At 60.6% G+C, this 48,790-nt stretch carries 34 protein-coding genes and 1 pseudogene; 17 read left to right on the forward strand and 18 right to left on the reverse strand.

From position 1 onward, the window contains the following. From AC6FTP_RS08690 to xseB, 6 genes and pseudogenes are all read right to left on the reverse strand, one after another. A pseudogene (locus AC6FTP_RS08690) lies at positions 1–200 on the reverse strand (DNA mismatch repair protein MutT); the annotation flags it as partial. 130 nt (positions 201–330) lie between these two features. Next, positions 331–3,945: an FG-GAP repeat protein gene (locus AC6FTP_RS08695; RefSeq protein WP_497206520.1), complete on the reverse strand. Its 3,615-nt coding sequence runs from the start codon at positions 3,943–3,945 to the stop codon at positions 331–333. A 202-nt stretch (positions 3,946–4,147) separates the two neighbouring features. Continuing rightward, positions 4,148–4,669, reverse strand: a complete 522-nt coding sequence (locus tag AC6FTP_RS08700; protein ID WP_497206521.1) for a hypothetical protein — start codon at positions 4,667–4,669, stop codon at positions 4,148–4,150. 66 nt (positions 4,670–4,735) lie between these two features. After that, entirely contained in the window at positions 4,736–5,200 is a 465-nt protein-coding gene (locus AC6FTP_RS08705) for a plastocyanin/azurin family copper-binding protein (protein WP_497206522.1), read from the reverse strand. Between the two features lie 101 nt (positions 5,201–5,301). Next, a complete protein-coding gene (gene dxs / locus AC6FTP_RS08710) occupies positions 5,302–7,206 on the reverse strand; it encodes a 1-deoxy-D-xylulose-5-phosphate synthase (RefSeq protein WP_497206523.1) in 1,905 nt (634 codons plus the stop codon). Further along, on the reverse strand, positions 7,203–7,544 hold the full coding sequence (gene xseB / locus AC6FTP_RS08715) for an exodeoxyribonuclease VII small subunit (RefSeq protein WP_497206524.1): 342 nt from the start codon (positions 7,542–7,544) through the stop codon (positions 7,203–7,205). The genes dxs and xseB overlap by 4 nt, the downstream gene beginning before the upstream one ends. 149 nt (positions 7,545–7,693) lie before the next feature. On the opposite strand from xseB, the gene AC6FTP_RS08720 reads away from it, so the two are divergent. The 9 genes from AC6FTP_RS08720 (at position 7,694) to AC6FTP_RS08760 (ending at position 18,071) form a co-directional block, all read left to right on the forward strand. Beyond that, a complete protein-coding gene (locus AC6FTP_RS08720) occupies positions 7,694–8,074 on the forward strand; it encodes a DciA family protein (protein ID WP_497206525.1) in 381 nt (126 codons plus the stop codon). Between the two features lie 11 nt (positions 8,075–8,085). Continuing rightward, entirely contained in the window at positions 8,086–9,519 is a 1,434-nt protein-coding gene (locus AC6FTP_RS08725; RefSeq protein WP_497206526.1) for a hypothetical protein, read from the forward strand. Between the two features lie 59 nt (positions 9,520–9,578). Continuing rightward, positions 9,579–10,100, forward strand: a complete 522-nt coding sequence (locus AC6FTP_RS08730; protein WP_497206527.1) for a DUF3784 domain-containing protein — start codon at positions 9,579–9,581, stop codon at positions 10,098–10,100. A 59-nt stretch (positions 10,101–10,159) separates the two neighbouring features. Next, positions 10,160–11,626 (forward strand): DUF3482 domain-containing protein, encoded by a 1,467-nt coding sequence (locus tag AC6FTP_RS08735; RefSeq protein WP_497206528.1) that lies wholly within the window; start codon positions 10,160–10,162, stop codon positions 11,624–11,626. Positions 11,627–11,753: 127 nt separating this feature from the next. Beyond that, positions 11,754–12,011 carry a 30S ribosomal protein S15 gene (gene rpsO, locus AC6FTP_RS08740; protein ID WP_497206529.1) on the forward strand — a complete coding sequence of 86 codons (258 nt, stop codon included), beginning with the start codon at positions 11,754–11,756 and terminating at the stop codon, positions 12,009–12,011. 232 nt (positions 12,012–12,243) lie between these two features. Further along, positions 12,244–14,403 (forward strand): polyribonucleotide nucleotidyltransferase, encoded by a 2,160-nt coding sequence (locus AC6FTP_RS08745; RefSeq protein ID WP_497206530.1) that lies wholly within the window; start codon positions 12,244–12,246, stop codon positions 14,401–14,403. A gap of 236 nt (positions 14,404–14,639) precedes the next feature. Further along, complete coding sequence (locus AC6FTP_RS08750; RefSeq protein ID WP_497206531.1) at positions 14,640–15,350, forward strand: 3D domain-containing protein; 711 nt, start codon at positions 14,640–14,642, stop codon at positions 15,348–15,350. A gap of 45 nt (positions 15,351–15,395) precedes the next feature. Next, on the forward strand, positions 15,396–16,607 hold the full coding sequence (locus AC6FTP_RS08755; protein ID WP_497206532.1) for an alpha/beta hydrolase: 1,212 nt from the start codon (positions 15,396–15,398) through the stop codon (positions 16,605–16,607). Between the two features lie 141 nt (positions 16,608–16,748). Then, on the forward strand, positions 16,749–18,071 hold the full coding sequence (locus AC6FTP_RS08760; RefSeq protein WP_497206533.1) for a sodium:proton antiporter: 1,323 nt from the start codon (positions 16,749–16,751) through the stop codon (positions 18,069–18,071). Positions 18,072–18,076: 5 nt separating this feature from the next. On the opposite strand, the gene AC6FTP_RS08765 is transcribed toward AC6FTP_RS08760, so the two are convergent. The 4 genes from AC6FTP_RS08765 to AC6FTP_RS08780 form a co-directional block, all read right to left on the reverse strand. Further along, the gene (locus AC6FTP_RS08765; protein ID WP_497206534.1) at positions 18,077–18,652 is read right to left on the reverse strand and encodes an RDD family protein; all 576 of its coding nucleotides are present in this window, start codon (positions 18,650–18,652) and stop codon (positions 18,077–18,079) included. Positions 18,653–19,005: 353 nt separating this feature from the next. Beyond that, a complete protein-coding gene (locus AC6FTP_RS08770) occupies positions 19,006–19,239 on the reverse strand; it encodes a transketolase-like TK C-terminal-containing protein (RefSeq protein WP_497206535.1) in 234 nt (77 codons plus the stop codon). 536 nt (positions 19,240–19,775) lie between these two features. Beyond that, a complete protein-coding gene (gene tkt / locus AC6FTP_RS08775; RefSeq protein ID WP_497206536.1) occupies positions 19,776–21,752 on the reverse strand; it encodes a transketolase in 1,977 nt (658 codons plus the stop codon). 145 nt (positions 21,753–21,897) lie between these two features. Then, positions 21,898–22,989 carry a hypothetical protein gene (locus AC6FTP_RS08780; protein ID WP_497206537.1) on the reverse strand — a complete coding sequence of 364 codons (1,092 nt, stop codon included), beginning with the start codon at positions 22,987–22,989 and terminating at the stop codon, positions 21,898–21,900. A 158-nt stretch (positions 22,990–23,147) separates the two neighbouring features. Here AC6FTP_RS08780 and AC6FTP_RS08785 point away from each other — a divergent pair, with 158 nt between their 5' ends. From AC6FTP_RS08785 to AC6FTP_RS08810, 6 genes are all read left to right on the forward strand, one after another. After that, on the forward strand, positions 23,148–24,173 hold the full coding sequence (locus AC6FTP_RS08785; RefSeq protein WP_497206538.1) for an aspartate-semialdehyde dehydrogenase: 1,026 nt from the start codon (positions 23,148–23,150) through the stop codon (positions 24,171–24,173). Positions 24,174–24,222: 49 nt separating this feature from the next. After that, complete coding sequence (locus AC6FTP_RS08790; RefSeq protein ID WP_497206539.1) at positions 24,223–24,975, forward strand: sterol desaturase family protein; 753 nt, start codon at positions 24,223–24,225, stop codon at positions 24,973–24,975. A 5-nt stretch (positions 24,976–24,980) separates the two neighbouring features. Then, complete coding sequence (locus AC6FTP_RS08795; RefSeq protein WP_497206540.1) at positions 24,981–26,207, forward strand: glycoside hydrolase family 99 protein; 1,227 nt, start codon at positions 24,981–24,983, stop codon at positions 26,205–26,207. Positions 26,208–26,332: 125 nt separating this feature from the next. Next, positions 26,333–26,866 carry a UvrB/UvrC motif-containing protein gene (locus tag AC6FTP_RS08800; RefSeq protein WP_497206541.1) on the forward strand — a complete coding sequence of 178 codons (534 nt, stop codon included), beginning with the start codon at positions 26,333–26,335 and terminating at the stop codon, positions 26,864–26,866. A gap of 24 nt (positions 26,867–26,890) precedes the next feature. Then, a complete protein-coding gene (locus AC6FTP_RS08805) occupies positions 26,891–28,012 on the forward strand; it encodes a protein arginine kinase (RefSeq protein ID WP_497206542.1) in 1,122 nt (373 codons plus the stop codon). Continuing rightward, complete coding sequence (locus tag AC6FTP_RS08810) at positions 28,005–30,542, forward strand: ATP-dependent Clp protease ATP-binding subunit (RefSeq protein WP_497206543.1); 2,538 nt, start codon at positions 28,005–28,007, stop codon at positions 30,540–30,542. Before AC6FTP_RS08805 ends, AC6FTP_RS08810 begins: the two co-directional genes overlap by 8 nt. 64 nt (positions 30,543–30,606) lie before the next feature. Here the strand turns inward: AC6FTP_RS08810 and AC6FTP_RS08815 are convergent, their stop codons facing one another. The 3 genes from AC6FTP_RS08815 to AC6FTP_RS08825 form a co-directional block, all read right to left on the reverse strand. Then, the gene (locus AC6FTP_RS08815; RefSeq protein WP_497206544.1) at positions 30,607–32,556 is read right to left on the reverse strand and encodes an alpha/beta hydrolase family protein; all 1,950 of its coding nucleotides are present in this window, start codon (positions 32,554–32,556) and stop codon (positions 30,607–30,609) included. Positions 32,557–32,606: 50 nt separating this feature from the next. Beyond that, positions 32,607–34,037, reverse strand: coding sequence for a DUF1501 domain-containing protein (locus AC6FTP_RS08820; protein ID WP_497206545.1), 1,431 nt, complete (start codon positions 34,035–34,037; stop codon positions 32,607–32,609). 98 nt (positions 34,038–34,135) lie between these two features. Beyond that, positions 34,136–36,067, reverse strand: a complete 1,932-nt coding sequence (locus AC6FTP_RS08825) for an NAD(+) synthase (RefSeq protein ID WP_497206546.1) — start codon at positions 36,065–36,067, stop codon at positions 34,136–34,138. Positions 36,068–36,236: 169 nt separating this feature from the next. On the opposite strand from AC6FTP_RS08825, the gene AC6FTP_RS08830 reads away from it, so the two are divergent. After that, positions 36,237–37,622 (forward strand): transglutaminase domain-containing protein, encoded by a 1,386-nt coding sequence (locus AC6FTP_RS08830; protein WP_497206547.1) that lies wholly within the window; start codon positions 36,237–36,239, stop codon positions 37,620–37,622. Between the two features lie 32 nt (positions 37,623–37,654). Here AC6FTP_RS08830 and AC6FTP_RS08835 read toward each other — a convergent pair whose 3' ends face one another. Both AC6FTP_RS08835 and AC6FTP_RS08840 read right to left on the reverse strand, forming a co-directional pair. Further along, a complete protein-coding gene (locus AC6FTP_RS08835; protein ID WP_497206548.1) occupies positions 37,655–40,234 on the reverse strand; it encodes a M16 family metallopeptidase in 2,580 nt (859 codons plus the stop codon). Between the two features lie 59 nt (positions 40,235–40,293). After that, positions 40,294–42,498, reverse strand: coding sequence for a transglutaminase family protein (locus tag AC6FTP_RS08840; protein WP_497206549.1), 2,205 nt, complete (start codon positions 42,496–42,498; stop codon positions 40,294–40,296). 98 nt (positions 42,499–42,596) lie between these two features. Between AC6FTP_RS08840 and AC6FTP_RS08845 the strand changes: the two genes are divergently transcribed. After that, a complete protein-coding gene (locus AC6FTP_RS08845) occupies positions 42,597–45,713 on the forward strand; it encodes a PSD1 and planctomycete cytochrome C domain-containing protein (protein WP_497206550.1) in 3,117 nt (1,038 codons plus the stop codon). A gap of 49 nt (positions 45,714–45,762) precedes the next feature. On the opposite strand, the gene AC6FTP_RS08850 is transcribed toward AC6FTP_RS08845, so the two are convergent. The 3 genes from AC6FTP_RS08850 to AC6FTP_RS08860 all read right to left on the reverse strand — a co-directional run. Continuing rightward, positions 45,763–46,254 (reverse strand): PIN domain-containing protein, encoded by a 492-nt coding sequence (locus tag AC6FTP_RS08850; RefSeq protein WP_497206551.1) that lies wholly within the window; start codon positions 46,252–46,254, stop codon positions 45,763–45,765. Beyond that, positions 46,251–46,493, reverse strand: coding sequence for a UPF0175 family protein (locus AC6FTP_RS08855; protein ID WP_497206552.1), 243 nt, complete (start codon positions 46,491–46,493; stop codon positions 46,251–46,253). Before AC6FTP_RS08855 ends, AC6FTP_RS08850 begins: the two co-directional genes overlap by 4 nt. A gap of 149 nt (positions 46,494–46,642) precedes the next feature. Continuing rightward, positions 46,643–48,790, reverse strand: a 2,148-nt coding sequence (locus tag AC6FTP_RS08860) for an immunoglobulin domain-containing protein (protein WP_497206553.1), incomplete at its 5' end; no start/stop codon positions are given.

Raw genomic sequence — 48,790 nt, forward strand, 5'->3', positions numbered from 1 at the left:
ACGAGCCAGGTAAAGCCATCGTTATCGATCGGCACCACACCCACCGCCCGGTTCTTGTATTCCACCACCCCATAAATGCCTCGCCCCCCGCTGGGATTGATCACCTGATCCTCTCGCACTCGAATCCAGGGATTCGCGTAAGTCTCCCGAGTGCTGAGGGTGGTCCAGGGATTGGTTTCGGCAGCGTTCGATGAAGACATGGCACCAGCCTAGTCGGAACCTTCCCAGATACCAGAAGATAGGCAGCCAAGTCAGCAGGCAACTTGCCGTGGTGCCACGCTCCACCATCTGCCCCTCCGACACAGCTTTCGGACACGCCCGGCCTCAGACTCAAGGTGCCTGCACCCGCAGGCGCACGAAGCGCCGCCCCAAGCCACCGAGCGGAACCACGGCGCGGACTGATTGCAGCGTGCCATCATCGGCGAGCACTGACTGTGTGACACCGGCCGTGCTCCAGTTCAGCGCCTCCAGGGTGTCACTCCACTCCACGTCGTAAGCAGCACCCGCCTGCTGGGCTGCGGAACTGCGCGAGTAGAGAAAGATCAGTTCGGCACCGTCAGGGGTCGCCGTGGCAGAGAAGGTGCTGCCTGTAGTCGGGTTCAGATGGCAGGCCCATTCGATCAAGTTAACCAAGCCATCGTGATCGAAATCAAACCCGTCGGCCCCATCGCCAGAATTCTCGGAAGATCCGAAATAGGTCACACGCCAGGACTCCTGCGGAGTCATGCCCAGGCGGAAGATCTGCACGCTGCCGTGGTCGGTGCGGGGATCACCGGAGATAGGAGAGACCGAGTCATCACGCGCCACGCCGACAGCGGCAAAGTTTGCCCCCAGCGCGACGGAAGTGCCGAAAGCATCAAAGTTTACCGGCGCAGAAGCACTCAATACAGCTTCCTGGCTCCAGGTGACGCCCGTGCGGATGAAGACGGTGGCGCTTCCTTCATTCAGCCCGGAAAGCGCTTCCAGATCATCCGACGGGGCACCGATCAGGGCTGTGTTCCCCTCGATCACCACGGATTCGCCAAAGCCGTCCCCATCCAGGGTACCTGTGGCATTCAGGCGGGCCTGCTGAGCCCACACCAGCCCGGTGCGCAGAAAGACATAGGCGCTGCCTGTGTCCACGACCAATCCCACATCATCCAGCGGGGAGCCGACCAGAGCCGTGTCCCCCGAGATGCTGACACTGCGGCCGAAGTCATCCAGTGTTGCCGCACCGGTCGCGGTGAGTTTCTGCTGCTGTGTCCAGACACCGGCACTGCGTACAAAAGCATAGGCGCTGCCTGCATCCACACTCGGGCTGTTATCCAGCGGCGCACCTACCAAGGCCGTCTCCCCGGAGAGAGCGACCGCAAAGCCGAATTGATCATCCGCCGTGGAGTCACTGGGGAGAAGCTTGGCCTGGTTAGACCAGACACCGCTGCTTTCCACAAAGACGTACGCAGCACCAGCGTTGACTCTCGCGACGGGATCATGCCGGGGCGCACCGACCACGGCACTGCCCCCGGAGACCGCCACGGAGCGCCCGTAGAAGTCATCATTCGCCTGAGCATCCGTGGGCACGAGACTCTGCGATGCAGACCAGGCCGTGCCCGTGCGCTGGAAGGCATAGGCTTTCCCAGGTCCACGCACCGACTCCACCTCCTGCTCAGGGTCGATCTGCGGGGCACCGACGACGGCATAGTCTCCAGCCAGGGCCACCGAGGTGCCGAAGTAATCGTTGGCAGCGGCAGTGCTGGCAGTCAGTCTCGCCTGAGACACCCAGGTGGAACCACTGCGCAGGAAGACATAGGCCGAGCCGGAATCAATGCCCGAAGCCGTGTCATCGTAAGGGGCACCAGCCAGTACGCTGCTGCCGGAAGCCGCGACACTGAGGCCAAACACATCCCTGGAGGCTCCATCCCCCGCGCTGAGCTTTTGCTGGAGGCTCCAGCTACCGGTACTCAAGACATACACATACGCCGACCCCGCCTCCTCCCCGGCCCCGCTGCGCTGGTAGGGAGCTCCTGAGAGGAGGGTGCCTCCCGAGATGGCCACCGCTGTGCCGTAGCGCTGCCCTATGTCTCCATCCGCTGCCTGCAATTTCGCCTGCTGGGCCCATGATGAGCCGCTGCGGGTGAAGACATAGGCGCTGCCGGGACCGGGTGCCAGCAGGATGGGATCAGGAGCCCCCAGCACGGCAATGTCGCCATCGAGAGCCACCGCAGATCCCAGACGATTGTCCGTCGCCGTATCGCTAGCCACCAGTTTGGCTTGCTGGCTCCAGGTTGTGCCGCTGCGCAGGAAAACGTAGGCACTTCCGCCATTCGTGACCCCCACATGGTCATCGGAAAAGGCCCCCATCAGCGCCGTCTCACCCGATAGAGCGACTGCCTGGCCGAAGCGATCTCCAGCGGAGGCATCCGTCGAGGGGACAGGCGTCAGCTTCCTCTGCTGGGTCCACGTCGTACCGCTGCGCACATGCACATAGGCAGCCCCAGAGTCCGTGACGCTGGAGACATCGGCTGCCGGCGACCCGATCAGGGCCGTATCCGCCTCCAGCGCGACGTGATAACCATAGTTGGCACCGATCTGAGCATCCGCCGCCACGAGCTTCTGCTGGAGACTCCAGACACCGCCGCTGCGGGTGAAAATGTAGGCGCTGCCATGTTGAGCATTGGCCGGGCTGCCGACTGGCTCATCCTGGATTGCACCGATGACGGAGGTGTCACCCGAGATACCCACCGAAAAGCCGAAAAAATCACTAGCCGAGCCATCCGCTGCCACCAGCTTTTGTTCCTGGCTCCAGACACTGCCGCTGCGGGTAAAAACATAGGCGCTGCCAGCCTTCAGGACCCCCGGTTGATTGTCCAAATAAGCCCCCACCAGCGCCGAAGTGCCTGACATGGCCACCGAGAAGCCAAAGAGATCCCCAGCCGCGCCATCCGCCGCCGTCAGCCGCGTCTGCAGGGTCCACAGACCTGCCGTCCGGGTAAACACATACACACTTCCGGCATCGATTCCCCCCGCCGTGTCATCCGCTGACATCCCCAGCAGCGCCGTATCTCCCACCAGGGCCATGGACTGAGACAGCCGGTCCTGCGGTGCTCCATCCCCCGTGAACTCGGGCGTCAGCACCGCCTCCAGAGATGTGATCAGCGGGTCCACCATCAGAGGATACACCGCCCCCGCTGCCGCAATGACGATGTCAGCCCCCGCCTCCGTAGCCTCCAGATGAGAGCCCAGTTCCCTGCCCTGGCTGTCCCAGACCTTCAGTTTCCCGTAGCGGAAGACCGGCCGGGCCGAGGCAGCCTCCACAAAATCCACCGCCTCACCCGCGCCCCGGCTTTGCAGCCCGGCCACCGCGAGAGAAAGCCGGATCTCCGACTCCCCAGGTCCGGCCAGAGACGCCCCCGCCTGGACCACGAACCCATGCTCCAGTCCCTCGGGCCGGTTCTCATACCACTCCATCACCCCGCCAGAATGCACATACTCCACACGCCCCGCCGCCGTCTTGCTAGGCAGCGGCCTCGACTCCGGTGCCGCCGGATTCAGCCAGCGCAGCGCCCCGCTCCACGAGCTGCCCGAGCGCCCGGATGCCAACACCATGTCACCCTCACGAAAACGCGCCGTCAGTTGCTGCCCCGGATGCGCGGCAAAGAAGCGCGTCCCCGCATTCTCCGGCAGCCGGGATTCCGCCGCGGTCAGAGACTGGACCGCACGGCGCGCCCCGTCCAGCGCCCCCGCCAGTGATGACTCCCGCGCCAGCATCTGCTGGATCTGCCCAGGCTCCGTGATGGCAGCAGCGGCCTCCGGGTTCACCATCTCCTGCGGCATTCCTGGGGCCACGATCAGTGGGTCATGCCTAGCCACCTGAATCTGAGGCAAAGTCATCCAACCCAGCCAGGAGCCAAACCCGATCAGCAGGCAAAGCAGGCAGATAGAACGGGTATATCTAAGCAAATTCATCGGCGCGCCCTATACCCGACAAAATCCTCCTTGGAAAGCGCGAGATGGCAGTTCGCATCTTCTCAAATCTTCAGTCAAGAGGATCAGACTCATGCGAAGGTCGTGGTGCCGTAAGCTGCGCCGGACTTTGCCCGAATCTGAAAACAAAAAAGCCAGGGGCTCACGCCTCTGGCTTTTTTATCGTTAAATCAAAGGAGGCGACTTACTTCGCCGGAAAAGGACTCTTGATCATGGCCTTGAAGGCATCGCCAATTTTGGCCACGGCGTCTTTGGGGCCGGTCAGCTTGATGAAGACGGGAGCGTCCGTGCCAGGAACGATGGCACCGAGCAGTGTGTAGTTTTCCTTCGGGGTCTTCGGGCCAAACATGGCTCCATCGTTGTAAGTGCCGGTGGCGGTGACGAGGGTGACTTTGGTGCCATTGGCATCGAGTTCCTCAGTCTTGGACTCCGGCGGGCTGGCAAACTGGCCGAGCCAGCGGTCCACATTGGCTTTCGAATCACCACCCTGGCCTGCGCCGAAGTAGTAGAAGACGGCTTCGAGCGGCTTTTCAGCGCCTTCGACGGTGATGTTCAGGGTGCCTGCACGCATCGGGCTGGTGGGCGGCACGGAGGCCCAGGCGGCTGGGTAGGTGAAGTTCAGACCGGCGACGGGAAGCTTGCCATCTTCGGCAAAGGAAGATGCGCTGAGAGCGACGAAGGTGAGGAGGCTGAGGATGCGTTTCATGATCGGGGTTGGTGCGGGGGGTGAATACGATGAAGGCGGACTCGTGTCCGCCTTCAAGAATCAAAGTTACTTTGTGACGTGCATCACGCCCTTCATCAGCAGCCAGTGGCCGGGGAAGGTGCACATGTAGGGATAGTCGCCTGCTTCGGCAGGGGCGGTGAACTCGATGGTTTCATTCGCGTTCGGCATGACGAGCTTGGTGTGGACGAGGATGTCCTCCTTCGAGGCATCCGGGATGTAGCTCTTCGCCATTGCCTGAGGGTCGGTCATCATGGCGTTGGCTTGGGCACCGACGGCCATTTCCTTGCCGGGCTTGATGAGGATGAAATTGTGCGGCTGCGGGGCGATGCTGCCCGTGTTGTTCAGGGTGAGCTTCACTTTCTGACCAGCCTTGACGCTGAGGTCGGTCTTGTCATAGCCGAGCGGGTTGGAGGCGTGTGGCTTGAGCTCGATAACGGCGACGCTGGCGTCCTGGGCGGAGGCGAGCATGGCAAACACGGAGAGGGCGGAGATGGCAGCGAGTTTTTTCATGGGGTTTTCTGAGGGGAGTGACTAATCGGGCCGCAGCGGCGTTGGTTTTCAACCTTTTTGTCTTGGCGGAAGGATACGGCTCATCATTCGCCAAGGTTGGCTCAGACCAGCTTGGCGAGCACTTTTTCGACAGTGTTTTCCACCGTGAGGCCGTGTTTCTTGCGCAGACCTGCGGGCGAGCCGTGCTCGACAAATTCATCCGGCCAGCCAATGCGGACGACCGGTGTCTTGATGCCAGCATCATTGAGAAGCTCCACGACGCCACAGCCGAAGCCGTTCATGAGGATGTGGTCTTCCAAAGTGCAGACGACCTTCACCTTCGCAGCGATCTGCGCGATGAGCGCACCGTCGAGCGGCTTGATCCAGCGCGGGTTGATGAGGGCCACGGAGAGTCCTTTGGCCTCAAGCTGCGCTTTGGCCTGCTCGGCGATGGAGAACATGTCGCCGAGCCCGATGAGGGCTACATCGCTGCCGTCAGCAACGAGTTCAGCTTTGCCGATTTCGAGGAGCTGGGGCTTCGGCTTGGGCGTGACTCCAGGGCCATTGCCACGCGGATAGCGGATGGCGATGGGGCCTTTGTCGTATTTTGCCATGGTCCAGAGCATGTCCACGAACTCGTCTTCATCCTTCGGCTGCATGTGGACGAGTCCGGGCACGCCGCGCAGATAGGCGATGTCAAAGAGGCCGTGATGCGTCGGGCCGTCGTCACCGCTCAAACCGCCACGGTCCATGCACAGACGCACCGGCAGGTTTTGGATGGCCATGTCATGAATGATCATGTCAAAGGCGCGCTGCATGAAGGTGGAGTAGATCGTCAGGAAAGGCCGCATGCCTTGAGTAGCAAGGCCGCAGGCAAAGAGCGCCGCGTGCTCCTCGGCGATGCCGACATCGAAGTAGCGCTCGGGGATTTCCTTTTTGAAAACGATCAGGCCGGTGCCGCCGGGCATGGCTCCGGTGATGGCGACGATGCTCTTGTCTTCCTTCGCAAAGTCCGTGACGCTGCGGCCATAGATCTGCGAGTAGGTGGGCTTGTCGGTGGCGGCGGTCTCACCCGTTTCGACCTTGTATTTGCCGAGGCCGTGGAACTTCAGCGGATCTTCCAGCGCTGGTTTGTAGCCACGGCCCTTCTCGGTGAGCACATGCAAGATGACGGGCTCGTTCTGATTCTTCAGGAAATCAAAAGTCTGGATCAGCAACGGCAGGTTGTGTCCGTCGATGGGGCCGTAGTAGCGGATGCCGAACTCATCAAACATCGTACTGCGGTTGTGCGGACCTTCGCTTTGGGGAAGGAGCAGACCCTTCGCCGTCTTCTCCACGCGTTCGGCCAGCTTGCGCACGCCGCCGCCGAGCATGAACTCGACGAACTTCGCCGCCTTCTCATGCAGATTGGCGAAGCCGGGATGCGTGGCGATGGCATTGAAGTAGCCCGCCATGGCGCCGACGTTTTTGTCGATGCTCCACTCGTTGTCGTTCAGGACGATGATGAGCTTCTTGGTATGCGCGGAGACGTTGTTCAGCGCTTCAAAGACAGGTCCGCAGGTGAAGGCGGCATCACCGGCGACGCAGACGACGTGCTCGTCCGTGCCTTTCAAGTCGCGCGCCGTGGCCATGCCGAGCGCCGCGCTGACAGAGGTGCCTGCGTGGCCTGCGCCATAGCAGTCATGCTTGCTTTCGCTGCGCAGCAGGAAGCCATTGAGGCCCTGATACTGGCGGATCGTGTGGATCTTGTCCCAGCGGCCGGTGATCATCTTGTGCACGTAGCCCTGGTGCGCCACATCGAAGACAAACTTGTCCTTTGGCGTGTCAAAGACTCGATGCATGGCGAGCGTGAGCTCCACGACACCGAGGTTCGGCCCGAGATGGCCGCCGGTTTCGGCGAGGGTCTCGATGAGGGTCTGGCGGATCTTCTCTGCGAGGTCAGGCAGCTTTTCGAGCGGCAGAGCTTTCAGGTCGGCAGGGCAAGTGAGGGGAGGCAGGTCGGTATCCACAAGTTGTGTCGGTGTCAAAAGAGTCGGATTTCATCGCCGACATCCTCAGTTTCAGGGCGGGCAGCTGGGCGGCGGCGGGCGGCAGTCTTGGATTTATCCTCGGCGGCAGGTTCGTCCTTGCCTGGCTCGAAGGGTGCCAGTTCGGCCCTGCCATCGGCCTTGAGGCTGATGCTTTCGATGCGCTGGCGTGCATTTTCGATCCGCTGGCGGCAGCGCTGGAGCAGCTTCATGCCCTCTTCATAGGAAGTCACCATCTCATCCAGAGGCATCCGGTCGGATTCCATGCTGCCCACGATCTCCTCCAGGCGCTCCATGGCCTGTTCAAAGGAAAGTTCGGGGGTGGAAGCGGCGCTCATGGGGGGTGCGGATAGGGGTGCGCATTATCAGGAGTGCGGGAGTGGTGGCAAGCAGGAAAACCACTGGTGTATGAGGCTGCTGCATGAGAGCCGACATCCGCACTGAATTCCCCCTCGCATTTTCCGGCGGCAGCGCTCATCATGGTTTCATGTCCGACCGCCGACATCCCACTGCCCGCCAGCGCCTTCGTCATGCGCTGATCTCGGCGTGGCGTGGGGCTGATGAAGGACCGATCATTGATCTGCCTGCACAAAGCGTGGCCGATCTCGTCGGCAAGGTCATCATCCAGGCAGGACTGGGAGATCGCATGAAGCTGGAGGAGGTGCTGGCCGCCTGGCGCGAGATCGTGGGCGACTTCCTCTACCAGCACTCTCGGCCAGACAGCATCCAGCGCGGTGTTTTGTCCGTGCGCGTGCTTCAGCCCACGGTGAATCATGTGCTGACGATGGAGCGCCCGCGCATCCTGAAGCGGATCCAGAGCACCCTGAAAAATTCCGGCATCAAAGACATCCGACTCAAGCATGGCTGATCCCACCCCGCATGGACTGGAATGACTGGCAGAGCATCCTGCGCTGGCGCGCGATCGAAGAGGGAGACGCTGATGGCGCGCTCCTCACGGAAGAGCGCCGCCGTGAAGCCACCGCGCACACTCGCGCCGGGCTAAACTCCGAGACGGTGAAGGCCGACCCGCTGGGGCCGCGCGAGGCCGCCTTTCTCCTCCGCCGCAGTCACTGGCTGGAGCAGGAGGTCATCGGCTGCAATGGCCCGCTGGTCCGCATCACGGAGCGGCTCACGGTGGTCACAGGCCGCCGCGCCTGGATCATCCTTGGTTGGGTCCTCGCCGCCGTTCTGGGTTATGCCATGGCAGGCTTTGGTCAGGAGACGGAGTTTAACCTGCTCGCTCTGCCGCTCGTCGGATTGCTGCTGTGGAATGGTCTGGTCATGGTCTTTTCCCTGCTGATCGAGCTTCAGAAAGAAAGCCGCAGCCCCTGGGTGGAATGGCTGGCGATACGCCTCACGCCCGTGGTCGGAGATCGCGGAGGTGCGGACGGTGAGCAGCACACTGGCATGACGGTGGATCAAAGGTTTGCCCAGCTCACCCAGGCACCCGCCTTTGAGCGCTGGCAGCGCCGCTTCCGCGCCTGGCTGCACATCGCCGCCGCCCTGCTCGCGCTCGGCAGCGCCATCGGCCTCTATGCACGCGGCTGGTCGAAGGAATACCGCGCCGTCTGGGAAAGCACGCTGATCAGTGAAGAAAGAGCGCAGAGCTTCTTCGGCGCACTCTTCCAGCCCGCCGCCGCCACGCTGCACCTGCCGCTGCCGCTGGATCAACTGCCCGCCATGCATCGCACGAACGGCAAGGTGTCCACCCCCGCGCCCGCGCTGCCGTGGATTCATCTTTATGCAGGCACGCTGCTCGTGCTCGTCATCCTGCCCCGCGGACTGCTGGCGGCCTTCACCGCCTGGCGCGCGCATCAGGTCATCGGCAAAAAGTTACGCGCCATCGGCTGGCAGAGCTACCTAGTGCGCACCCTGCGCGCCATCGAGGGCGGGCAGGAGACCATCACCGTGCTCGTCCATGCCACGGATGCCACCCCGACACACCGAGAGGTCTGGGCACGAGGCGTGCGCGAGCGCTTCGGGCAGATGACCCAGCCCGAGTTTGTGACCATCGCCGCAGGAAATGAGGACGACTTCGCTGCCGCATGGAAGCCCGCCCATCCTCGCGTGGTGCTCGTCTTCAATCTCGCCACCACGCCCGAGATCGAGGTGCAGCGCCGGCTCGTGCTCGATGTGAAACAAGCCCTCACCTCGCGTCAGCGCGCCGCCGAACTTCTCGTCCTGCTGGATGCCACCAGCATCGGCAACCGCTGGTCGCCCGAGAAACTCGCTGGACGAGAGAGACTCTGGAAGGACATGATTGAAGGGGCCGGTGTCCAGATCCTCGTGGCCGCGCGCCGGATCACTGACTAGCGAGCGCGAAAAAAGGCTTCGTTCCCGAAGCTCGCCCTTGTAAACCGTCATGCAAAGCCATGACCCTCCTCTCCGTCTCGTGCAATCATTGCGGTGCCCCCCTCGAAATCAGCGAGGAAACCAAATTCGTCACCTGCCGTCACTGCCATCGCCAGCTCGCCGTGAAGCACTCCGACTCCTCCTTCTTCACCGAAGTCCTCACGCAACTGGCCGAACGCACGGCGGACATGGCGGATGACCTGAAGATCATCCAGCTTCAGAACGACCTCGAACGCCTCGACCGGGAATGGGAGGCCGAGTCCAGGGAATACATGGTTAAAGGAAAGAACGGCCATACAAGCCGCCCCTCGCCGATCCTCATCACCATCATCGGCGGGGGCATGCTCGTGATAGGTCTCGCCACGCTGTTTTCATCGAATGACGGATTTAGCAGCCTTTTCATGCTCACGTTTGTGGGCGTCGTCGCTTTCATCATCTACAGCCACTGGCATAAGCACAGCCTCCTGAGCACGCGCGAGGAACAGTACTTGCGGGCACGGGCACAAATCGTTCACGCCATGGATCGCGCCCGGCAGCGCTGAAGTGGATGTGCGGGCACATTCCCCTTTGCACTGCTCCACCACCGTCTAAAGTCAGTCCTATGCCGCCTCCCCCGGGCATCCAGCCACCCGCATCGGACATCATCACCCTGAGTCTCATCTCGCACACCAATGCGGGTAAGACGACCTTGGCACGCACCCTCCTGCGCCAGGACGTCGGCGAAGTGCGGGACTCCGCCCACGTCACCCTCTTCAATGAGTCCTACAAGCTCCTCGAGCACGACGCCCGCCTCCTCCGCCTTTGGGACACCCCCGGCTTCGGCGACAGCGCCCGCCTCCTGAAGCGCCTCAAACGCGAAAAGAACCCCATCTTCTGGTTCATCTCCCAAACCTGGGACCGCCTCACCGACAAGCCCCTCTGGTGCAGCCAGCAGGCATTAAAAAATGTCCGCGAGGAAGCCGACGTAGTCCTTTACCTCGTCAACGCCACCGAGCCACCCGAAGTCGCCGCCTACATCGCCCCCGAGATGGAGATCCTCGGCTGGGTCGGCAAGCCGGTCCTCGTCCTCCTCAATCAAACCGGCCCCACCCAGGAGGCCACCGTCGAAGAATCCGAGATCCAAATCTGGCGCGATCATCTCAAGCAGTGGCCCATCGTCAGCGACGCCCTCTGCCTCGATGCCTTCGCCCGCTGCTGGGTGCAGGAAGACCGCCTCATGGAGGCCATGACCCCGCTCATCCAGGAGCCCAAGACCGATGCCTTCAAGCAGCTCAAGCGCGCCTGGCATCAGCGCAACGTCGAAGTCTTCCACCAGTCCAGCCGCGCCCTCGCCGAACTCCTCACCGCCGCCGTCCTCGACGGCATCGAAGTCCGGGGCGAGAAACTCTGGGAGCGCATCGGCATCGCCCGCCAGGAGCTGAACAAAGAATACCAGGGCGCCCGCGAAGAACTCGCCACCCGCCTCGCCGACCGCCTCGTCGGCACCACAAACAAACTCATCGAACTCCACGGACTCGAAGGCGAAGCCGCGCGGCGTCTCGGTCAACTGACCCAGGAGCAGTTTCACCTCCCCGTGCAGGTGCCCGAGGCCATCTGGAGCGTCGTCGGCAGCGTCGCCGGCGGAGCCATGGGCGGCCTCATCGCCGATCTCAAAATGGGCGGCATGACCTTCGGGGGCGGAGCTCTCGTCGGCGGCATCGCCGCAGGCATCGGTGCCTACGCCCTGATCAAAAGTTACAACCTCGTCCGCGGGGGCGATCAGCGCCTCCACTGGTCCTGCGAGCACTTCCGCGAGCAAGTCCGCCTCGCCATGCTCACCTACCTCGCCGTCGCCCACTTCGGCCGGGGTCGGGGCGAATGGCAGGAAGGCACCGAGCCCGGCCACTGGAACGCCATTTGCAGCCAGATCCTCGAAGAGCACGACGACGGCATCACCCGCCTCTGGAAATCCGGCGTCGAGACCAGCGCCCTCCCCGAAGTCGTCTCCCGCTCCGCCCAGTCCCTGATCCACGACTGCCTCAGTTGCGTCCTCGTCCGCCTGTATCCCAGCGCGCAGATCGGGGAGTGAAAGGCAGCGTCCATTGTGAAAAACTCCTTGCCAAAGTGGTCATCCGTGGAAACATCGTGGCCCTTCAATACCCAATTGAAAACAACACGCCAGACAAGTTGTCCGGCACTCCCCCGATAAACATACCATGAGCGAAGTCGCCACTGCCCCCGCCAACTTCAAAATCCACGACAAAGACACCGGAAGCTCCGATGTCCAGATCGCGATTCTGACGGAGCGCATCAATCATCTCACGACCCACTTGGCCACCAACGTCAAGGATCACAGCACCCGCCGTGGTCTCCTCCGTATGGTCGCCCGCCGCCGCAAGCTCCTTGATTACTTGAAGCTGACGGCCAACGACCGCTACCAGAAGGCCCTCAAGGTCCTCGGCCTGCGCCGCTAATCCAACTTTTCCCGCCAAAAGGGGTGATGCCACGTCGCATCGCCCCTTTTCGCATGGCGACAAAGTCGAGAAAGAAAGCCCGGAGCTTTACAGCTTCCTCCTGCTTACATCCAGCAGCCTTTCCGACCCATTGTGCCCGCCTGATGACCTTCGTCATTCGAGCTTCGGCCTTCGTCATTCCGCCTCCGCGCGGTCCATTCCCCCAAACAAACAAGACAAAGAAACACAACCTATGGCAATCCATACAGTCAAAGCTCCCTGCGGTTCAGGGATCATCGAAATCGAAACCGGTAAACTTGCTCACCTCGCCGATGGCGCTGTGACCGTTCGCCTTGGTGACACCATCGTCATCGTCACCGCCGTCTCCGCCACCAAGATCAAGGAAGGTCTCGACTTCTTCCCGCTCTCCGTGGAATACAAAGAAAAAGCATCTGCCGCTGGCAAGTTCCCTGGTGGCTACTTCAAGCGCGAAGGTCGTCCGACCGAGAAGGAAATCCTCACCTGCCGCATGACGGACCGCCCATTGCGTCCGTTGTTCCCAAAAGGCTACCTTTACGAAACCCAGATCGTCGCCCTCCTGCTCAGCGCTGACGGCCAGAACGACTCGGACATCCTCGCGATCAACGGCGCTTCCGCCGCTCTTTGCGTGTCCGACATCCCCTTCGCAGGCCCCATCGGTGCCGTCCGCGTCGGCCGTGTGAATGGTCAGTTCGTCGTGAACCCGACCCACAACCAGCGTGACGACAGCGATCTCGACCTCGTGTACGTCGGCAACAAGACCGAAGTCATCATGATCGAAGGCGCTGCCAAGGAAATGCCTGAGGCCGACTTCATCGCCGCTCTCCGCTTTGCTCAAGAAAGCATCCAGGGCCTCGTGAAGGCTCAGGAAGAGCTCGCCGCCCTCGCTGGCAAAGTGAAGCGCGTCATGCCTCTCATGCTCGTCCAAGACGAACTCCTCGAAGTGGCCTACCAGGTCGCTGGTGACCGCATCGAAGGTGCCATCTATCAGCCAAGCAAGGTCGCCCGTGGCAAAGCCATCGGCGCTCTCAAGGACGAAGTGGAAGCCGCCATCAAGGCCAAGTATCCAGAAGCTTCCGGTTACGCCATCGGCCAGGCCTTCGACTACCTCCAGAAGAAAGCCTTCCGCATCTCCATCCTGGACAAACTCAGCCGCTGCGACGGTCGCGGTATCGACCAGATCCGCCCGCTCTCCGGCGAAGTCGCCGTCCTCCCCCGCACTCACGGCTCCGCCCTGTTTGCCCGTGGTGAGACCCAGGCCCTCGCCATCGCCACGCTGGCTCCAGCGGACGAAGCTCAGGAAATGGACACCTACGCAGGTGGCCCAGATTCGAAGCGCTTCATCCTTCACTACAACTTCCCTCCCTTCTCCGTCGGTGAGTGCGGCCGCTTCGGTGGTCAGAACCGTCGTGAAATCGGTCACGGTGCTCTCGCCGAGCGCTCCATCGAGCCTGTCATTCCAGCCAAGGAAGTCTTCCCCTACGCCATCCGCGTTTCCAGCGAAGTCATGGCCTCCAACGGCTCCACCTCCATGGCCTCCGTTTGCTCCGGCGTCATGGCCCTCATGGACGCAGGCGTGCCTCTGATCCGCCCCGTCGCTGGCATCTCCGTCGGTCTCGTCACTGAGTTCGAAGGCGAAAGCATGAAGCGCTATCTCACCATGATGGACATCCTCGGCTCCGAAGACCACTTCGGCGACATGGACTTCAAGCTCTGCGGCACCAGCGAAGGCGTCACCGGCTACCAGCTCGACCTCAAGCTCCCAGGCATCCCCCTCAGCATCCTTGAGGAAGCCATCGTCAAAGCCAAAAACGGCCGCACCGAAGTCCTCGGCGCCATGGCCGCTGGCATCAGCGAAATCAAGCCTCTCAGCCCGCACGCACCTCGCATCGAGATCGTGAAGATCAACCCTGACAAGATCGGTGAACTCATCGGTCCTGGCGGCAAAAACATCAAAGGCATCCAGGCCGAGTCCGGCGCTGAAATCAGCATCGAAGACGACGGCACCGTGTACGTCTATGCCACCCGCAAGGAAGGCCTTGAGCGCGCGCTCGAGATGATCTCCGGCGTCTCCGCCGAGGTCGAGATCGGCAAGAACTACACCGGCAAGGTCGTCAGCACGACGAACTTCGGTGCCTTCATGCGTCTCTTTGGTAACAAAGACGGCCTCATCCACATCAGCGAACTCGCCGACTTCCGCGTCAACCGCACGGAAGACGTCGTCAAAGTCGGCGACATGGTCACCGCCAAGTGCATCGGCATCGATGACAAAGGCAAGGTGAAGATGAGCCGCAAAGCCGCCATGAAGGAAAAGGACGACGCTGCCAAAGCCGCTGAAGGCGGTGGTGCAGCCGAAGTCGCTCCTGCGGCGTAAGCCCGACTGGCAAAACAGCCTCCCCCTGGCAGACGCGGACCGGAAACGGTCCGCGTCTTTTTTGTGCCTGGATACCACCCAAACGGCAGCCTTTCCTGGGCCATTCGATCTGGGAGGAAGGCTGTTTTTAACGGAAGTTAGCTTTCCAAACGCCTTAAAAGTTTGCTTGTTATGGTTTTTATATTGCTAACTTATGGATATTTTAGTAGATTTCTCTCAGTTACCAATATTCAACCATGAATGCATTACTCTCTCAAGTCGGCTCACTCGCCGCTCTCGCATCGGTGGTGTTACTCAGTTCCTGCGCCTTACCCAATGCGCAGTTCACCGGCAATGCCGGGTCCAAGACTGGCTCAGGCGGGCCACTGACCCCCGGCGTGCGCTATGAAGTGCGCAAGGCGCTGGCGGCAGGTGTCCCCTTCCGCCCGACAGACATGAAACGTTACTACTTCGTGATCGAAGCTCCCCGACCGCCTTTGATGGCTGCCGCAACGACCCCAGGCCGCCAGATGACAGTCCGAACAACGGCCTACTGCCATGATGAAGACGACCACATCGTCTATGGAGCTCGCAACGCCTTGGGCACCCCCCTCAAATTCGGCAGCGTCCGCAGCGCTGCGGCAGACTGGTCCCGCTATCCGGTCGGGACACGTTTCAGGATCAGCGGTCAGCCAGAAGTCACTTATGTGGTGGACGACTACGGCAGCGCCCTCGTCGGCACCGGCACCATTGATATTTACAAGCCCACCCGCACTCAGATGGATGCCTGGGGCGTGCGCCATGTGAATATCGAAGTCCTCCAATGGGGTTCCTACCAGCGCAGCATGGAAATCATGCAGGACCGCATGAAATGGCCGCACGTCCGCCAGATGGTGCGCGGTATCCAGGAGCACATGTACCAGGTGAAAGCCGGCGGCTACAAAGGCCCCGTCACCGCATCACTGTGATTCAGTGGAAGGTCTGCCACTGCATGATCGTTGGAGAGCGCACTCATGATGCGCTCTCTTTTTTTGATCCCGGTGCTGGTCGCAGGAAACCTGCTCGGGCAGAACCCTCAAGGGCCGGTAATCTCTCTGGCCGCGCTGGAGAAAGCCATCTCCACCTCTGAAAGCAGTCACTCCAAAGAACTGCACGGCCAGGTGCTGCGGCTTTTTGGCAAACAAAACCTCCTCAAAGGCAAGCCCACCACCCGCATCGAAGGCACCAGCGTCGCCTGGGCCATCATGGACCCGCAACCCGCCCTGGTTCAGCGTGCCGATGGCACCGTGATCGGCTCCATGACCGCACTGGGTGAAGACGGATTGCAGGTGCTGGTGAAGACTTTGCCGAACTTCAGCGAGTTCCAATATCAAATCACCACCGGCGGCATGCCCCGTGTCGGCGGCATGGTGCATGTGGAGCATTACGACTACAGCGTTGACAGCCAGCCGCAGAAGGGAGTGCCCGTGGGCAAACTCGAAAAGTTTGCCTGGAAGCAGAGCCGCATCTTCCCCGACACCGTGCGTGATGTCACCGTGTACATCCCCCAGCAATACCAACCCGGCAGCGAGGCCTGCCTCATGGTCTGGCAGGATGGCAGCCGCCATGTCGATCCCTCGGGCTCCATGCGCGCCAGCGTCGTCTTTGATAATCTCATCCACAAAAAAGACATGCCCGTCACCATCGGCGTCTTCGTCGATCCCGGCCGCAAAATCTCCCAAAAGCAGGGCGACAAAGCCGCCAATCGCAGCCTCGAATACGACAGCCTCGGCGATGCCTATGTCCGTTTCCTTCTCGATGAAATCCTCCCCGAGGTGCAGAAGCGCTACGGCGTGAAATTCCGCCCCCAGCCCGAAGCCTGGGCCATCGCCGGCGGTTCCTCCGGCGGCATCTGCTCTTTCACCGCCGCCTGGGAGCGCCCGGACAAATTCCACAAGGTCCTCTGCTGGGTCGGCACCTTCGTCGATATTCGCGGCGGCAATGCCTACCCCTATCTCGTCCGCATCACCGAGCGGAAGCACATCCGCGTCTATCTCCTCGATGGCACCAACGACCTCGACAACAAGTTCGGCAACTGGCCCCTCGCCAACCGCATGATGGAAGCCAGCCTCAACTACATGGGCTACGACCACCGCGTGGACTGGACCGAGTGCTTCCACGGCAGCAAAGGCATGTCCCCCGCCCTGCCCGAGGCTCTCCGCTGGCTCTGGCGCGATGTGAAGTGAGCCTTCTTTTTCCTGAAAACAGTCCCGGCCTGTCCTATCCAGGAATGACGCAGGAGATTTGACAGCCGGGGCGTGCAGGCGCAGTAGCTTCCACTTGGCTCCCCCTGGCACGTCTCTCGACTCCCTTATTTTCCCTGACTCATGCTCCCACTCCTCGCCGCCGCCACGGCCTCCCATCCCGCCATGCCGCCGTATTGGATGATCCTGCCCTTTGCGGCGCTGCTGCTGAGCATCGCGCTGATGCCACTCTTTGCCGCGCATTTCTGGGAGCACCATTACCCGAAGGTGGCTGTGGGACTCGGGCTGGTGACGGCGGCGTATTATGGGCTGGTCCAGCATGACTGGCACGCGCTCCAACACGCGGGGCATGAGTATGTGAGCTTCATGGCGCTGGTGGGCTCCCTCTTTGTCATCTCCGGCGGGATCAATATCCGCGTGAAGGGTGAGGCCACCCCGCTGCGCAATGTCATCTTCCTGGCCGTGGGGGCTGTGCTCTCGAACTTCATCGGCACCACCGGCGCCTCCATGCTGCTGATCCGGCCTTGGATCAGGATGAACAAATACCGCATCACGGGGCAGCACATCGTGTTCTTCATCTTCGTGGTCAGCAACTGCGGCGGCGCGCTGACGCCCATCGGTGATCCGCCGCTGTTTCTCGGCTTCCTGCGTGGCGTGCCTTTCTGGTGGGTGCTGGAGCACGCATGGCTGGGCTGGCTGATCTGCGTGACGCTGCTGCTGGCGGTGTTCTTTGTGCTGGATACGATCAACTTCCGCCGTGCGCCGAAGCCTGTGCGAGAGGTGGAGACGGCGGAGGAGCACTTCTATTTTCGCGGCCTGCCGAACCTGGGCTTTCTGGGCATGGTGCTGGCAGCGGTCTTCCTGCCCAAGAGTGTGCAGGAGATGGTCATCGGCGGGGTGGTGAGTGTGCCGGCGCTGGTGATGATCGCGGCAGGCGTGGGATCCTACTTCACGTCAAAGCGGGAGATCCATGAGGCGAACGATTTCAATTTTGGGCCGGTGAAGGAAGTGGGCTATCTCTTTGCGGGCATCTTTTTGACGATGATCCCCGCGCTGCAGATCCTGCAAAGCGGGGAGACAGTGCAAATCACGACTCCACTGGGCTATTACTTTGCCACTGGCTCGCTCTCGGCCTTCCTGGACAATGCACCGACGTACCTCAGCTTCCTCGCGGCAGCGATGGGCACGGAGCATCTCTCCGTGGACTCGGCGGCGGATGTGGTGGGCTTTGCCGCATCGCACGCGCATCAACTGATCGCCATCTCGCTGGGCGCGGTGTTCTTCGGCGCAGGCAGCTACATCGGCAACGGGCCAAACTTCATGGTCAAGGCCATCGCCGACAAGTCGAAGGTCCACACGCCCGACTTCCTCCGCTACATGTGGCAGTTCTCCATCCCCATCCTCCTGCCCATCCTCATCGTCGTGGGCTGGCTGGTGGTGAAGTGATCCGCTCAGCGATAATGCCGCGCGAGTGCTGGGGAGATGCGTGCGGGCATGGGATTCCGCAAATCCACGACGAGGGTGCCTGACCAGCGATCATGCCAGCCGGAGGTGTTGCCACCGAGGAAGGAGAAGGGTTCGAAGGGCACAATGCGATACAGCGTGCGGAGGATGACCTTCATGAATGCCGGCTTCCCACCCGTGTGAGTGACCACCTTCGTGCCGGTGATCCACTTCGCCGGCGTGCGGCCAAAGAGGTACTCGAAGAGCGTGTAGTACACGAAGGCACCCACATAGGCGACGCCATAGGACTGAAGGTCCGACATGTTTTCGATCCAGACAGAGATGCCACTGAACAGCCCAAACTCCTCCAAGATGATCAGACCGACGAAGACGACGAAGATGCACCCGAGCTGTCCGGCCTGGTCGATGAGGTAATTGAGGAAACGTTTTCCCCCGCCAGCAGGACCGAAGCGGTCCATATCGATCCCTGTGATGGGTGCAGCCGAGGACGAGACATCCGCCTTCGGCGGCGCATAGGGATTCAAATCTTCGCCGACGATTTCAGGAGTGGGGAGAGTTTCCATGCGTGAAGAATGCAAAAGGAGCGCCCGTCTGCACAAGCCCAAAACGCGTCGGGCAGGAAATTGGCCGACCCTTTGTGGAAGACTTAGTCCTGAGGTCCCGACGGATGGCTGTCGTCCAAGATGCCCACGGAACTGCTCCATTGGTAGAGCCAGGGATGAGCATCAGCCAAGTCGGTAAAATCAGGCTGGTGTGCTCAACGGCATCAGTTTACGCGAACTTCATGTCACCGAATCTTGAAACAGCCGAACCCAGGCCAGGGCGGCAAAGCAGCCGCGTCGAAACAAAAAACCTCCCGAGCTTACGCAACGGGAGGTTTTGAAGGGGATAACGAATCAGGGGATTCGTTTGACGATCAAGCCAACGCTCTCGCGACAGCAGCGTCAGTGATGCCGAGTTCTTTGAAGACGGTGTTGCCCGGAGCGCTGATGCCGAAGCGGTCGATGCCGATGATATGGCCCTGGGTGCCGACGTATTTCCACCATAGGCCGGAGACGCCGGCTTCGATGGCGACGCGTTTAGCGCCTTCGGAATTCGTAGTATGCTTGCGAACGCTTGCGATCATACACGATATTGTAGCCTCCTCCATTACTCCAAATCACCTCAAACTTGAACCCATCAGCGATCCTGACTGGAGGGCTGTCGAAACGTGATTGAAATGGTGACAGCTTTGGATTGCCAAACTTTGATCGAAAGACTTCGATGGGTGTTTCAATCTCCTGAAGATCAAAACTTTTGAAAAGCTGACGGAACTCTGCCTCCGGAACTTGGAACTCTGCGAGATAACTAATACCATCTCGCCAGTAAGAGACTTTTGTCGCGCTAGATGGCAATTTTAGAAAAGTGACTTTTGATATCTCAGCATTCACTTCTGTTTCGAGGCGATACTGTTCACGAAAAGAATAAAACAAGAACAAGCTAATACCTAACCATAGAACAAGGATCAACACATATGCCCAGAGGGGTGGAGATTGCTGCTTTTCGTTCATCCGATTATCTAGCTACTCATGGTTAGCAGACCTCAATCCTGATAGGCAAGGATGAATGCTTGAAACAAAAAACCTCCCGAGCTTACGCAACGGGAGGTTTTGAAGGGGATAACGAATCAGGGGATTCGTTTGACGATCAAGCCAACGCTCTCGCGACAGCAGCTTCAGTGATGCCGAGTTCTTTGAAGACGGTGTTGCCCGGAGCGCTGATGCCGAAGCGGTCGATGCCGATGATCTGGCCCTGGGTACCGACGTATTTCCACCAGAGGCCGGAGACACCGGCTTCGATGGCGACGCGCTTCGTGCAGGCGACTGGCAGGACGGACTCGCGATACTCGGCGCTCTGGCGGTCGAAGCGTTCCATGCAGGGCATGGAGACGACGCGGACGCCGGGCTTACCTTTGGAACCTTCGACCGCCCACTGAACTTCAGAGCCAGTGGCGATGACGATGGCTTCGAGAGGGGCGGTTTCCTTCACGAGGATGTAACCACCTTTGAGCGTGCCTTCGCGACGCGTGGCAGCGCTGGCGATGCCCTGGTGTGGGAGGTCCTGGCGGCTGAGGGCGAGCAGGGTCGGGCCGTCTTGACGGCTGAAGGCGGCAGCAAAGGCGGCGGCGGCTTCTTCCGCATCGCCGGGGCGGATGACGTCGAGGTTTGGGATGACGCGCAGACCGCTGACAGTCTCGACGGGCTGATGTGTGGGGCCGTCTTCACCGACGCCGACGCTGTCGTGCGTGAAGATGTAGGTGACGGGCAGCTTCGCCAAGGCAGCGAGGCGGATGCTCGGGCGGCAGTAGTCGGCGAAGACGAGGAAGGTGGCACCGCTGGCGAGGAAGAGACCGTCGTAGGCGAGGCCGTTGCAGATGGCACCCATAGCGTGCTCACGGATGCCGAACCAGATGTTGCGGCCCGTGTTGTTCGTGGCGCTGAAGTCGCCCATGCCGGTGAGATAGTTCTTCGTGGAGCCGAAGAGATCAGCGCTGCCGGTCACGAGATGCGGCACGGCTTTGGCGATGTGGTTGAGGATTTCGCCGCCGCTGTTGCGGGTGGCGGCCTTGCCTTCGGACGGATATTCCGGCACGACTTTCAGCAGATCCTCGGCGCTGATGCTGCCGTGGCGGGCGGCTTCAAGCTGGGCGGCGAGTTCAGGATTCGCAGCGCTCCAGGCAGTGAAAGTGGTGGTCCACTCGGCATGAGCAGCGGCGCGTTTGGCTTTGAGATCGGCGAAGTAGGCTTTCACTTCATCGCTGACGTAGAAATGCGTGCCTTCAGGGATGCCGAGGCCTTTCTTGGCAGCATCGACGAACTTCGCACCACCTTCGCCATGGCCCTTGGCGGTGCCGGCGACTTCGGGGATGCCTTTGCCGATGATGGTCTTGGCGATGATGATCTTGGGCTTGCCGTTGTCGGCCTGCTTCGCGGTTTCGATGGCACCGAGGATGGCGTCGAGATCGTGTCCGTCGATGGTCACGGCGTCCCAGCCGATGGCGGTATAAAGTGTCTGCACATCTTCGCTCTGCGTGATCTTCGCCATGGCGTCGAGCGTCACATCGTTCGAGTCGTAAATGAGGATCAGGTTATCGAGCGCGTTGTGCGCGGCAAAGGAGACGGCTTCACGCGCCACGCCTTCCTGCAAGCAGCCGTCACCAGCGAGAGCAATGACGTGGTTGTCGATGATCGTGTGAGCAGCAGTGTTGTACTTCGCAGCAGCCATTTTGCTGGAGAGGGCATAACCCACGGCATTGCCCACGCCCTGGCCGAGAGGGCCGGTGGTGGACTCGACGCCTGGGGTTTCATGAAACTCAGGGTGGCCCGGAGTGATGGAATGCAGGACACGAAAATTCGAGACGTCGCCGATGGAGACTTCGTAGCCGCTGAGGTGCAGCCAGGAGTAGATGAACATGGAGCCGTGACCGGCGGAGAGGATGAAACGATCACGATTCAGCCATTTCGGGTCGGCTGGATTGCAGCGGAGGCTTTCGCCAAAAAGCACTGCGCCGATTTCCGCTGCGCCGAGCGGCAGGCCAAGATGGCCGGAAGAACATTTGTGGACGGCATCCATGGCGAGACCACGGGCTTCATTGGCGGCTTGGGCGAGGAGGGCTTTGTTCATGAGCAGAGACGGGAGTTATGACCCGGCGCATGGAGCATGGAAAAGCCAACCAGCACCGGGGGCCTGTTCCTTACCGGTGGAGGGGGGCGTTTCAAGGGGGGAAATGATGAATGACATCAGGCCCATCCATGAATGAAATACGTGCTTACTTGGCGAACCATCCCCTCGCCAGCTCACTCGTGGCGAAGAACTCCAGCAATTGCTTCGCGACCTTTTCCTGACCGCTGCGGCTGGGATGGGTGCCGTCGCCGCCGAAGTCGTCTTTGGCATACTTGAGTGCATCGAACTTGCGGCCCTTCTCGCCTTCGGACCACAGGTAGGGGCCCCAGAGGAGGAGCGGCGATTTGGCCGGGGCGAGTTCGGCATCACCCGCCATCTGCTTTTGAATGAGATGCCTCACGGCGAAGGCACCCTCATACGCATAGGGCTCGGGGTTCAGACCCGTGTTGGCATAGCCAGCGTAGATGCGGCTGGCGAGATAGGCGATGCGGAGGTTCGGGAAGCGGGTCTTGAGGTTATGCAGCACCTTGATGGTGTCGGCCTCGAGTTGTGCGAGATGCTCAGTCTTTGAGCCGCTGGGACCGGCATTGGCGAGTTTCACCCAGGCCACCTGCACCTGCTGCGGAGTGACACCGGCATTTTGGAGTCGCTCCATCGCCACGGGCCACGGGCGACCTTCCGGTGGTGCCCAGGCGGCCATGGTCTGACCGCCTTGGGCGCAATCGACGATGGTGAGTTTGTCCGACTTGCGTGGATCGGTATCGGCGATGCGCTTGAAAAAGGAGAACTCCTGCGTGGCGTTTGACATGCTGATGGAGACGAAGACGACTTTGCCACTGACCGACTGCTTGCCTTCGGCATCCAACGGCTGAATCTGCGCGAGTGCCTCGGCGGCGGTCTTTTTGAGCGCTTCCGGTGGTTCATTGCTGCCTTTGCCATAGAGTCCGCCTTCTTCACCCTCGTAGCGATCCTCAGCCGTCATGTCGGTCAGCGGCTTGAGGGATTCGGGGGCCTTGCGCTGGTTCGTGGGGCGACCACTGCCACCTCGATTGCCGCCCTTGCGACGAACTTCCTTGGCTTGATCAAGATACTTCTGGTCCTCGGGAGCGAGCTTTTCTCCACGTTGCTCACGTTGAAAAAGCTGCTGCGCCTTGTGCCAGTCGATGGGCGACACGGTGGTCTGAGCGACGACGGAAAAGGCTCCAGCGAGGAGCAGCAGGAGGATAGTTGGTTTCATGGCGGGCCTTGAAACACAGCAAACTGGGAAGTGGTTCCAAATATCCGAGCTACAGGAAATTTGCCCATCCCCGCCCGCCCCTTGCATTCCCGAAGATCGCCCCTACTCTGCGCGCCCTTTTTTACCCAACCCCAAGCAACAACCATCCACACAAGACCATGAGCAACCTCAAGCACGTCGCGGTCGTCGGCGCCACCGGAGCGGTGGGAGTGGAAATGCTGCGCTGTCTCGAAGAGCGCGGTTTCCCCGTCGGCCAACTCACCCTTCTCGCCAGCGCCCGCAGCGCCGGTAAGACGATGAAATTCAAAGGTGAAGACGTGACCATTAAGGAACTCACGGCTGACAGCTTCGCCGGGGTGGACATCGCGCTCTTCAGCGCCGGTGGCGGCATCTCCCGCGACTTCGCCCCGCATGCGGTGAAAGCCGGTGCCGTGGTGGTGGACAACTCCTCCTACTTCCGCCAGGACCCGACCGTCCCGCTCGTGGTGCCTGAGATCAACGCCGCTGATGTGAAGGGCCACAAAGGCATCATCGCGAACCCAAACTGCACCACCGCCATCTCACTGATGGCGCTTTATCCGCTGCATCAGGCCTTCGGCGTGAAGCGCATCTTTGCCAGCAGCTACCAGGCCGTCTCCGGCACCGGCGCTCAGGCCATCGAAGAACTCGCCAAGCAGTCCCGCGAATGGGCGGCTGAAAATCGTGAATGGGATGCTGCCAAGCTGGCATCGAAACCAACCGTCTATCCACATCAGATCGCCTTCAATGCCATCCCGCATGTGGATTCGTTCCTCGACAGTGGCTACACGAAGGAAGAGATGAAAATGGAGAACGAAGGCCGCAAGATCATGCATCACCCGGACTTCCGCGCCTCCGTGACCTGCGTGCGCATCCCCGTCTTCCGCGCCCACAGCATCGCCATCAGCGCCGAGTTCGAAAAGCCCATCACCGTCGCCGCTGCGCGTGAGGTCTTGAGCAAAGCCCCTGGCCTTGATGTGATCGACGATCCTGCCAACAAGCAGTATCCACTCGCCCTCGACATCGCCGGTCGCGACAACTGCGCCGTCGGCCGCATCCGCATGGACTGTGCCCTCGACAACGGCCTCGCCTTCTGGGTCGTCGGCGACCAGCTCCTCAAAGGAGCCGCGCTGAACGCCGTGCAGATCGCAGAGTGTCTCGTCTAAGTCGTGTTTCCGGTTGTTCGATCAATCCTCCAAGGTTGATTGAGCCATCATGATGTCTGCCCTTTTTGATTGGTTTGCCGCCCGTTCGCTCCTCGAATGGGCGGCATTCAGTTTGATAGGGAACGTCGCCATCTTCATCGGCTCGGTCTGGCTCTGTGACTGGCTCGGGAAGCTCTACTCCGCCAGACCCTTGTTTGCCGCAAGACATCCGATTTCAAAAAAGGATGCCCGCCTGGCTGGAGTCGCTGTTTTGCTTAATTCCAGCATCGCCGTGCTAGGTTGGTGGCTATGGCAGGAACGCTGGATCACCATCACCCATCCAGCTTGGTGGCGCACCATTTTGGATGTGTTCGTCTTCGTCATGCTGATGGATTTCGCGATGTATCTCACCCATCGAATCGCTCACGATCCATGGCTCTATAAGAAGATCCACGCCACACACCACACTCATCAAGCTACGAATCCCATCAGCCTGTTCGTCTTGAATCCTTTGGAGGTTCTAGGTTTCGGCTCGCTCATGCTTTCAGTGCTCATCGCCATTCCGCTCTCAGGGACTGCCGTGCTCGTTTATCTCACGCTGAACGTGCTTTTCGGCACTCTTGGGCACGCCGGAGTTGAGCCCTTCCCCAGAAGCTGGGCTAGATGGATTCTCGTCCGGCAAATCGGCACCAGCACCTTCCACGCGGAGCATCATCTTCAGCCACGGACGAACTACGGCTTCTACACCGTGATTTGGGATCGCCTGTTCGGAACGCTCCACCCTCGCTACGACGCTGCCATTGCAGGCAAAGCGGAACCATAAATTCAATGCGTTTACTCGTCTTCATCCTGTCATTATCTAGTCTCCTCAACGCTGCCGATCCCACCACGCTTTTCGGCAAGGTGCTGTGTGGCTATCAGGGCTGGTTTGCGACACCGACCGATGGCTCGAACCTCGGGTGGGTTCATTACGGCTTCGGTAAGCCGGGGCAGTGTCACATCGACCTCTGGCCGTATGTCTCGGAACTGGATGCAGACGAGCGATTCGACACACCTCTGAAGCACGCCGATGGCACAACGGCTCAGGTTTATAGCTCGGCGCAGCCGAAGACGGTGCGGCGGCATTTCGAGTGGATGCGCGAGCATGGGATCGACGGCGTTTTCCTCCAGCGTTTCGGCACGGTGCTGAAGGACAAACGCTTCCGGGCGCATCACGACACCGTTTTGCAGCATGTTCGAGACAGCGCGAAAGCTGCGGGCCGGACCTGGTGCGTGATGTATGACCTCAGCGGCCTGAAATTAGGTGAGCTCGAATCCGTGATCATGCAGGACTGGAAGCGCCTACGCACCGAGCTGCGCATCCTCGATGACCCGACTTATCAACGCCATGCGGGCAAGCCCGTCGTCGCCGTCTGGGGCATCGGCTTCAATGATGGGCGTGATTACACGCTCGATCAGAGCCACGCGTTGCTGCGCTTCCTGCATGACAATCCCGAGTTCGGCAAACTCACCGTCATGGCTGGCGTGCCCTGGCATTGGCGGACTCAGGAGGGCGATGCCACCCGCGATGCAAAGCTCCACGAAGTGCTGCAAAGCGCCGATATCATCAGCCCATGGGCCGTGGGTCGCTATCACTCGCCTGCGAATGCCGCGCAGATGATCGGCAAAGTGCATGAAGCCGATTCGAAGTGGTGTTGCGAGTATGGGAAGGACTACCTGCCCGTCGTGTTCCCCGGCTTCAGTTGGCGGAACCTGAGCAAGATGCGCGGTGTCGATGCTCCGCTGAATGCGATCCCACGACTCGGCGGCGAGTTTCTCTGGTCTCAAGCACGCGCGCGGATCGCCGGAGGCAGTTCGATGCTCTACTTTGCCATGTTTGATGAGCTGGACGAGGGCACCGCCATCTTTAAAACGACCTCGCAGGTGCCCGTCGGCGTCGAAGGGTTCGTCACCGAGCCCAAGCTGAAATCAGATCATTACCTCTGGCTCACCGGCATGATCGGAAAAGCCCTGCGGCGGGAGATTCCACTCACCCCAGCCTTGCCAGTGAGATAAAAGCTGGCTCCCGACCAGGGCGCCCGCGCCATTGACGCCCTCTTTGCGCTGCCGTAAGCGTACCCAAACCGTGCGTCAGGCGTATCCTTTTCATCAGGCGCATTCGGCCTGAAATTTCCCCATCCATGAAGTGCGACGTTTGCGAGAGTGAAGCCACCGTGTTCCTGACCCAGATCATCAATGGGCAGATGACCACGGTGAACCTGTGTGATGCCTGCTCGAAGGCCAAAGGGGTGACTGATGAGGCCGGGTTCGGCCTCGCGGAAGCCTTCCTGAGTGGCGGCAATACCGAAGTGCCGTCCACTGAGGTCGTTTGCGCCTCCTGCGGATTCACCGCCTCCCAACTGAAAAAGATCGGCCGCATGGGCTGCCCTGAGTGCTACTCCACCTTCCGCGAGGGATTGGATCATCTCCTGCGTGCCATGCACAAAGGCACCCGGCACATCGGCAAGGTGCCTGCCAGTATCCAGATCAGCGCGCCAGAGGAAAATCCACCTCCTCCACCGGCAGCCCCCAAACCTCGTGCTTCAAAAAGAGCAGCTCCACCGCCAGTCACCATCGCTCAGCTCCGCGAGCAGCTCGAAGCTGCCGTGCGTGATGAACGTTATGAAGATGCCGCCGCTCTGAAGAAAGAGATCGAGCGCATCAGCAATGCCTGACACGCCTCCCAGCCTCCGCTTCCCATGCTTTTCAAAACTCTCATCAACCATCCAGCCGACTGGATGCAGGGCACTGGCCCGCATTCCGATGTCGTGATGACCTCGCGCGTGCGGCTCGCACGCAACCTGCGTGGGTTCCCCTTCCCTGGCTACAGCAAGGAACATCAAAGGCAGGAACTGCTCCAGCTCGCGCGCCCCGTCGTCGAAGGTCTGGCGGAGATGAAGGACCGCTACAGCGAGGACTACGCCAGTGTCAGCAAGATCAAGAAACAGGTGCTCGTCGAACGTCACCTCATCAGCCGTGAACATGCCGCTCGTGCAGCGGGCTGCGCCGTGGTCGTGGATCGGAATCAGAACCTCTCGATCATGATCAATGAGGAGGACCACTTCCGCATCCAGGGCATCCGCCCCGGCCTCAATTTGCGCAGCGCTTGGGAGCTGGTGGACAGCGTGGATTCAGAGTTGGAATCGCAGTTACCTTACGCCTTTGATTCACAGCTCGGCTACCTTACTGCCTGCCCCACGAATGTCGGCACGGGCATGCGAGCCTCCGTGATGCTGCATTTGCCTGCGCTGGCACTCACGGAGCAGATCAATCCCGTGATCAAAGCCGTGGGCAAGATCGGCTTGGCCGTGCGTGGTCTTTATGGCGAGGGCACCGAGGCACTCGGGAACCTTTTCCAAATCTCCAACCAGCACACGCTGGGTGAAAAAGAATCCGAGATCATCGCCGCAATCGAGAAAGTCATCGAGCGGGTGGTGAACTCGGAGATGAACGCCCGGCAAAAGCTTCTGGAGGAGAACTCCACCATGCTGCGTGACCAGGTTGGGCGTGCTTTTGCCATTTTACGCTATGCGCACATCCTGACTTCGAAGGAGGCATTGAATTTGCTTTCCATGCTCCGGCTCGGGGCTGACCTCGATCTCATCCCGAACTGCGACCGCTCTCTGCTCGACCTCCTTTTGCTCGAAATCCAACCCGCTCATCTTCAACTCCGCGCTGGCTCAGAACTCACGCCAGAGGAGCGGGATATGCGCCGCGCGGAAATCACCCGCACACGGTTGCAATCCCTCGACGGCCCTTCTAACGTTTCTACAAATCAAACCCCTCCAGAGGTTCCGCCCTCGGATTCCACCCATGAATAACTTCACCCCACGCGCCCAACAGGTTCTGGCACTCGCACGCAAGGAGGCAGACCGCTTCAACCACAACTACGTCGGCACGGAACACATCCTGCTCGGGCTCATCAAGCTCGGCCAGGGCGTCGCCGTGAACGTGCTCGGCAAGCTCGGGCTCGATCTCGAAACCGTTCGCCTCCAAGTCGAGCAGCAGGTCGGCTCCGGCCCCGAAACCAAGATGGTGGGCAACATTCCCTACACTCCACGAGTGAAGAAGGTGCTCGCCCTCGCCAGCAAGGAAGCCAAAGCCCTGAATCACAGCTACGTCGGCACCGAGCACATCCTGCTCGGCCTTCTGCGTGAGGGTGAAGGCGTCGCCGCACAGGTGCTGCGCAACCTCGATGTGAATCTCGACAAAGCCCGCAACGAGATCCTCAAGGAACTCGATCCTAACTTCAGCTCGAACGAAGAGGAAGAAGAGGATGATTCCGAACCCGTAACGCCTGATGGCAAGAACGAGGAAGATCCGAAGAAGAAAAAGAAGAACGAGAAGACCCCCGCTCTCCGTGCCTTTGGCCGTGACCTCACCGAGCTTGCCCAGAAAGGCGAGATGGACCCTGTCATCGGCCGCACGGAAGAGATCGCCCGTGTCATCCAGATCCTCTGCCGCCGCACGAAAAACAATCCCGTCCTGATCGGTGAAGCTGGTGTGGGCAAGACCGCCATCGTCGAAGGTCTGGCTCAAGAAATCATCAATGGAAACGTGCCCGAAATCCTGCGTGAGAAGCGTGTGATCACGCTCGACCTCGCTTTGATGGTCGCTGGCACCAAGTATCGCGGTCAGTTCGAAGAGCGCATCAAGGCCGTCATGGATGAGATCCGCCGCACGAAGAACGTCATCCTCTTCATCGACGAAATGCACACCATGGTCGGTGCCGGTTCCGCCGAAGGCACCATGGATGCCAGCAACATCATCAAGCCCGCCCTCAGCCGTGGCGAAATGCAGGTCATCGGTGCCACCACGCTGAATGAGTTCCGCAAATACATCGAGAAGGACAGCGCCCTGGAGCGCCGCTTCCAGCAGGTGAAAGTCGAGGAGCCCTCCGTCGAGGACGCCATCAAGATCCTCATGGGTCTCAAAGGCAAATACGAGATGCACCACAAGGCACATTACAGTGACACCGCCATCCGCTCTGCCGTCAATCTCAGCGCCCGCTATCTCACGGCCCGCTTCCTTCCAGACAAAGCCATCGACATCATGGACGAGGCTGGCTCACGCTGCCGCATCGCCGCGATGACGCGTCCACCTGAACTCAAGGACATCGATGCCGAGATCGAAGCCATCCGCGTCGAGAAAGAAGGCTCCATCAAAGATCAGGACTTCGAAAAAGCCGCGCGTCTCCGTGATCGTGAAAAGAACGCCAAGAAGCGCTACGACGACGTGCTCAGCACCTGGAGACAAAACAACCAGGAGCGCATCGTCGAAGTCGGCGAAGACGACGTCATGTCCGTCATCGCCAAATGGACCGGCGTTCCACTTCAGCGAATGGAGCAGGCCGAAGCTTCGAAGCTTCTCAAGATGGAAGCCGAGCTCAAAGGCAAGGTCATCGGCCAGGACGAAGCCGTCATCGCCATTTCCAAAGCCCTCCGCCGCAGCCGTGCCGACCTCAAAGATCCGCGCCGCCCCATCGGCAGCTTCCTCTTCCTCGGCCCTACGGGTGTCGGCAAGACCTTCCTCGCGAAGAACCTCGCCGAGTTCATGTTCGGCAGCCCTGAGGCGCTGATCCAGCTCGACATGTCTGAGTACATGGAGAAGCACACCGCTTCCCGACTCATCGGCGCCCCTCCTGGGTATGTCGGTTATGAAGAAGGCGGCCAGCTCTCCGAAGCCGTGCGTCGCCGTCCCTACAGCGTCGTGCTTTTCGATGAGATCGAAAAAGCGCATCCCGATGTCATGCACCTCCTGCTCCAGATCCTTGAAGAAGGTCAGGTCACCGACAACTTCGGCCGCAAAATCGACTTCCGTAACACCATCGTCATCCTCACCTCGAACGTCGGCGCCGAGCAAATCAAGCGCCAGACCACGCTTGGCTTTGCCGCCATGCAGCAGGACCACGCGGACAACGACGCCATCAAGACGAAGATCAACGAGACCGCGAAGAAGTTCTTCAAGCCCGAGTTCCTCAACCGTCTCGACGACCTCATCGTCTTCAAGATGCTCGAGAAGGAACAACTCAACACCATCGTCGATCTCGAAGTCAGCAAAGTAGTCGCCCGCCTCAAGAAGAAGAACATCGTCATCACGCTGGATGCTGGCGCTGTCGAGTTCCTCGCCAAAGAAGGCTACGATCCGCAATACGGAGCCCGTCCGATGCGCCGTGCCGTCGAGAAGAACATCGAAGATCCGCTCTCCGAGCACCTCCTCCGTGGCGATGTCCGCGAAGGCGATGTGGTGAAAGTTACCTTCGATGTCGAGAACAAGCGTCTCAAATTCGCCGCTGATGCCCGTCCAGAAGCGGAAAAAGAGACGACCGAGGAATCCGTCACTTCATCCTAGAATGTGAGGTGGGCAGAGATGCCCGCAACGAGTTACCGAGACCGGTCAGCAACCCTGACCGGTCTCATCGTTTCTGGCACAAACGCTGGAGCGCTTCGACATCGCCATACTTCACCGCACCGGGGACGAAGTTCACATCCCAGAAGCTCGTCAGATTGGCGAAACGGAAACCATTCAGTTCCGCCTTCACGCTGGAGACGGCATTGCCGAGCAAAGCCCCTGCCACCAAGGCCGCCGGCGCTGCACCATCGGTGCCGATAATCTCGATGTCCTTCGCGGGCCATTTGTCATGGCTCTGCATCATCGCCACCATGGTGAAGGCATCATGCACTCGGCGGGCGAGCAGCGTGGGATTGTAGCCAAAGGTGTAGCCGCTGAACTCGCGGAAGTCGTTCGGCTTGGCCTTCAGATTGTCGCCAGCTTTCGGCTGCTCGTTCGCGCCTTCGAGATAGAGCTGCGGACAGGCGATGGCGACTCCAGCATCGAGCAGCTTTTTCACCTCAGGCGATGAAGGTCCCGCGCCATGGATGGTATCGAATCCTTTGTCCGTGAGCCAGAGCACCGCCTTGCCTTTCCAGTCCTTCGGAAAGAGGAAGCTCGCGGACACTTCTTCGCCATGCGCGGCGTTTCGCGTCAAACCTTGGATCACCATGTAGTCGCCGCGATCTTCCTTGGCGATGGCTTCGTAACTGACATCCGTCCCGGAGGCAGTGCCGCGCCCCACGATGGTTTGCCAAGCTTTCAAACTCAGATCATCCGCGCCTTCCTTGGCCTGCCACTTTGCATCCTGCGCGGTGAACCAAGCACACACCGCATTCTCGTGAGCCGTGCCGACTTGATCGCCCGAAGGTTTCGGATGCTCGGCGGTCCAGACGGTGAGTTCGTCCTTGTTTGAGAAAACGAAGTCGCGCTCTTCGATAGGCTCCTTGTGCCCGAGTTGGAAATGCTTGTTGAAGAAGGCATACATCGCCAGTCGAGACGGCAGATTGTAGTTGTGAGGGAACTGCGTGGCGATGTGCGCCGTCACACGATCTGGCACACCGAGCATGGCGTAGAGGTTCTTCAGATCTGGCAAGCCTTTCGTCGCCAGTTCCTTCGTCCAATCATCTGCCGCCGTCATGCCAAGCGGGCGCGGAGCCGTGAGTGCCGCGATGTCGATATTACCCTGGCCGATGCGCAGGTAGTGCGTGTTCTCACAAGTGCAGCCGCCCTGCATCGCCGTGGAAACCATCACGCAGGGAAAGGCCGCTTTGATGCGTGGATCGATGCCTGTGATCATCATCGTCTGCGTGCCGCCGCCGCTCTCGCCAGTGCAGCCTATGCGCTCCGCATCCACACCTTCGATCCCCATCAGGAAATCCAGCGCGCGGATACTGTTCCAGGTCTGGAGCCCGAAGAAAGTCTGGAGACTCAAATCCGCCTGCGGCGACAGGAACCCTTCCTTCCTCGCTCCGTGGCGATGTTCGTTGAACTGGATGGAGTCTGCATATCCCACCATATCATAGAGGAAGGCCGCGCAGCCCAAGCGAGCCAGCCCTACGCAACGCGCCTGCATCGGCGAGCGCGCTCCGCTTTCCAGCTTCTCCGCCCCTGTTTCGATCTGCTTCTTCGTCGCTGCGGTGCCTGGACCGTAATCCTGGAAGCGACCATCCGGCCAGTGCCCGTGCGGGCAAAGAATGCCCGGCATCTTCGCGGGGCGCGGCTTGGGCAGATACAGATTACCCGTGACGAAATGCCCAGGCAGACTCTCGAAGAACACCCGCTCGATGGTGTAGTCCTCACGCTCCACCCTGCCATGCACCACGGCATTCAGCGGCGTCTTCTCCGGCAGCGGCAGCAGACCATTTCCCACAAGCAAACGCTGCTCGATCTCCTGCTTCCGCGCCTGCCAGGCATCGGCGGACTTCACTGGCGTGAAGGGAAAGTAACCCTGCAAATCGCGCATCTCACGCTGCGCGTGCAAGGGCGTGAAGGAACCAACAGCGAGGACGGCGAGTAGCAGAAGTGATTTCATGATGGCGCGAGTTTGGCGGGAAACATCGCACAAAGGAAAGCAAAACTTCCTCACGCCAACATCTTCGACACCAGCTCCCCATGCACATTCGTCAGGCGCATATCGAGACCTTGGAACTTCACCGCCAGCTTTGTGTGCTCGAAGCCGAGCAGATGCAGCAGCGTCGCGTGCAGGTCATGCACATGCACAGGATCTTGAGTCACGTTGAAGCCGAACTCATCGCTCTCGCCGAGCGTAAGGCCGGGCTTCATGCCACCACCGGCGAACCACATGGTGAAGGCATTGGGATGATGATCGCGCCCATCGCTGCCGCCTTGCACCATCGGCGTGCGGCCAAATTCGCCGCCCCAGATGACGATCGTGTCCTCCAGCAGGCCGCGCTGCTGCAAATCACGCACCAGCGCGGCGCAGGGTTGATCCGTGAGTCCGCATTGCTGCTTCAGGCCGCCCGTAAGGCCACCGTGATGATCCCAGGCTTCATGGAAGAGCTGCACAAAGCGCACTCCACTTTCGATGAGGCGACGTGCGAGCAGGCAGTTGTTCGCAAACGAAGCCTCGCCCGGCTTCGCGCCGTACATGTCGAGGATGTGCTGCGGCTCTTTGGAGATGTCCATCACCTCGGGCGCGGTTTGCTGCATCCGGTAGGCGAGTTCGAAGCTGTTGATGCGCGCGGCGATCTCAGGATCACCCACTTCGCCCAGGCGCTCTTCGTTGAGCTGCTTCAGCGCGTCCAAAGTCTGCCGCTGCGTGGCATCGGTCACGCCTTTGGGATTGTTCAGAAAAAGCACTGGCTCACCGCTGCTGCGGAAGGGAACGCCCTGATAAACGGTCGGCAGGAAGCCGCAGCCGAAGTTGGATAGGCCACCGCTCGGACCCTTCTGCCCGCTTTGCATCACCACATAGCCCGGCAGGTCCTGATTCTCCGTGCCCAAGCCATACAGCGACCACGCCCCAAAGCTCGGGCGACCAAAAATCTGCGAGCCCGTGCTCATCAGAATCTGCGCGGGAGCATGGTTGAAGGCGTCCGTCTTCATCGAACGCACGATGGTGAGAGCATCCGCGATCTTCGCCGTGTGCGGCAGCAGCTCGCTGATCTCTGCTCCGCTTTGCCCGTGTTTGGCGAACTTAAACTTCGGTCCGAGCAGCTTGCTGTTCGGATTGATGAAGGCCGCTCGGTAGCCTTTCAAAAGGTCCGCCGGTGGCAGCTTGCCATCCCACTTGGCGAGTTCGGGCTTGTTATCGAAAAGCTCCAGATGACTCGGAGCGCCGCCCATGAAGAGATAGATGACTCGCTTCGCCTTGGCTGGGTAATGCGGCTTTTTCACGGCCAGCGGACTCACTGGAGCCGCAGCGGCGCTGCTTTGTCCGCGCATCAGATCCAGGGCAGCGAGCGAAGCCATGCCCACGCCGCACTCCTGGAAAAACCAGCGGCGGGTGAGGTAGCGGGCGTGCTCGGACTGGAGTTCGCGTTGGAGATTCATGATCGGAAGAAGCTACGAAGCATTCGCTACGAAGCGAAACCCTCTTTCGATCCCGGCGGCGAATGCCATGTCGCCGTGCCGGATTGTGCAAGCGCGGCTCACTCCAGCTCCCCCGCCCAGTCACTCGGCATCCGCCAGTCGCCACGCGGCGAAAGCGCCACGGAGCCGACTTTGGGGCCATCGGGCATCGACGAGCGCTTGAACTGATTTTGCGCAAAGCGGCGGAGGAAGACAGCGAGCCATTTTTCGATCACGGCAGGCTCATGTTTGCCTGCAAAGGCAAGGTTCGCGAGGTAGCGGATCTTTTCCGCCGGGCAGCCGTGACGGACGAAGTGGAAGAGGAAGAAGTCGTGCAGCTCATAAGGGCCGACGGTGTCCTCGGTCTTCTGCTCGATCTGGCCATCGGCACCGATGGGCAGCAGCTCAGGCGAGATCGGCGTGGCGATGACATCGTGGAGGATGTCTCCCGCTTCGGCGGCATACAGCTCGGTGGCAGCCCACTCGATCAGGTATTTCACCAGCGTCTTCGGCACACCTGCATTGACGTGATACATGCTCATGTGGTCGCCATTGAAGGTGCACCAGCCGAGCGCCGCTTCGGAGAGATCGCCCGTACCGAGCACGAGGCCGCCGGTTTGATTCGCCACGTCCATCAGCACCTGCGTCCGCTCGCGGGCCTGGGCGTTTTCATAGGTGATGTCATGCAGCCCGGCGGGATGGCCGATGTCGCTGAAGTGCTGCTCCACCGCCGCTTTGATGCTGATCGTGCGCAGCGTGATGCCAAGTGCTTCGGCGAGCTTTTCGGCATTGCCTTTCGTGCGCTCGGTGGTGCCGAAGCCGGGCATGGTCACGGTCAAAGCAGCGCTGCGGGGCAGGTCCGCACGCTTCAGAGCTTCGATTAAAACGAGCAGCGCGAGTGTGGAGTCCAGCCCACCCGAGAGGCCGAGCACGACAGCCTTGCTTTTGGTTTGCCGAAGTCGGCGGGCGAGCCCGGTGGCCTGGATGGCGAAGATCTCCTCACACACCGCGCGTCGGTCGGCTCCAGCAGGTGGGACAAAGGGATGCGCGGAGAGCGGGCGCAGCAGTTCTCCTCCAGCGAATGTCTGCCCGAGCGTGAAGCCGATGCGGCGGAAGACGGGGCGTGCTTCGTCATCGCGGAAAGCGGCGCTTTTGAAGCGCTCATGCTGGAGACGCTGGAGGTCCACGTCCGCCACAGCGGCCTGAGTTTGGAAGGAAAAGCGCTCCGTTTCGGCGAGCAGCACGCCGTTCTCCGCGATGAGCCCGTGGCCGGAATACACCACGTCCGTGCTCGACTCCCCTGCCCCGGCCCCGGCATAGACGTAGGCGGCCAGGCAGCGGGCGGACTGCTGATTCACGAGTCCACGACGGTAGGGTGCCTTGCCGAGGACTTCATCGCTGGCAGAGGGGTTCGCCAAAACGGTGGCTCCGGCGAGTGCGGCGTGACTGCTCGGCGGGATCACCGTCCACAGATCCTCGCAGATCTCGATGCCGAGCACAAAGCCGGGCAGATCATCCGCAGCGAAGAGCAGGTCCGTGCCGATGGGGATGCCATCCACCTCCGCGACCGCCAGCGTCGGAGCCGGGGAGAACCAGCGGCGCTCGTAGAACTCGCCCGAATTCGGCAAAAAGGTCTTCGGCACATAGCCGAGCACGCGGCCCCCGGCGATCCCAGCAGCCACGTTATAAAGTCGGCTCTCGACCACCAGCGGCAGCCCCACCACGGCCACGCAGCCGAGGCCGGCGGTGCCTTCCGCCAGCTCCGCCAGCGCCAGCTGGGCTCTCTTTAATAAGGCCGCGTGATGAAAAAGATCCGCACAGGAGTAGCCCGTCAGGCACAGTTCTGGGAAGACGATGAGCCGCGCCCCCTGGCCCGCGCGGGCGGCCAGCTCACGCTTCAGGACGGATAAATTCGCCCCTACATCTCCGAGCACCAGCTCAGGAGACACCGCCACCACACGGGCGAAACCGTGGTTTTCACGAGGACTGGCAGGGGCTGGCTGGTCGGGCATGGCGGGACTGATAGCACGGATGTGGCAGATGGAAACCGGCGGTAAGACCGCCTTTTTCCCCAAGGAGCGCGGCTTGTAAGTTCTCTGTCTTTCCCGCCTTTGGTCTTGCCACCCTGTCTATAATTACTATAATTAGAACACTCATTCACCTTTTCTCACTTCTTCCACGATGGTCCGCCGCCTCATCCTCTGGTCAGTTCTTGCAGGAACCATTCTTGCAGGCGGACTCATGGCACATCGTAAGGGCTTGCTGAAGGGGGCCCTGTCCATTCTAGAACAGAGGTTCAGCGACGGGTCCAATCACTACTCAGATGTGCGCTTCCGCGTGGACCTCGTGGACAGGCTGAACTACGCGCGAATCGCCTCCAAACAGCCCACCCTGCGCATGGACCCGGAGCTGGACGAATGGCTGCAAAAGGTCTTCCCCACGCTCGTGCTCGACGACATGGACGCGATCACCACCAAGGTTCAGGAAGCCCTGCCCCGCTACTACCACGTCGCCGTTTGCACGGCCGATGCACCGACGCTGCGCGACCTGCTGGACCGGTTCCAGGAATTCGCCGGAAGGAGCGCCCCCGAAATGACGAATCTGGGCTGTGCTGTCCGTCCCTCCATGGGTGGCCTGAGCCATCAGGCGCTCATCGTCGTCGGCCAGCGTCTTGTCGATTTCAGCCCTGAGTCTCTGACCGAAAGAGATGACGAGGCGTTCTTCAGCCGGTGCCTGCACTGCGATCACCCGCACATCGTACGCGTCTCACGCCAGCAGCACAGCCTGGGACTTGAATGCCCGAGCTGCCGCCGGACCTACGCGGTCGTGGCGGCCGATCAACAGCACAAATTCCGCTATGTGAACGAGTTCCTCACCGGTTATGCACCACCAGCCGTCTTTTCCAAAGACATCGCGCGCATCCACGAGCTCTTCACCATCTGCTCCGCCGTGCATGGGAACTGCATCTACACCCGCGATCCAGGTTTGAAAAAGAACGCCACCGATGCCTGGCAGACGAGTTTGGAAACCCAGCGACTCGGCCAGGGCGACTGTGAAGACTCCTCCATCTACCTCTGCGACTGGCTCATCGCCCGTGGCTACAACGCCCGCGTCGCCCTGGGCCGCTACGGTGACCTCGGCGGTCACGCCTGGGTCGTGGTGAAAATGCACGATGTCGAATACCTCCTCGAATCCACCGAGTCAGCCCCAGATCCACGAGATCCGCCGCTCGTGTCGAAAGTCGGCAGTCGCTACATCCCTGAGATCCTCTTCGACCGCTTCGGCATCTATGTCCGCTCCACCCCTGGTCAGGCATGGCGCAGCCAGGACAGCTACTTCTCTGCAAAAACCTGGGCACGGGTGGAGCCTCGCATGCTCAATCCGTCCAGCGAGCCGCTCTTGGGTTCCGTCCAAACCGGTCACAGCAAGCCTATCGACCCCTCGAAACTGGCCCGGACGAACACACCCAATCCCGCCGCAGCCCCCTTCATGGAGCTGGAGGAAATCCCCCGCGGTGCCGCCATCTGGCAGATGCCTCTACCGATGAGCCTGAAGGGTGTGAAGTAACCCGTCAGAGTCAGCCTGCTGGTGGAGTCTGCTCACCCTTCCTTCGGCATCACTCGGGTGATCACCGCCTGCTTCACTTGGAGATAGGCTTTTGCCACGCGCTTGATGTCCTTGTCCGTCACTGCGGCGATCTTTTCGGGCAGGCTCTGGAAGTAGGCATGGCCGTGGCCGTTGATCTCATTCCAGCCGTAGGCGTCGGCCATGCTACCGTTGCCCTGCTGGGCACGCAGCCACTGGGAACGCCAGGCGGTTTTGGCGCGCTGGATCTCGGCGGTCGTGAGACCGTTCTTCGCCAGATCGGCGATGAGGCGTAGCATCTCCTGTTCGGCCAGACCGACCTTCTTGGGATCCGTGCCGACGTAGAAATAAAAGGCTCCGGCTCCGAGCGCGGCGAACTGCTGAGCACCGACGTAGTAGGCCAGACCAAGATCCTCGCGGATGCGGTTGAAGAGACGGCTTCCCATGTCGCTACACGCTTCGTCGATCAGCGTCAGCGCGTGGACATCAGCACTGTGCAGGCCCACGCTGCGGAAGCCGATTACGAGCACGGCCTGCTCTTTTTCCATGGGGATCGTGACAGGCTCGATCTGACGTTTCACCGCAGGGAACTCCGAGATGCTGCGACGCTGCCCGCGCGGCAGTTTGGCAAAGGCGGCCTCGACCTGTTTGCGGATCTCAGCAGCCTTCACATCACCGACGATGGAAAGAACGCCATTCCCACCCGTGATGGACTCAAGCAGCATCGCGCGGCAGTCGGCGACGGTCAGGGACTTCACGGACTCATCCGTGCCGAGTGCTGTGCGGGCAAAGGGCTGCCCAGCGAAGATCTCCGCCCGCGCACGACGGAGCGCCACCGTCACAGGGTCTTCCTTCTCCTCCTGGATCTGCGCGTGTTGGCGCTTTTTCACCTGCTCAAGCTGGGCGGGAGAAAGCGCCGCATTCAGCAGCAGATCACTCATCAAATTCAGACCCAGGCCTTCATCCCCGCGCATGACCTCAGCACCCACGAGGTAGCGGTGGGCGTCTGCCTGGCAGATCAAATTGCCACCCCGGTTCTCCAGCTCAGCGGCAATCTGCGCCGCGCTGCGCGTCTTGGTGCCTTTGAGCAAAAGCGCGGCTGATACCTGCGTCACACCTGCCTTGGCATCGGTCTCCGCGGGCACTCCAGCGAGGAAGCTGCCACGAATGGAGATCAGCGGCAGACGTGCATTTTCCTGCACGAGCAGGGTGAGGCCGTTCTTCAGTTCAAAGCGCTGCACTTCTTCCTTCGCAGAAACAGCGAGCGCCGATGCGGCATCACTTTTCACCTGCGGTCCCACGCTGACGACGCTGCATGTCTGGTCCAAAAGATAACGCTGAGCCACGCTGCGGATGTCCTCCGGCGTCAGTCGGCTGAGCGCGCTTAGATACTGCTGCGGATACTCCAGGCTCCCCACCGTGAGCCAGCCTTGACCCAGAATCGCCGCCTGGCCTTTGGTCGTTGCGAGGCTGCGGAGCTGGTAGCCCAAAGTCGCGCGCAGGGCTTTGGCGAGTTCGTCCTTGCCCGGCCCCTTGACCTGCATCTCACGCACCACGTCATGCATGGCGGCGCAGCAGGCTTCGACGTTTTCGGGATCACACTCCACGTCGGTATTGAAGAGCCCGCACTCCTGCGAGCCCCAGGCTCCAGCCCAGACACTGTGGGCGATGCTGCGCTTCTCACGCAGTTCCTGGAAGAGACGCGAGCTGCGACCACTGCCGAGCAAAAACGCCAGCACATCCAGTGCTGCTTTATCCGCATGACCATCGCCAGGGATCTGCCAACCGAGCGCCACGTGGGTTAGCTCGGAGGCGAAGTCCTTGTGATTCACCCGCTGCCCGAGCTGCCGGGGTTCCTGCGGCAGGATCACGGGCTCGTAGGGCCGCCTCTGCCAGTCGCCCATCAGTCGCTCCACGGCTGCCATCGTGGCCTCAGCATCCACAGCTCCAGCGATGACAACAAAACAATTGTTCGGCACATAATGCCGCTGCATGAAGCCCGCCACGTCCTCGCGCCCGACTTGATCAAACACCTCACGATGTCCGATGATGGGGTGGCGTAGCGGGTGCGTGCGGAAGCAGGTGCTCTGGACGAGATGCTGGAGCTGATCTCCAGGCTCATCATGGCCCATGGCCATCTCACGGCGAATCACGTCCTGCTCCTTCGCCAGCTCAGCGGCATCGATGCGCGAATGCCGCACCATGTCGGCCAGGATGTCGAGGTAGTCCTCCGTGTGCTCCGCGAGGCCGTCGATCCAGTACACCGTGCGATTGAAGGTAGTGTAGGCGTTCACATAGCCGCCGAGCTTTTGGATGCCGGTGGAAATCTCCTGGGCCGAGCGCCGCACGGTGCCTTTGAAAAGCATGTGCTCCAGGCAGTGCGCCAGACCGGCACCGGTCCACTTTTCTTCATGGATGCTTCCCGCCTTCACCCACACCTGCACGCTCACGAGCGGGTGCTGGTGGTCTTCCCGAACGATCACTTCCAGCCCGTTGCTCAGCGTCCGCACCAGCGCACCCATCGGGGGAACGGTGAGAGCGGGCGAAACCTTGGCACGGGAGACAGGGCGGGGCGATTTGGGTCGGGAAGGCATGGAAAGGCGCGAGGCATGGCACGGTCAGAGCCATGGGGCAAGCCTTCTACGTCTGGAGTTTAATCGCGGAGGCTCTGCATCCACTCGTCGAGCTTGGAACGGAACTCCTCGGGGCCGGATTCCGGGAAGTGCTCGATGAGCCATTGCACGTCCACACGCGCCGCAGCCTTGTCGCCGAGACGCTGGTGCATCTGTGCACGGGTGATGCGCTCGACGCTGGAATCGGGATCGATGGCGACGGTGAGATCGAGGTAGGACAGGGATTCCTTCACCGCCTTCTCATCGTCCAAAGCGCTGCTCAGCAGATTGCGCAACATGCGCAAAAGGATGTCACGCTTGGCGGCGGGCTCGAGTTCGGTCTCATCAAAGCGACCGCGATCACTGAGTTCGAGAGCAGCCTGCTCGACGGTGGTTTCCTTGCCGCGATTGAAGGTGTCGATCAGCTCCATCTCACCTTCCGGGCCGTCTTTCCAGCCGACCATGAAACGTCCTGGCAAAGGCACCCCAAGCACATTGGGTATGCCCAGCCGGGTGGCAAATTCGAGGTAAAGCACCGACAAGGTGATGGGCAGCCCTTCGCGATCATCGAGCAGGGCGTTCATGTAGCTGTTGGACTTGTTGGCGTAGTCATGGCGGCTGCCGTGAAAGCCGGATTCCTCGAAGAGATAGCGGTTCAGCCGTTTCACCGCCGAAGCCGTGCCCTTCTTGATTTCGGGGTCGCTTTTCAGCTCGTCCACCATGCGACCGAACTGCTGGAGATACTGCGGCACATCGACTTCCGCGTTGTCATGTCTGGCGAGCAAAAGTGAGGCGCGGAGGAGGTCGATCTTCTCCTCGGGCTTCGCCAGTTCGGCGAGCAGGTCACGCGTCACGGCACGGCGATGCAGATCCTTTTCGAGATCGCGCAATGCCGCTGTCTGCTTTTCGAGATCGCGTCTGCGCTCCACCATCAAGCGGCGAGCCGATGCAGGATCTTCGAGTAACTCAGCGAGGGTTTCATCGCGCCCAGTCTTGGTCGCGGTGAATTGATCGAGCGCCTTGTGAATGGAGCTCGCCAAGGCCGCCGGGATGGCCTTTTCACTCAGATCTGAGCCGACTCGGAAGCCGCGATACTCAGCCGACGGCGAACGGAAGCGACACAGTCCTACCTGACCGCCACGCAGCCCCGTGTCTTCATGCATGAGCACTTGCTGGCCGTTGACCCAGCCAGTGATTTTCTCGGGCTCGACGCGGATGCGGAGATGATTCCAGGTGCCGGGGCGATAAGCCTCCGTCGGGAACTCGGAGAGCACGGTCCAGGAATAAACATCCGCACCTTCGAAGCGGGTGAAGCGCATCTTCCCATTCGAGGGATAGAAGCCGTAGTAATGATCGCTGTCCTGCGCGCAGAAGAGCAGCCCGGCAGCGCCGCTTTCGTCATCAAGCTTCACATTCACAGCAACCTCGAAACTGTCTTTGGGAACGTCACTCTTGGACAGGCAGAGCGTGCGTCCGCCGAATCCACTGCCCATGCCCGATGACTTCAGCGTGCCGGAACTTTGCGTCCAGCGGGAGCCGAGCGCAGGCTGCCAGGACTTCGGATTCAGCACGCCGATGGTCAGCCAGCGCTCGATGGGCACGGGGTTCGGCTCGGCGATGAGGCGCTTCAGTTCATTCACCGGCATGGCAAAGCCGAGATTATCGGTAACGGCGGACTTCATCGTCAGCAGGCCTAGCACACGGGCCTGGCGATCCAGCAGCGGCCCACCGCTGTTTCCGCGCTCGATGGGAATGGCGAGACGGATCATGGGCACTTCATTGACGACATCAGGATACTCGGAGACCACACCATCCACGATGCTGAAAGCCAGGCCCTCTGGGTTACCCATGGCGACGACGGACTGCCCTTGCTTGATCGAGTCGCTGTTCGCCAGCGGGAGCGGCTTCAGATCTTTGGCGGCCACGCGCAGCAGCGCCAGATCCCAATGGGAGTCGGTGGCGGTGATCTCCGTGACCTCGTGCTTGGTGCCATCGCTCATCTCGATCTCCAATCGCCGAGCCTCGCCGATGACGTGGAGATTTGTAGCGATGAGTCCATCCTCACTGACGACAAAGCCAGTGCCGAGTCCGTCTAGCCCTTCCCTGCCCTCCTGCATCACCTTCACGACGGAGGGCTTCACCTCCTCGGCGATGTCCTCGACCGACTTCTGCGCAGGCGTGGGTGATTTACCAAAAGCACTGGGCGCGAGGGCGAGCACGAGCAGGGGGAAGAGAAAGGTGCGCATGAGGAAACAAGATTACGCAGGAAACGCGCCGGAGGGGAAGAACTTCTCATGCGGGGTGAAGAGCAAGAAGCCCGCCCCGCCTTCGTATCCACGGCCCCATGTTGCGCCCATTCACCTTCCTGTTCTGCCTCGCTGCCTCTTCCCAGGCCGCGACGAAGCTCGACTTCAACCGCGACATCCGCCCGATCCTTAGTGACAACTGCTTCGCCTGCCACGGCTTCGATGCCAAGAAGCGGAAGGCCGACCTGCGACTGGACACCCCAGAGGGTGCCTTCAAAGCCATCGAGGGCAGCTTTCCCATCAAGCCTGGCGATGTGAAGGCCAGCAGCATCATCGCGCGCATCGTCAGTGCCGATCCCGATGAAGTGATGCCACCGCCGGAGTCGCATAAAAAGATCACGCTGAAGCAGCTCGAGACGCTGAAGCTCTGGATCAGCCAGGGCGCGGAATACAAGAAGCACTGGGCGTTTGAGAAGCCGGTCAAGACGGCTCCGCCTGCGGTCAAAGGAACGGTCAAGAATGGTGTCGATGCATTCATCCAAGCCCGCCTTGCTGAAGAAGGCCTCTCCCCTGCGCCGGAAGCCTCGAAGGAAACCCTGATCCGCCGTGTGACGCTCGACCTCACCGGTCTGCCTCCGACGGCTGCCGAGGTGGACGCTTTCCTCGCCGACTCCAGCCCGGATGCTTATGAGAAAGTCGTCAGCCGCCTGCTGAAATCTGAACGCTACGGCGAGCACATGGGCCGCTACTGGCTCGATGTCGCCCGCTACGCCGACACCCACGGGCTCCACCTCGACAACGAACGCAGCATGTGGCCCTACCGCGACTGGGTGGTGCGCGCCTTCAATGACAACCTGCCTTATGATCAATTCACGCGCTGGCAGCTCGCGGGTGATCTCCTGCCCAATGCCACGCTGGATCAGCAAATCGCCTCGGGCTTCAACCGCTGCAACGTCACCACCAGCGAGGGCGGCAGCATCGCCGAAGAATTCGTCTTTCGTTATGCCGTGGATCGCACAGACACCACCGTGGCCGTGTGGATGGGCCTCACCGCTGGCTGCGCTGTGTGTCACGATCACAAGTTCGATCCCATCACGCAAAAGGAGTTTTACTCCCTCTACGCTTTCTTCAACAGCGCCGCTGATCCGGCCATGGATGGCAACATCCTGCTGACTCCACCGATCCTGCGCCTCTCGAACGAAGAGCAGAAAAAGCAGCTCGCCGACTATGATCAAAAGATCGCCGCCACGCAGGCCAAGATCCGCGAGGCCATCTCCAAACTCGCCTACACCGACCCCGCCTCGCTCACTCCTCCACCGCCAGTGCAGACTAGCGAAGTCGTGTGGTTTGAGGATGCCTTCCCCGCCGGGGCCGATCTCGGAGTCGCAGGCGCACCCACCGAGATCATCGACAAGGACAAAGGCCCCGTCTTCAGTGGCAGCGCGGCATTGCGTCGCACGGCCAAAGGTGTGGCTCAGGACTTCTTCACCAAGGGCGCGAGCTTCGACATCCCCGCGAATGGCAAGCTCAGCGTGCAGTGTTTCCTCGATCCCAAAGACCCGCCAAAGGCCGTCATGGTGCAGTTCCACGTCGGCGGCTGGAACCACCGCGCCGTGTGGGGTGAGGAAGGCGCGATCCCCTTTGGCAAAGTGCGCACACCAGAGCGCGTGCTCGTGGGCAAGCTGCCCGAACTCGGAACCTGGACGAAGCTCGAAGTGCCTGTCGAAAAGCTCGGTCTCAAGCCCGGCATGAAGGTCACCGGCTTCGCCTTCACCCAGTTCAACGGCACCGTCACCTGGGACCGTCTCGCCGTCAGCTCACGAGTCGATCCCGCCAAAGATCCGCAGTGGTCCTGGAAGGTGTGGACGGAGAAGAATCAGGGCAAACGTGTGGCCGAGCTGCCCTACGATCTGCAAACCCTCGTTCGCGGCAAAAAAGCCGTCGAGTGGACCGAGGCCGAAACGAAACGCGTGAAGGAGTGGTGGTATGAAAACGAGTTCCAGGGCGCCCGCGAGATCGTGCATGGCGCGCGTGCCGAGAAGCTCGCGCTGGAGGCCAAACGCAAGACGCTGGAGGACGTCATCCCCGCCACCTTCATCATGGCGGATATGCCGCAGCCGAGGGAGAGCTTCATCATGTCTCGCGGCCAGTATGACAAGCCGGGCGAGAAGGTGACACGCGGCACGCCAGCCATTTTCCCCGCCTTGCCAAAGAAGGAACAGCCCACCCGGCTCGACCTCGCCGACTGGCTGCTTTCCCCCGAGCATCCGCTCACCGCACGCGTGCAGGTGAACCGCTTCTGGCAGCAGTTCTTCGGCACCGGTTTGGTGAAAACGAGCAACGACTTCGGCTCCCAGGGCGAACCGCCGAGCCATCCCGAGTTGCTCGACTGGCTCGCCGTGACCTTCCGCGAGAGCGGCTGGGACATGAAGGCCTTCGTGAAGATGCTCGTCACGTCTCACACTTACCGGCAGAGTGCTGAGTTCGTAGTTCGGGCTTCAGCCCGCTCAATGAACCCCAAAGACGGGCTAAAGCCCGAACTACAAACCGACCCCGAAAACCGCCTCCTCGCTCGTGGCCCACGCTTCCGTCTCGACGGCGAAGTCGTGCGTGACAGCGCTCTCTTCGTCAGCGGCCTGCTGAGTCCGAAGATCGGCGGCAAAGGCGTGCGTCCTTACCAGCCGGAGAACATCTGGGAGCCCGTCGGTTTCGGCGGCAGCAACACGCGCAACTATGTGCAGGACAAAGGCGAATCGCTCTACCGCCGCAGCCTTTACACCTTCTGGAAGCGCACCGCACCACCGCCCTCCATGACCACCTTCGATGCGCCCAATCGCGAGTCCTACTGCCTGCGTCGCGAACGCAGCAACACCCCGCTTCAGGCACTGAACCTCATGAACGACGTGCAGTTCTTCGAAGCCGCGCGGAACTTCGCCCAGAACCTGATCACCCAGCACCCAAGCACCGACAGCCGCATCACCGCCGCCTTCCGCGCCGTCGCCAGCCGCTACCCGAGCGCCCAGGAGGCCGAACTCATCCGCAGCACCCTGGATCAGCACCTCGCTGCCTACAAAGCCAAGCCCGACTCCGCCAAGCAAGCCATCACCTACGGCGAATCCAAACCCAGCGATAAGCTCGATCCCGCCGAACTCGCCGCCTGGACGATGGTGACGAACTTGTTGCTAAACCTCGACGAAATGGTGACGCGTGGGTGATGTGGCGAGCCATCTCGCCGTGTCTGGTTCAGGGAGACCCTGGGCTTTCTCACGGCAGCTCGCCCGCACGCTTCAAGCTCGAATGGACCAGAGCGGGTGACACCCTGAACCGACCTTCGACCATGAGCTTCCTCAACAATGGTGAGATTTGCGCAACAAAGCCATCATGCTTTGCCCTGACCAGCAGGCCGAGTGTCCCGACCACACGAATGCCATGAGACTCTGCCACTGACCTCGCTGCCACCTCATCAAGTAGGAGTACACTGGATGGGAATTCGAGAGCGAGGGCCAGTGCCTCCGCCTCCCCTTCGTCCAGACGCGGCGCTGAAGCGATACCGCTGGGGATGCTTTGCACTGGTTTCACCAGGCAGCATGGAGGAAGATTCAAGCCGCCAAATCTTCCACTGCTCGTCGAAAGGCGGGTGAACTCACGAGCAACCGCTTCAGGGACAAGCACCTCTCCAAACCACTCTCGAAGCAGATGATCCAGCTCCAAAAAAGCCAGGTTCAACAGCACAGAAGTATCCGCGACGACGATCACGACTTGAGGAGTTGGTCCAGCACCGCCAGGTCAGCATCCAAATCTGTCGGCCCGACACCATTCGAGATGCTGCGTGAATGCAGCTCTGCTTCGAAGGCGTCAGCCTCCATACCCGCAAGCCGGGCACCTAGCCCGCGCGAAATGCCACGCGAGGCATAGAGGGCGCAGGCCAGTTCCAGCCGCAGTTGATCCTCACGGAACAAGGCGAGTGCCGGGTCATCAGGCAGGGTCAAAGTCATGGTTGGAGCCTATCACAACCCAAAACATGGCCAACAGGAAAAAGGAGGGACACTGCAAGAGTTCAGAAGGCCGCAGAGAAAGCCCTTTCTGAGGTATTCTCTGCGGTTATCCCATCTCTCGCGGTGTCCCATTCAGGAAAGGGATAACATCACTCCACCAGCGCCGAGCCCTTCGCCTGCATGTCCTGAGAGATGCGGGACATGGCCTGCTCCACGGTTTCTTGGAAAAGGCGGGCGGGGGTGCTGTTCACGGCATCCAGAGCTAGGGTCAGACTCACTGTCTCGATTCGCACGTTGGAGCCGAGGTCGATGGAGTTTGCGTAGCCTTTTATCGTTGCCGGACCGACCGCCTTGTCCGTCTTGCTGATTGTCAGCAGGCTGTCCGTGCCGTCCATCCAGAGTGCAAACTCTCCCGCCACCAGCTCACTGACCACCGTTTGACTCTTCGGCACCGGGCCGGTGCTTTGAGTGTCGAGGTCTTCATGGATTTCCAGACGATGGATGTTCTGGCTGCCGCTCTTGCTGCCAATGATCAATCCGCCACGCTGTCCGGCACGATCCAGGATCAAGTAGCCGCTAAGCGCCGCATTCGTCGCCACCGTGCCTTCATAGGCCTTGCCAGTGCCGGTCAGTTTGTAGATCAGCAATCCGCTGTCATTCACGCGGAGTTGCGCCGGGGCCGTGGTGACTTTCCCATTCGGCGTGGTCACGGTCACGCTGTAGAGCCCGGCAGAGCTGGCATCCACGTTCGGCACATTCAGCGTGCTGGTGATGGCCCCCTTGATGGGCGTTCCATTCTTGAGCCACTGCCAGACCGTGGCTCCGGGCACATCGACGGTAAAGGTGGCCGTGCCCGCAGGGTTCACATCCGTGCTCTCAGGGGCGCTATTCACCGGCACCAGAGGCAGCAGGGAGAGTCGTGCGGGATTGGAGACATCCACCCCATGCCCATTCTTCACCACCACATCATAGATCCCTTCCTGAGCCCTCTGAATGTTCGTGAGCACCAGCGTTGCATTCGTGGCTTTGGCGATGGTCGCCCCATTCTTGCGCCACTGGTAGATGTAGGGCGGGAGTCCAGTCGCCACGGTAGCCGTGAAGGTCATGCCGTCATCCAGCGCCACTGTAGTATCGCCAGGACTGATGCTCACATTCGGAGCACGGCTCGTGACCATGAGTGTCGCTGCCACACTAGTCACCAAACCTTCATCGTCGGTAACTATCACGTCATAGTTCCCAGCATCACGAAAACTCACGTTTGTAAGAGTTAGCGTGCTACTGGAGCCATTGGGAGTAGCCACACTGTTCTTGCGCCACTGATAGCTGAGCGTGCCTATGCCAACTGCTGAGACAGAGAATGTTGCGCTGCCGCCAAAAGCCACCTGTTTATCTAACGGAGGAACCAATATCTCCAATTCTGTAACTGGAAGGGTAAATGCGTAAGCTGCGCCAGCGTTGCTGGCGGAATTGTCCATCTGAGTTCCTGTGTCGCCTGTTGTGGCTGCATTTACTCCAGTAGCATTGCCATCCTCCAAGAGTGCTCCCACGACCACCGTGCCTCCGTCCACAGCTACACCTTCACCGAAAGAGTCACCAGCTCCAGTATTGCTCGCTTTCAAGTAAGCCTGCTGAGTCCAGACACTGCCACTGCGAGTGAAAACATATGCTGCGCCAGAACCGCTGGCAGAGTTATCGGCCTGAGTGCCCGGGCCACCACTTACACCGGCATTAACTCCAGTGGCATTGCTGCTTTCCCAGCGTGCACCAATGACAACGGTGTTGCCAGACGCTGCCACGGCGATGCCAAACTCGTCACCCGCATCCGTGTTACTAGCTTTGAGATAGGCTTCTTGACTCCACACACTCCCATTGTGGGTAAAAATATATGCTGCTCCGGCACCATCTGCCGAGTTATCACTTTGAGTTCCCACACCACCATTCACAGGTGCATTGACCCCTGTTGCAGTGCTAGACTCCCTCTGTGCGCCGACAACGATCATTGGACCGTCCAAAGCTACTGAAAGGCCGAAATTGTCACCTGCCCCAGTGTTACTGGCTTTGAGACATGCCTGCTGACTCCAAACTCCGGCATTACGCTTAAAAACGTAGGCTGCACCAGAATCGCCAGCGGAATTGTCAGCCTGAGTCCCTGATGCACCACTGAGAGGGGGATTCACTCCTGTGGCATTGCTGTCTTCACGCCAAGCACCGACGATGGCCGTGTCTCCTGAGACATCGACAGATATACCAAACCAATCTTCAGCTTCGGCATTACTGGCTTTTAGATAGGCCTGCTG

Origin of the sequence: Prosthecobacter sp. (assembly GCF_044378005.1) — a bacterium.
Classification (GTDB): Bacteria; Verrucomicrobiota; Verrucomicrobiia; order Verrucomicrobiales; family Verrucomicrobiaceae; genus Prosthecobacter.

What these genes read in the sequence shown, in the direction of transcription:
- AC6FTP_RS08735 (WP_497206528.1), top strand. Translation starts at nt 10,160, where the DNA reads ATGCCGCCTCCCCCGGGCATCCAGCCACCCGCATCGGACATCATCACC.
- xseB (WP_497206524.1), bottom strand. Translation starts at nt 7,544, where the DNA reads ATGAGCGCCGCTTCCACCCCCGAACTTTCCTTTGAACAGGCCATGGAG.
- AC6FTP_RS08695 (WP_497206520.1), bottom strand. Translation starts at nt 3,945, where the DNA reads ATGAATTTGCTTAGATATACCCGTTCTATCTGCCTGCTTTGCCTGCTG.
- AC6FTP_RS08750 (WP_497206531.1), top strand. Translation starts at nt 14,640, where the DNA reads ATGAATGCATTACTCTCTCAAGTCGGCTCACTCGCCGCTCTCGCATCG.
- AC6FTP_RS08765 (WP_497206534.1), bottom strand. Translation starts at nt 18,652, where the DNA reads ATGGAAACTCTCCCCACTCCTGAAATCGTCGGCGAAGATTTGAATCCC.
- AC6FTP_RS08785 (WP_497206538.1), top strand. Translation starts at nt 23,148, where the DNA reads ATGAGCAACCTCAAGCACGTCGCGGTCGTCGGCGCCACCGGAGCGGTG.
- AC6FTP_RS08820 (WP_497206545.1), bottom strand. Translation starts at nt 34,037, where the DNA reads ATGAATCTCCAACGCGAACTCCAGTCCGAGCACGCCCGCTACCTCACC.
- AC6FTP_RS08845 (WP_497206550.1), top strand. Translation starts at nt 42,597, where the DNA reads ATGTTGCGCCCATTCACCTTCCTGTTCTGCCTCGCTGCCTCTTCCCAG.
- AC6FTP_RS08760 (WP_497206533.1), top strand. Translation starts at nt 16,749, where the DNA reads ATGCTCCCACTCCTCGCCGCCGCCACGGCCTCCCATCCCGCCATGCCG.
- rpsO (WP_497206529.1), top strand. Translation starts at nt 11,754, where the DNA reads ATGAGCGAAGTCGCCACTGCCCCCGCCAACTTCAAAATCCACGACAAA.
- AC6FTP_RS08830 (WP_497206547.1), top strand. Translation starts at nt 36,237, where the DNA reads ATGGTCCGCCGCCTCATCCTCTGGTCAGTTCTTGCAGGAACCATTCTT.
- AC6FTP_RS08815 (WP_497206544.1), bottom strand. Translation starts at nt 32,556, where the DNA reads ATGAAATCACTTCTGCTACTCGCCGTCCTCGCTGTTGGTTCCTTCACG.
- AC6FTP_RS08795 (WP_497206540.1), top strand. Translation starts at nt 24,981, where the DNA reads ATGCGTTTACTCGTCTTCATCCTGTCATTATCTAGTCTCCTCAACGCT.
- AC6FTP_RS08855 (WP_497206552.1), bottom strand. Translation starts at nt 46,493, where the DNA reads ATGACTTTGACCCTGCCTGATGACCCGGCACTCGCCTTGTTCCGTGAG.
- tkt (WP_497206536.1), bottom strand. Translation starts at nt 21,752, where the DNA reads ATGAACAAAGCCCTCCTCGCCCAAGCCGCCAATGAAGCCCGTGGTCTC.
- AC6FTP_RS08745 (WP_497206530.1), top strand. Translation starts at nt 12,244, where the DNA reads ATGGCAATCCATACAGTCAAAGCTCCCTGCGGTTCAGGGATCATCGAA.
- AC6FTP_RS08825 (WP_497206546.1), bottom strand. Translation starts at nt 36,067, where the DNA reads ATGCCCGACCAGCCAGCCCCTGCCAGTCCTCGTGAAAACCACGGTTTC.
- AC6FTP_RS08720 (WP_497206525.1), top strand. Translation starts at nt 7,694, where the DNA reads ATGTCCGACCGCCGACATCCCACTGCCCGCCAGCGCCTTCGTCATGCG.
- AC6FTP_RS08810 (WP_497206543.1), top strand. Translation starts at nt 28,005, where the DNA reads ATGAATAACTTCACCCCACGCGCCCAACAGGTTCTGGCACTCGCACGC.
- AC6FTP_RS08800 (WP_497206541.1), top strand. Translation starts at nt 26,333, where the DNA reads ATGAAGTGCGACGTTTGCGAGAGTGAAGCCACCGTGTTCCTGACCCAG.
- AC6FTP_RS08835 (WP_497206548.1), bottom strand. Translation starts at nt 40,234, where the DNA reads ATGCCTTCCCGACCCAAATCGCCCCGCCCTGTCTCCCGTGCCAAGGTT.
- AC6FTP_RS08700 (WP_497206521.1), bottom strand. Translation starts at nt 4,669, where the DNA reads ATGAAACGCATCCTCAGCCTCCTCACCTTCGTCGCTCTCAGCGCATCT.
- AC6FTP_RS08840 (WP_497206549.1), bottom strand. Translation starts at nt 42,498, where the DNA reads ATGCGCACCTTTCTCTTCCCCCTGCTCGTGCTCGCCCTCGCGCCCAGT.
- AC6FTP_RS08730 (WP_497206527.1), top strand. Translation starts at nt 9,579, where the DNA reads ATGACCCTCCTCTCCGTCTCGTGCAATCATTGCGGTGCCCCCCTCGAA.
- AC6FTP_RS08705 (WP_497206522.1), bottom strand. Translation starts at nt 5,200, where the DNA reads ATGAAAAAACTCGCTGCCATCTCCGCCCTCTCCGTGTTTGCCATGCTC.
- AC6FTP_RS08725 (WP_497206526.1), top strand. Translation starts at nt 8,086, where the DNA reads ATGGACTGGAATGACTGGCAGAGCATCCTGCGCTGGCGCGCGATCGAA.
- AC6FTP_RS08805 (WP_497206542.1), top strand. Translation starts at nt 26,891, where the DNA reads ATGCTTTTCAAAACTCTCATCAACCATCCAGCCGACTGGATGCAGGGC.
- AC6FTP_RS08770 (WP_497206535.1), bottom strand. Translation starts at nt 19,239, where the DNA reads ATGGAGGAGGCTACAATATCGTGTATGATCGCAAGCGTTCGCAAGCAT.
- AC6FTP_RS08755 (WP_497206532.1), top strand. Translation starts at nt 15,396, where the DNA reads ATGATGCGCTCTCTTTTTTTGATCCCGGTGCTGGTCGCAGGAAACCTG.
- AC6FTP_RS08780 (WP_497206537.1), bottom strand. Translation starts at nt 22,989, where the DNA reads ATGAAACCAACTATCCTCCTGCTGCTCCTCGCTGGAGCCTTTTCCGTC.
- AC6FTP_RS08790 (WP_497206539.1), top strand. Translation starts at nt 24,223, where the DNA reads ATGATGTCTGCCCTTTTTGATTGGTTTGCCGCCCGTTCGCTCCTCGAA.